Genomic DNA, 40,972 nt, shown 5'->3' on the forward strand with positions numbered 1-40,972 from the left:
CGCGCTGTCGCAGGACGCGTGCGAATGCGTTCAAACCAGTTATACACCGCCGGGTAGGTATCAAGATCGATTCGCTGACGCTGATGTGCGTTAACCCACGGCCAACTGGCGATATCCGCAATACTGTAGTGGTCGCCGCCCAGCCACGGGGAGGTTTCCAGGCGTTTATTCAGGACGTTGTATAAGCGTTGCGTTTCAACCTGATAGCGTTCAATCGCATAGGGGATGGCCTGCGGCGCAAAATGGTTAAAGTGATGATTCTGGCCCAGCATCGGCCCTAACCCGCCGACCTGCCAGAACAGCCATTGCAGCGTGGTATGGCGTTCACGCAGCTCCCCGCTAAGCAGTTTGCCGCTTTTTTCCGCCAGGTAGAGAAGAATTTCGCCGGATTCAAAAAGACTAAGCGGTTGACCGCCGTCTGCCGGGGCGTGATCGACGATGGCAGGAATTTTATTATTGGGAGAGATAGCCAAAAAATCAGGGCGAAACTGATTGCCCTTGCTGATATCTACTTTTAGCAAACGATACGCCAGCTCCGCCTCTTCCAGAAACAGCGTTATTTTATGCCCGTTGGGCGTGGGGGCGTAGTAAAGGTCAATCATTTTGGCTCCTGCATATGCGTAAAGAGTCTGGGCTGAATTAAGTATAGAAAGCCTCCTGATGTGTGTGAGTTTTCATCAGGTGACAGCAGGCGAAAGACGCTATATTTTGGGAAGAAACTTAATACGCCCTCAAGAGGACATTATGAGTAAGCCTGTTATTGTGCTGTGGTCGGATGCGAACTTTTTCTCTCCCTACGTCTTGTCCGCTTGGGTGGCATTACAAGAAAAAGGGCTTTCCTTTACTCTGAAAACCCGCGATCTGGACCAGGGAGAACATCTGCAACCTGGCTGGCGGGGATATGCGCTGACGCAGCGCGTACCGGTGCTTGAGGCCGACAATTTTGAGTTGAGCGAGTCGTCCGCTATTGCGGAATACCTGGAGGAGCGTTTCGCGCCGCCGCAGTGGGAGCGTATCTACCCGCACGATTTACAAAAACGCGCCCGCGCGCGACAGATTCAGGCGTGGCTACGCAGCGATTTACTGCCGCTTCGCGAAGAACGGCCTACCGACGTGGTGTTTGCCGGGGCGAAAAAAGCGCCGTTAAGCGAGGCTGGAAAAGCCAGCGCGGCAAAACTGTTTGCGACGGCTGAAGCGCTATTGGGGCAGGGGACGCAAAATTTATTTGGTGAATGGTGCATTGCCGATACCGATCTGGCATTGATGATCAATCGTCTGGCGCTGCATGGCGATGACGTGCCGACATCGCTGGCGGCATATGCGACATTCCAGTGGCAGCGTGCTTCCGTACAGCGTTTTATTGCGCTTTCCTCGAAGCGTTCAGGCTGAAAATCTATTCATATTCCAGTATCATAACGCCGTTTTTCACAACGAGGAGTGAGCGATGAAACTGATGTTCGCATCGGACATTCATGGTTCTTTACCCGCCACGGAACGGGTGCTTGAGCGGTTCGCGCAAAGCGGCGCGCGTTGGCTGGTGATATTAGGCGATGTCCTTAACCACGGGCCGCGCAATGCGCTGCCTGAAGGCTATGCGCCCGCCCAGGTCGCCGAACGCCTGAACGCGGTGGCGACGCAAATCATTGCCGTGCGCGGCAACTGCGATAGCGAAGTGGATCAGATGCTGCTGCATTTCCCGATAACAGCGCCGTGGCAGCAAATATTGACGCAAGAGAGGCGGCTATTTTTAACGCATGGGCACCTCTTCGGGCCGACGAATCTGCCCGCTCTGCATACTGGCGATGTGTTGGTTTATGGTCATACGCATCTGCCGGTGGCGCAACAGCAGGAAGGACTGTATCACTTTAATCCTGGGTCAGTGAGCATCCCGAAAGGCGGGTATGCGGCAAGCTACGGTATTCTGGATGATAATGTGTTGAGCGTAATCGCACTCAATGATCAAAGTATCATTGCGCAGGTTGCAATTAACTCGTAATTTACCTCACAAACGTAAATGCGCCGTAAGAGCGCCAGAAATAAGAAGGTTTCCTGATGGTGGAACAGCGTCGTTTGGCAAGTACGGAATGGGTGGATATTGTGAATGAAGACAATGAAGTCATTGCACAGTCCAGCCGGGAACAGATGCGTGCGCAACGCTTACGGCATCGTGCGACGTATATCGTCGTTCATGATGGTATGGGTAAAATTCTGGTGCAGCGTCGTACCGAAACAAAAGATTTTTTGCCCGGTATGTTAGATGCTACCGCAGGCGGCGTGGTCCAGGCTGATGAGCAGCTACTGGAATCTGCCCGCCGCGAAGCGGAAGAAGAGTTGGGTATTGCAGGCGTGCCGTTTGCCGAACACGGTCTGTTTTACTTTGAAGACCAACATTGCCGGGTTTGGGGCGCTCTGTTTAGCTGCGTTTCCCACGGGCCTTTCGCGCTTCAGGAAGATGAAGTCAGCGAAGTGTGTTGGCTGACTCCGGAGGAGATCACCGCGCGCTGTGATGAGTTTACGCCGGACTCGCTCAAAGCGCTGGCGCTGTGGATGACCCGCAACGCCAAAAACGAAGCCGCGCTCCAGGAGAAACCGGAAGAGACGGAATAAGCGTTTTAGCAGCTTTCCCGCATACATAAACTGGAGGCGATGGATTTTCGATCGCTCCAGTTTCCCTGATTTAACCTTTCCAACAGCGCCCGTCCGGCTTCACTGCCAATCTTACGGTGCGGTACGGCCATTGTGGTTAACGGCGGCTGGCAGACCCGGCTGACATCGCTATCGCCAAACCCGACCACCGCTAAATCGTCCGGAACTTTGATCCGCCGTCGTTGGCACTCGTATAACGCGCCGCAGGCCAGCTCATCCGATACGCATACCAGCGCGTCCAGCTCCGGCCACGCCAGTAAAAACTCCGGCAGCTGCGACGCGCCGGTAGAAAAATTGGGCGGCAAGGCGGCATTAATCACCCGGTTTGGCGACATATGGTGGCGAAGCATCGCTTTGTACCAGCCGTGCAGATGTTGCTGAAAAATCCACTGTTCCTGATTGGCGCATAGCAGCCCGATATTCTGATAACCGCGCTGAATCAGCATTTCCGTCAGCTCATACATTGCCGCAACGTTATCAATACCGATATTCATATCAATAGGATCGCTGCGAATCGCGCCCATCTCCATCACCGGGATAGAGGCATTTTTCAGCCACTGGCGCACGGTAGTGCTATGTTCGACGCTAAGCAGAATCGCCGCGGCAATGTTGGAGGCCAGCAGCGTTTCGAGCAGCTTCTCCTCTTGTTCCACGCGATGTTGCGATTCCGCCAGCATAATCTGGTAGCCAGCGGGCTGTAAAATTTGTTGCAGCCCGGCGAACATTTCAGAACACCCCGCTTCCGCAAGGTTCGGTACGACCATCGCGATGGTGTGCGAGGAGGCAGACGCCAGCGCGCTGGCGGCGAGATTGGGCATATAGCCCAGCTCATGCACTGCCGCTTCGATTTTCTCCCGGAGTTTATCAGAGACCTGTTCCGGCGTGCGTAAGGCTCGTGATACGGTCATCGTGCCTACACCGGCAAGTTGGGCTACATCGGCGATAGTCACTTTACCGGTACTGCGCCGTTTACGGGGTATCGACATACAAATTCCTGCGTCATTACAACATGTTGAGATGCTTTTTTATTGTCGTTCTTTGCTTCGCATGACTGGCAGTATACGCCTTAAATCCGCTTTTTTGCTGTGATTTCACACCATGATTTTAATTTGATAGCGCTATCACAATTCTGAGTAATAGTCGCTGGTAGCGCTATCTTTGTGATAACGATCGCAGCTAATATCGAATGGCTTGAATAAAGTTTGTTCATAATTTCATACACCGTGGGGGCGAATAACATGCTGGGAACCTGGTTATCTGACGCAACCATCACGCTACAGGAGAGCGTGGAAACGTGGCCGCAGGCGCTGGAAATTTGCGGCAAACCCCTGCTGGACGCAGGTGTTATCGCACCGGAATACATTACGGCGATTGTTCAGCAGCACCAAAAGCTTGGGCCGTATTATGTATTAGCGCCAGGGTTAGCGATGCCGCATGCGAGGCCGGAAGAGGGGGCGAAAGGGTTAGGTTTATCGTTACTGAAACTACAGCGCGGCGTTTCATTTGGCGCAGACGAATTCGATCCGGTTGACATCATTATTATGCTGGCGGCGCCTGATAAGCACAGTCATATCGAAATGATATCGGCGCTGGCGGAATTATTTTCCAGTGATGTAGATATGGAAAAATTACATCAGGCAAAAAACCTGGAGGACATTAAAACGATTATTGACCGTTTCTGATTTTATTCCATTTTCTTGCGGTAAATAACATTACGCCCGTGCGTGATGCAGACCAACTCTACTTTTAAAAGGTGACAATAATGAAAATCATGGCAATTTGCGGTTCCGGCCTGGGTAGTAGTTTTATGGTAGAAATGAACATTAAAAAAGTATTAAAGAAACTCAATATTGACGCCGAGGTGGAACACTCCGATCTCTCATCGGCCACGCCCGGGGCTGCCGATCTTTTTGTAATGGCCAAAGATATCGCGGCCAGCGCCAGCGTACCGGAAAGCCAACTGGTGGTGATCAATAACATCATCGACATCAACGAACTGGAAACGCAGCTGCGCGCATGGTTCGCTAAACAATAATTATTGCTGGCGAGGTGGATATGTTTATCCTTGAAACGCTGAATTTTGTTGTTGATATTTTAAAAGTGCCCTCGGTGCTTGTGGGGTTAATTGCGCTGATTGGTCTGGTGGCGCAGAAAAAAGCGTTTTCCGATGTGGTAAAAGGCACGATTAAAACCATTTTAGGTTTTATTGTGCTTGGCGGTGGCGCAACCGTACTGGTGGGTTCATTAAACCCGCTAGGGGGTATGTTTGAACACGCTTTTAATATTCAGGGTATTATTCCTAATAATGAAGCGATAGTTTCAATCGCGCTGGAAAAATATGGCGCGTCCACGGCGTTAATTATGGCATTTGGTATGGTGGCCAATATTGTCGTGGCGCGCTTTACGCGTCTTAAATATATCTTTTTGACCGGGCATCACACCTTTTACATGGCCTGTATGATTGGCGTAATCCTGACCGTGGCGGGGTTTGAGGGCGTAGGGCTGGTCTTCACCGGATCGCTAATCCTGGGGCTGGTGATGGCCTTCTTCCCGGCGTTGGCCCAACGTTATATGAGGCGGATTACCGGTACCGATGACATTGCGTTTGGTCACTTCGGTACCCTGGGATATGTGCTTTCCGGCTGGATTGGCAGCCTGTGTGGTAAAGGCTCCCGCTCCACGGAAGAGATGAACCTGCCGAAAAATCTCAGTTTTTTACGCGACAGTTCTATCTCGATTTCGCTGACCATGATGATTATCTATCTGATCATGGCAGTCAGCGCAGGGCGTGAGTATGTCGAAGCGACGTTTAGCGGCGGGCAAAACTATCTGGTGTACGCCATCATCATGGCAATCACCTTCGCCGCCGGCGTGTTCATCATTCTGCAAGGCGTCCGTCTGATTCTGGCTGAAATTGTTCCGGCCTTTACCGGCTTTTCAGAAAAACTGGTGCCAAACGCGCGTCCGGCGCTGGACTGCCCGGTGGTGTATCCCTATGCCCCTAACGCGGTACTGATTGGCTTCCTGTTCAGTTTTCTCGGCGGGCTGGTGGGTCTGTTCCTGCTGGGACAGATGAAGCTTGTGTTAATCCTGCCAGGCGTTGTGCCGCACTTCTTTACCGGCGCGACCGCAGGCGTCTTTGGCAATGCCACCGGCGGTCGCCGCGGGGCGATGATCGGCGCATTTGCTAATGGTCTATTAATCACTTTCCTGCCAGTGCTGTTACTGCCGGTTCTCGGCGCGATCGGCTTCGCCAATACCACGTTCTCGGATGCTGACTTTGGCGTAATCGGTATTTTGCTGGGCAACCTGGCGCGTTATCTGTCGCCGATGGCTATCACGGGGCTGGTGGTGGCGCTATTCGCGCTACTGGTGGCGTACAACGTGTTGGCCAAAAACAAAAAAGCGAATGCCGAAGTGCAGGAAAATAGCGGAGCGAAAGAATGAACGTAACCGAAATCACCCAACTGGCGCGCGACATTCGCGTCGCCACGCTCAAATCCTTAAACCATCTTGGCTTTGGTCACTATGGCGGCAGCATGTCGGTAGTGGAAACTCTGGCGGTTCTGTACGGCGCGGTGATGAAAATCGACCCTGCCGACCCGGACTGGCCGGAGCGCGATTACTTCGTACTGTCGAAAGGCCATGCGGGCCCCGCGTTGTACAGTACCCTGGCGATTAAAGGCTATTTCCCGCTCGAAGAGCTGAATACGCTTAACCAGAACGGCACCCGTCTTCCCAGCCATCCGGATCGGCTAAAAACGCGCGGCGTGGACGCCACGACCGGCTCACTGGGACAGGGCATCTCTATTGCGGGCGGAATGGCGCTGTCGCATAAACTGGCGCGGCGACCCAACCGGGTATTTTGCATTGTCGGCGATGGCGAGCTCAATGAAGGGCAGTGCTGGGAGGCGTTTCAGTTTATTGCCCACCACCGCCTGAATAATCTGACCGTTTTCATTGACTGGAACAAACAGCAGCTTGACGGCGAGCTGGAGGAGATTATCAATCCATTCGATCTGGAAGGGAAATTCCGCGCGTTTGGTTTCGATGTCGTCACCGTCAAAGGCGATGATATCGCCGGACTACTGGCGGTGGTTCAGCCTGTGCCGCCCGCCGATGCCCGGCCACGGGTTGTGATCCTTGACAGCATTAAAGGGCAGGGGGTGCCATGCCTGGAGCAGTTAACGAATTCTCACCACTTACGCCTGACGGATGGCATGAAGCAGACGCTCAATGAGGCCATTCATCAACTGGAGGTCATGCATGATTAAGCTTGCGCCCGCAGGGCTTAAAGACGATATCGAAATGCGCAAAGTTTACGCCGGTTTTGTCGCCGGGCAGATTGAGGCCGGAAGCCCAATTATTGCGCTTGAGGCTGATTTAATGAGCTCAATGGCGATGGACAGCGTGGCGCGTGACTACCCGCAGCATGTCATTAACTGCGGTATTATGGAGGCGAATGTGATTGGCACGGCGGCGGGACTGGCGCTGACCGGTCGCAAACCGTTTGTGCATACCTTTACCGCTTTTGCCAGCCGTCGCTGTTTTGATCAGCTCTTCATGGCGCTGGATTATCAGCGTAACAACGTCAAAGTGATCGCCTCCGATGCCGGAGTGACAGCGTGCCATAACGGCGGCACCCATATGTCTTTTGAAGATATGGGGATTGTTCGCGGGCTGGCACACTCCGTAGTACTGGAGGTGACGGATGCGGTGATGTTCGCGGATATTTTACGCCAGCTAATGGACCTGGACGGTTTTTACTGGCTGCGTACCATCCGTAAGCAGGCGACGAGTATCTATGCGCCAGGCTCTACCTTTACCATTGGCAAGGGCAACGTACTGCGCGAGGGCGATGATATTACGCTTATCGCCAACGGCATTATGGTGGCGGAGGCGCTGGAGGCGGCGCGCCAACTGGAGCAGGAAGGCGTGAGCGCCGCAGTCATTGATATGTTCACCTTAAAGCCTATCGATCGCATGTTGGTGAAAAACTACGCGGAAAAAACGCGGCGTATCGTCACGTGTGAAAACCACAGCATCCATAATGGACTGGGGTCAGCGGTGGCGGAAGTGCTGGTGGAAAACTGCCCGGTGCCGATGCGCCGTGTTGGCGTCAAAGAGCGTTATGGGCAGGTAGGAACGCAGGATTTCTTACAACAAGAGTACGGACTCACCGCCGCAGCGATTGTAGAAGCCGCGAAATCACTGCTTTAATCATGGAGATATTGCCGGATGGCGCTGGTGCTCATCCGGCATTTTGGATCAATGATATCCCATCATCTGCGCGCCAATGACGACCACGCTGGACATAATAAACAATAGTCCCAGCAGCGACGCCCCCACTTTCAGCCAGTTGCGAAAATCGACCCGGCACACGCCCAGCGTGGCCATCAGCGAGGCCGATGTCGGATAGATAATATGGCTGAAGCCATCGCCAAACTGGAAGGCCAGAACAGTCACCTGACGGTTAACGCCGACCAGATCGCCGAGCGGCGCCAGTAATGGCATGGTTAACGCCGCCTGGCCCGAACCGGACGTGACAAAGAAATTAAATACCGCCTGGAAGAGCAGCATAAACCAGGCGGCGATAGCATTATTAAGCCCGCTGATGCCATGCGCGATACTGTTAAGCAACGTATTGAGCACGCTGGGTTCCCCGGCTTCGCCGTTGCCGACCAGCAGCAGAATGCCTTTGGCAAAACCCACCAGCAAGGCGGGCGCGATCATCATCCTCGCCCCTTCGGTGAATGAGGACGCCATCACGTTGACCGTCATACCGTTGAGGCGGAAGATAACGCCAATGAGGCCGATCACCACGCCCATGGTGAAAAACTGGCTGGCGATCTCCGGAATAAACCAGGCGTGGACAATCACGCCCCAGACGACCCAAATCATTACGCCGGTCAGGACCAGCAGTACCAGCCAGTCACCGAAGGTGAAAGGGCGCTGGACGACTTCATCCTGCTGTTCGCGGAAATAGCGATCGGATTCGTGGACGCGGGACAGCAGCGGATTCTTTTTCACGCGTGAGGCGTAGACCAGCGTAAAAACCAGCCCAATCAGCGTGGCGACAATCCAGACCACAATACGCAGTCCGGAGCCGGAAAGTACCGGCACGCCGGCAATCCCTTGGGCGACGACTACGCAAAAAGGGTTCATCCACGAACTGGCAAAGCCAATTTGGGTGGCGATATAGGTCACCAGGACGGTGGTAATGCTGTCATAGCCCAGCCTGACCATCAGCGGGGCTATGATAATTGCAAAGGCGACCGCCTCTTCGCCCATGCCAAATACGGCGCCCCCTAACGAAAAGAGGACAAATAGCACCGGAATAAACAGGACTTCGTTGCCCCGCGTGTGGCGAATAAGCGCCAGAATGCCGTTATCCACGGTGCCGGTACGCATCACGATGCCGAATGCGCCGCCAATCACCAACATAAACATAATGATGCCGACGGCAGTGCCGAATTTCGATCCGGATGTTAACCCTTCAAACGGAAAGTTCATCAGCCCTGGTCTTTCATCGCCAGTAGTGAAAAATTGTACGCGATGATACTGCGCTTCCCCGGCCTCATTGGTCACAATGCGAAAAGAGTGCGGGTCGACGACTTTGCGGGTTTTTGTCTGACCATCGACCTGATACTGCACTTCCTGGCTATCAAACATCCCAACGGGGACGACCCAGGTAGCGATACTGGTTAAAATGGCGACAAAAAAGATGATGACCAGCGTATCGGGCATTGCCCATTTTCTGGCTGTTTTTGATTCTGTAACGACAGACATGACAGACTATCCCTGTTGCAAAGCAAAGAGGCTAAGTATGAGAAGAAGGGAATAGTTATTCATTGATGCAGCGCAGTTAAGCAAAAAATTCCGCTTTGTAGGGTAAATAGCAGAATGCCGGATGGCGATGCTAACGCGTCTTGTCCGGCCTACAACGGTATCTCACCTGTAGGCCGGACAAGGCGTTCACGCCGCCATCCGGCATTAGCTTTTACTGTTACTGCTGCTGCTGAGAAGCCTGAATTGCCGTCAGGGCGATGGTGTAGACGATATCGTCAACCAGCGCGCCACGGGACAGGTCGTTCACCGGCTTGCGCATACCCTGCAGCATCGGCCCGATGGAGATCAGGTCGGCAGAACGCTGTACCGCTTTGTAGGTGGTGTTACCGGTGTTCAGATCCGGGAAAATGAACACGGTAGCGCGACCCGCAACCGGCGAGTTCGGCGCTTTGGATTTCGCTACGTCAGCCATGACCGCGGCGTCGTACTGCAACGGACCGTCGATCATCAGGTCAGGACGTTTTTCCTGCGCCAGACGCGTCGCTTCACGTACTTTCTCTACGTCGCTGCCCGCGCCAGAGGTGCCGGTGGAGTAGGAGAGCATTGCCACACGCGGTTCGATACCGAAGGCAATGGCGGAATCCGCAGACTGAATCGCGATTTCTGCCAGCTGCTCTGCAGTCGGGTCTGGGTTGATTGCGCAGTCGCCGTAAACGTAAACCTGTTCCGGCAGTAGCATAAAGAACACAGAAGAGACCAGGGAGCTACCCGGCGCCGTTTTAATAAGCTGCAGCGGCGGACGGATGGTGTTGGCGGTGGTATGAACCGCGCCGGAAACCAGGCCGTCGACTTCGTCTTGCTCCAGCATCAGCGTGCCGAGCACCACGTTGTCTTCCAGCTGTTCGCGGGCAACCGGTTCGGTCATGCCTTTGCTCTTACGCAGCTCAACCAGGCGAGCGACATAGCTTTCACGCACCACTTCCGGATCGACGATTTCAATACCTGCGCCCAGCTCAACGCCCTGAGATGCCGCGACGCGGTTGATTTCATCCGGGTTGCCCAGCAGTACGCAAGTGGCGATGCCGCGTTCAGCGCAGATTGCCGCCGCTTTGACGGTACGCGGTTCGTCGCCTTCCGGCAGCACTACGCGTTTACCGGCTTTACGCGCCAGCTCAGTCAGTTGGTAGCGGAACGCCGGCGGAGAGAGACGACGGCTACGCTCGGAAGTGGCGGTCAGCGACTCGATCCACTCAGCGTTAACGTAGTTCGCGACGTATTCCTGAACTTTCTCGATGCGCTCATGGTCATCAACCGGGACTTCCAGATTGAAGCTTTGCAGGCTCAGCGAAGTCTGCCAGGTGTTGGTGTTCACCATAAAGACCGGCAGACCGGTGGCGAATGCGCGTTCGCACAGTTTAGAAATGCGTGCGTCCATTTCATAGCCGCCGGTCAGCAGCAGGGCGCCGATTTCTACGCCGTTCATCGCGGCCAGGCAAGCTGCGACCAGTACGTCCGGACGGTCAGCGGAGGTCACTAACAACGATCCTGCGCGGAAATGTTCCAGCATATGCGGAATACTACGCGCGCAGAACGTAACGGATTTAACGCGGCGGGTTTTGATATCGCCTTCGTTAATGATGGTGGCGTTCAGGTGACGCGCCATATCGATAGCGCGGGTCGCAATCAGATCGAAGCTCCACGGCACCGCGCCCAGAACCGGCAGCGGGCTGGATTCCTGCAGTTTAGCAGGATCGATTTTGATCACCTGCGCTTTGGAAGAGTCGTCAAAGATCTCCGACAGATCCGGGCGAGTACGGCCTTGTTCATCAACCGGCGCATTCAGTTTGTTGATGATAACGCCGGTGATGTTGGTGTTTTTCGCGCCGCCGAAGCTGCTGCGCGTCAGTTCGATACGCTCGTTTAACTGTTCTGGCGTGTCGGTACCCTGAGACATGACAAAAACGATTTCCGCATTCAGCGTTTTCGCGATTTCATAGTTCAGAGACTGAGCGAACTGATGTTTACGGGTCGGAACCAGACCTTCAACCAGCACCACTTCCGCGTCTTTGGTATTCGCATGGTAGTTCGCGATGATCTCTTCCATCAGCACGTCTTTCTGGTTGCTGGAGAGCAGAGATTCAACGTGGCTCATCTTCAGCGGTTCAGCCGCCGGCAGGGTAGAGTTCGCGCGAACGATAGTAGTGGTCTGGTCAGGCGCATCGCCGCCAGCGCGAGGCTGGGCGATAGGCTTAAAGACGCTCAGACGAACGCCTTTGCGTTCCATAGCACGGATGACGCCGAGGCTGACGCTGGTCAGGCCGACGCTGGTTCCGGTAGGGATCAGCATAATAATACGGGACACGGTTTATCCTCTTTCGTTACCGTCTTTTGGGGACGGGTTACAAAACAGCACCGCCAGCGAGGCTGGCGGTGTGAAATCAGGCAGTCAGACGGCTCGCGTCCTGCGCGATAACCAGTTCTTCGTTGGTTGGGATCACCACCGCCGGACGGGTACCTTCTTTGTTGATGAAACCAGATTTGCCGAAGCGGGCCGCCAGGTTACGTTCGTGGTCGACTTCAAAGCCCAGCACGCCCAGTTTACCCAGAGACAGTTCGCGAACCATCGCGGCGTTTTCACCGATACCGCCGGTGAACACGACTGCATCCAGACGACCGTCCATCAGAGCGGTGTAAGAACCGATGTACTTCGCCAGGCGGTGGCAGTAAACGTCCATCGCACGTTTTGCGTCTTCTTTGGTGGCGTAGTTGTCTTCAACATAACGGCAGTCGCTGGTCACTTCAGTCAGACCCAGCAGACCGGACTCTTTGGTCAGCATTTTGTTGATCTGATCCACGCTCATGCCCAGAGTGTCGTGCAGGTGGAAGATAATCGCAGGGTCGATATCGCCGGAACGGGTACCCATGACCAGGCCTTCCAGCGGGGTCAGACCCATAGAGGTATCCACGCATTTACCGTTACGGATAGCGGAAACAGAACCGCCGTTGCCCAGGTGGCAGGTGATAATGTTCAGTTCTTCTACCGGCTTGTTCAGCATTTTTGCCGCTTCCTGAGTTACATAGAAGTGGCTGGTGCCGTGTGCGCCATAGCGACGAACGCCGTGTTCTTTATACAGGCTGTACGGCAGGGCATACAGGTAAGATTCTTCCGGCATGGTCTGATGGAAGGCGGTGTCGAATACTGCAACGTTTTTATCTTTCAGCTGCGGGAAAGATTTCAGCGCTTCGGCGATACCAATCAGGTGAGCCGGGTTATGCAGCGGTGCGAAAGAGGCGGAATCTTTGATGCCCTGAATGACGGACTCATCAATGACTACGGAGCTGGTATACTTCTCGCCGCCGTGTACGATACGGTGACCAATTGCAGTTAACTGCGCAGACAGTTCTGGTTTTTGTGCCAGAATAGTGTTAACGATAAAGTTCAGCGCTTCACTGTGAGCGGCGCCTGCACCTAAAGCCGCTTCTTGTTTACTGCCGTCCATTTTCCATTTGATGCGTGCTTCTGGCAGATGGAAACATTCGGCTAAACCAGAAAGGTATTCATCACCATTAACTGCATCAATAATTGCAAATTTCAGTGAAGAACTACCGCAGTTCAGAACCAGTACTAACTTACTCGACATGGAAGTACCTATTTATGATACGTGGCTAAAAAAACGTCAGTGAGCCATAGAGCGTAGCGCATGATAGCCCTGACATTTATGATTAACATCATGCGCAGGAGTTTTTTTGGGCATGATGGAAGAAATACCTTTGAGTCTATGCCATTTTGCGTATTTTTCAGCCAATGGCATACTATGTGTAATATTGACGACTCAATGATTTTAAACTACCGGCCTTTGACAGGCCGACACAGGATACCTGATAGTGGGTATCGAAGACAAAATGTTTTGAACGTTGTCCCTCGCAGTTGTTGTTTTGCACAAATTTTTTAAATTTTATATGTGAAGTTGAGGTAGGCCATGTCGACACCGGATAATCGCTCCGTAAATTTTTTTAGCTTATTTCGCCGGGGGCAGCACTACGCGAAGACGTGGCCGATGGAAAAGCGGCTGGCGCCCGTTTTCGTCGAAAACCGCGTCATTCGTATGACGCGCTATGCCATACGATTTATGCCGCCTGTCGCCGTCTTTACATTATGCTGGCAGATAGCGCTGGGCGGTCAGTTAGGTCCGGCCGTGGCGACCGCCCTGTTCGCCCTGAGCTTGCCTATGCAGGGATTATGGTGGTTAGGGAAACGTTCTGTGACGCCATTGCCGCCTTCAATCCTTAACTGGTTTTACGAAGTTCGCGGTAAATTGCAGGAGGCTGGACAAGCGCTGGCGCCGGTAGAAGGAAAGCCGGATTACCAGGCATTAGCTGACACGCTTAAGCGCGCCTTCAAACAACTGGATAAAACTTTCCTGGATGATTTGTAATTGACCCCGGATTACGCATATAAAAGAAGGCATACCAATGCCTTCTTTTTTTCATCGCTATAGCGTGATACAGGAGTTCAAAATGGAAATGACCAACGCGCAACGTCTGATTTTGTCTAACCAGTACAAAATGATGACGATGCTCGATCCCACCAACGCCGAGCGTTACCGTCGCTTACAAACAATTATTGAACGCGGCTACGGCCTGCAGATGCGCGAGCTGGATCGCGAGTTTGGCGAGCTGACGGAAGAGACCTGTCGTACCATCATCGATATTATGGAGATGTACCATGCGCTGCACGTCTCCTGGACCAACCTCAAAGATACGCAAGCCATCGACGAACGTCGCGTCACCTTCCTGGGGTTTGACGCCGCGACGGAAGCGCGTTACCTCGGCTATGTCCGTTTTATGGTGAATATAGAAGGACGCTACACTCACTTTGACGCCGGGACGCACGGCTTTAATGCCCAGACGCCGATGTGGGAAAAATACCAGCGGATGTTGAATGTCTGGCATGCCTGCCCGCGTCAGTACCACCTGAGCGCGAATGAAATCAATCAAATCATTAATGCCTGAGGAGGCTCGCGTGCAGTGTAAAGGTTTTCTGTTTGATCTGGATGGAACGTTGGTTGACTCATTACCTGCCGTCGAACGCGCGTGGTGTAGCTGGGCCGATCGTTTTAACCTTGCTCATGATGAGGTGCTGGGCTTTATTCATGGCAAACAGGCGATCACCTCGTTGCGGCATTTTATGGCGGGTAAATCGGAGGCGGAAATTGCCGCTGAGTTTACGCGCCTGGAGCAAATAGAAGCCACTGAAACCGCAGGGATCACCGCGTTGCCGGGGGCAGTCGATTTACTCAATCACCTGAATAAAGCGGGCATTCCGTGGGCTATCGTCACCTCCGGTTCAATGCCGGTCGCGCGTGCGCGCCATCAGGTCGCGGGCCTTCCAGCGCCAGAGGTGTTTGTCACCGCCGAACGAGTCAAACGCGGCAAACCGGAGCCGGATGCGTATTTGCTGGGCGCACAACTGCTTGGCCTGGCCCCTCAGGAGTGCGTCGTAGTAGAAGATGCCCCGGCTGGCGTGCTGTCCGGGCTGGCTGCGGGCTGCCACGTCATTGCGGTCAATGCGCCGGCCGACACGCCGCGTCTGGCGGATGTTGATTTTGCGTTGGATAGCCTGACGCAATTATCGGTCGCTAAACAACCAAACGGCGATGTGGTGGTGTTAAGAAAGACCTGATCATGATATCGCCCCGCTTTGGCGGGGCATATTTATGGCAGAATCGCGTTATCTTCTCATCTGACAAGGATATGTTGTGAACGGTGAATTGATTTGGGTTCTCTCTTTACTGGCGATTGCCGTCGTGTTGTTTGCGACGGGCAAAGTACGTATGGATGCGGTGGCTTTATTCGTCATTGTTGCTTTTGTCCTTAGCGGTACCTTGACCCTTCCGGAAGCCTTCTCCGGCTTTAGCGATCCGAATGTCATTCTTATCGCCGCCTTATTTATTATTGGCGATGGCCTCGTACGCACCGGCGTTGCGACGGTGGTCGGTACCTGGCTGGTTAAAATGGCGGGCAGCAGTGAAATCAAAATGCTGGTTTTACTGATGATCACCGTCGCCGGACTTGGCGCTTTCATGAGTTCAACCGGCGTGGTGGCGATCTTTATCCCCGTTGTTCTTAGCGTTTCTATGCATATGCAGACCTCGCCTTCGCGCCTGATGATGCCGCTGAGTTTTGCCGGGCTTATCAGCGGAATGATGACGCTGGTGGCGACGCCGCCGAACCTGGTGGTTAACAGTGAACTGCTGCGTGAAGGCCTGCACGGGTTCAACTTTTTTAGCGTGACGCCGCTGGGGATAGTGGTGTTGGCGCTCGGCATTGTTTATATGCTGGTGATGCGCTTCATGCTAAAAGGCGATGCGCCCGGACAACAGGCCGGTAAGCGTCGCACTTTCCGCGATCTTATCCGCGAGTACCGTCTGACAGGGCGCGCTCGTCGTCTGGCGATTCGCCCCGGTTCGCCGATGGTGGGGCAGCGGCTGGATGACCTTAAACTGCGCGAACGTTACGGCGCCAATGTCATCGGCGTTGAACGCTGGCGGCGCTTTCGGCGGGTTATCGTCAATGTGAACGGCGTATCGGAGTTTCGCGCTCGCGACGTTCTGCTGATTGATATGTCGGCGGCGGAGGTTGACCTCAGAGAGTTCTGCGCCGAGCAACTGCTGGAACCGATGGTATTGCGTGGAGAATATTTTTCCGATCAGGCGTTGGATGTCGGGATGGCGGAAATTTCGCTTATTCCGGAGTCTGAACTGATTGGCAAGTCGGTGCGTGAAATCGCTTTCCGTACACGTTACGGGCTGAATGTGGTCGGCCTGAAACGCGACGGCGTCGCGCTGGAAGGGTCGCTGGCCGATGAGCCGTTATTGATGGGCGATATCATTCTGGTCGTGGGGAACTGGAAGTTAATCAGCCTGCTGGGGCAAAAAGGCCGCGACTTTGTGGTGCTGAATATGCCGGTCGAGGTCAGCGAAGCCTCTCCTGCGCACAGCCAGGCGCCGCACGCCATTTTCTGCCTGGTACTGATGGTGGCGCTGATGTTGACCGATGAAATTCCCAACCCGATCGCGGCGATTATCGCCTGCCTGCTGATGGGAAAATTTCGCTGTATTGATGCTGAAAGCGCATATAAAGCGATCCACTGGCCGAGTATTATCTTGATTGTGGGTATGATGCCGTTTGCGCAGGCGTTGCAAAAAACCGGCGGCGTCTCTCTGGTCGTGCAAGGGTTAATGAATATCGGCGGCGGCTATGGGCCATATATGATGCTGGGATGCCTGTTCGTGCTGTGTGCCGTCATAGGACTGTTCATTTCTAACACGGCAACGGCGGTGCTGATGGCGCCGATTGCGCTGGCGGCGGCGAAATCGATGGGGGTGTCGCCCTATCCGTTTGCGATGGCGGTGGCGATGGCGGCATCCGCCGCCTTTATGACGCCGGTTTCATCGCCGGTCAATACTCTGGTTCTGGGGCCGGGAAACTATAGCTTTAGCGATTTTGTGAAGCTTGGCGTGCCGTTCACGCTTATTGTGATGGCGGTTTGTATTGTGATGATTCCGATGTTGTTTCCGTTTTAACCCCAGGCAGGAAAAGGCCTGATGGCGCTGCGCTTATCAGGCCTACGGGAAGAACGGTAGGCCGGATAAGGCGTTAGCCGCCATCCGGCAACTAAAGCGGTGAATCCTGGCTTATCTCGTCAAGAGAAAGATGGAAACTTGGTACGAACACCGCCATAAAATAGTCCATCTCCTGGCTGCGACGTAATTCCAGCGTTTTTTCCAGCCGCGTTTTTGCCAGTCCAAACTCATTGTTTCCCGCCGAGAGCTCTTCCAGGCATTTCAGGTAGGCGCAAAGCGCATCGGCCTGTTTTACGATTGCCTGTTCTTCTTCGCTCCAGGCATTCTCATCAATAAGCGGTGCGAAAATATCGCGTAATTCATCCGGCGCCATATCAACCAGCTTTTGCTGGGCGATTTTTTCGATCGCTTTATATTCCTGGGCTATCTGGGAATTAAAATATTTTACCGGCGTCGGCAGATCGCCGGTCAGTACTTCCGAGGCATCATGATACATCGCCAGAAGCGCGATGCGTTCAGCATTGAGCTGACCGCCAAATTTACGGTTTTTTATCGCCGCCAACGCATGGGCGACCATCGCCACCTGCAGACTATGTTCGGAGACGTTTTCCGTACGCACGTTACGCATCAGCGGCCAGCGGTTAATCAACTTCATGCGGGAGAGATGGGCGAAAAAATGGCTCTGCTTCATAGATTACCTTTTGTTTTCACTGCGGCAGACTTCATTGTGCGGGGAGGGAGATGAAGATGCAATTCAGGCTACCGAAGTAGCCTGAATTTAAGATTATTGATGGTAACCTGAGAGGAAACGCCCAAAACGGTTGATGGCCATCTCCAGGTCATCTTCACGCGGTAGCGTCACAATGCGGAAGTGATCCGGCCACGGCCAGTTAAAGGCGGTACCTTGCACCAGCAGCACCTTTTCCTGTAGCAGGAAGTCCAGCACCATCTTCTGGTCGTCGTGAATATTAAAACGTTTAGCGTCGATCCTGGGGAACATGTACAACGCGCCGCGCGGTTTTACGCAGGAAACGCCGGGGATATCGTTAATCAACTCCCAGGCGCGGTTACGCTGTTCATACAGTCGACCGCCCGGCAGAATAAATTCGCTAATGCTTTGATAGCCGCCGAGCGCGGTCTGAATAGCATGTTGCGCCGGGACGTTGGCGCACAGGCGCATTGAGGCTAACATCTCCAGCCCTTCAATATAGCCCTTCGCATGTTTTTTCGGCCCGTTCAGCACCATCCAGCCCTGGCGGAAGCCGGCGACGCGATAGGTTTTAGACAACCCATTAAAGGTGATGGTCAGCAGATCAGGTGCCAGTGCGGCGATAGAGTGATGCTCGGCATCGTCATAGAGAATCTTGTCATAAATTTCATCGGCGAAGATGATGAGATTATGCTCGCGCGCAATGTTGACAATTTCCATCAACAATTCTTTAGAATAGACGGCGCCAGTAGGGTTGTTTGGATTAATAATGACAATACCACGCGTACGTGGGGTGATTTTGGCGCGGATATCGTCAAGGTCCGGGAACCAGTCGGAAGATTCATCGCAAAGATAATGTACCGCCTTGCCGCTGGAGAGCGATACCGCCGCTGTCCATAACGGATAATCGGGCGCGGGAACCAGCATTTCATCGCCACTGTTAAGCAACGCCTGCATCGCCTGAACGATCAGCTCGGAAACGCCGTTACCGATATAGATATCTTCCACGGTTACATCGCGCATTCCACGGGCCTGATAATGCTGCATAATCGCTTTACGGGCAGAATAAAGCCCTTTCGAGTCGCAATATCCTTGCGCCGTCGGCAAATTACGAATGACATCGACCAGAATTTCGTCCGGCGCTTCGAATCCGAAGGGGGCGGGGTTGCCGATATTCAGTTTAAGAACTTTATTACCTTCTTCCTCAAGGCGTTTCGCTTCTTTCAGAACGGGGCCACGAATGTCATAACAGACATTTTCGAGTTTGCTGGATTTTTCAATGGGGGACATGAATCTTGACCTTTTAGCTGTTATTGCCACTCCCTGCCGTGGAAGTCAGCACGAAACAATGTACTCCCACGACGGTGAGTTTTGAAGAGTGAACAGAAGAAGATTTTGTTTATTTTTAACGCGCTTTCGTGCTGTTTAAAACTTCATAAAATCATTTGCTTAGATGTATTTTCTATTTTTGTTTGTATGTATAGTGTTTTATTCTATATGATTGCGCGTAATGTGGTTTTTTATGTTGTCAGAAATTATCTGTTTTATGAGAGATAAGCATTCATCATTAGTGTCGCGCTGGCTATTTCGGAAATACTGAGTATTAAAGGTAAAATGAGAAGGTTAGACCTTTCCGGCGGCGGGGGGTGTGAAACTATTGTTAAGTATAATTAATGAATGGTAGAAATCTTAATTAATTATTATTTAATATTTAAAAAGCATTTACTAAAGTCGTAATAATATCTTTCTGGTCCGATTAGTATAACATATCCAAGGTTAAGATTATTCGTAATAATACTTATAAATATAGCGGTTTTAGGTTAAGATAATGATCCGAAACGGGGGCGTAGTCTGCGTTGTCTGCTAATTATCATGACGCGATTTTATACATAACCTATTGTTCAATATATTGTTTTTGTATCTGTGCGTCTCGGTAAACTATTTGACGCTGTTACAAGATTTACACGTCCATCATTAGCAGAAATCTGTAGACGCCTAAAGGTATGACACATTCTCTTTGATATATCCCGATCAGTTGCATTTGGTATTATATCAGTAAGTAAGAGAAGTGTTTTGGTCGTATTTTCAATTACATTCTAACATTTACCTGGGTAACCAGGCGGTACTGCGAAGGATGCACATTACAAATGGAATTGCTTGTTTCTGAATGCACAGCATTAACCAGGTCAGCCCGATATGACCCGCCAGTAAGTGAAAAATTATGATAAATGCAAATCGTCCGATAATTAACCTCGATCTCGATCTGCTGAGAACGTTCGTGGCCGTTGCCGATCTGAACACCTTCGCCGCGGCGGCGGCGGCGGTATGTCGTACTCAGTCTGCGGTCAGTCAGCAAATGCAGCGTCTTGAGCAACTCGTGGGAAAGGAATTGTTCGCCCGCCATGGCCGTAACAAACTTTTGACCGAACACGGTATCCAGCTTCTGGGGTACGCCAGAAAAATCCTGCGTTTTAATGATGAGGCGTGTTCATCATTAATGTTCAGTAATCTTCAGGGAGTGTTAACAATCGGCGCTTCTGATGAATCAGCTGATACTATCCTGCCTTTTTTGCTTAGCCGAATCAGCTCGGTTTATCCGAAACTCGCGCTTGATGTACGGGTAAAACGCAACGCCTATATGGTGGACATGGTTAAATCGCAGGAAGTAGATTTGGTGGTGACGACTAACCAACCTCATTCGCTGGACTGTCTGAATTTGCGGACCTCGCCCACCCATTGGTATTGTGCGGCTGAGTATGTTTTGCAAAGGGGAGAGCCCGTACCATTAGTCCTGCTGGACGATCCCAGCCCATTCCGCGATATGGTGCTGGAGACGCTAAATGCAGCGGGTATTCCCTGGCGGCTGGCCTATGTGGCGTCTACATTACCGGCGGTACGCGCGGCCGTTAAAGCCGGTCTTGGCGTAACGGCTCGACCTGTCGAAATGATGAGTCCCGACCTTCGCGTGCTGGGCGCCGCAGACGGATTACCGCCTTTGCCGGATACGGAATATCTGTTGTGCCGCGATCCCAATAGCCAGAACGAGCTGGCGATGGTGATTTTCCATGCGATGGAAAGTTATCAAAACCCATGGCATTACAACCAGTTTTCTGCAGAGGGCGGAGATGATCCGCTGATGGTGGAAGGGGGTTTTGAGTAGCTCGCAGGCAAAAGGCGCTAAGTCGTAAATGTAAAAAAGAGCCGCTGGCGATGAAAAAACGCTCAGTGGCTCTTTTTTTGTGCCCATCTGTACGCGCTTAACCGCACAAATTGTAAAAGTTGCGGTAAATCAGCCAGTAGCGATTCGCAGTTCAATGTGGGTAAAAAATAACCAGAACATCCATTTTATGAATTTGCATGTTAAAAAACTAGAGAAATTGTTGCTGTTTTAGGGGGTGAATTAACAAAAGCGTGTCACAGATCAAGAAAATACTCCCATTTAGGGGGAGGCATCTTCACAAATTCCTGTCAAAATAGGTGTGTGTTATTTCTTTTGCTTCACAACGGACACGATTCAACAACATAAAATCCCCCCTGGCCGAAGAGTCATTTTCTCCAGGATGGCACTTAATGTTAATGGTGATGAATTGATGTAAATTAATGTGAAGGAACTTTTGTTAAAGTTGACAAAAGGTTATAGAAAGGAGTAAAAAACCACATCAATTAGCTGTTTTTATCATTTTCTACAGTAATTGTAGGGTTTTTTTTATTCCTCCCCATGAATCGATGTGGCGCCCATCTGCCGTAAAGAGCAGAGAAACTGGCGCTACTTTTGATGAGTAAGCAATGAGTATGTCAACATCCACTGAAGTCATCGCTCATCACTGGGCATTCGCTATCTTTCTTATCGTTGCCATTGGCCTGTGCTGCCTGATGCTGGTAGGCGGTTGGTTTTTGGGCGGTCGCGCACGCGCGAGGCACAAGAACGTTCCGTTTGAATCAGGTATCGACTCGGTCGGCACCGCCCGCTTACGCCTGTCTGCCAAGTTTTACCTGGTAGCCATGTTCTTCGTTATCTTCGACGTTGAAGCGCTGTATCTGTTCGCATGGTCAACTTCTATCCGCGAAAGCGGCTGGGTTGGCTTTGTGGAAGCTGCAATTTTTATTTTTGTGTTACTGGCTGGTCTGGTTTATCTGGCGCGTATTGGCGCGTTGGACTGGACGCCCGCGCGTTCACGCCGCGAGCGTATGAACCCGGAAACGAACAGTATCGCTAATCGTCAACGCTAACCGCGAGGCATTAAGATGGATTATACGCTCACCCGCATAGATCCTAACGGTGAGAATGACCGTTACCCCCTGCAAAAACAGGAGATCGTAACCGACCCCCTGGAGCAGGAAGTTAACAAAAACGTGTTCATGGGCAAACTGCATGACATGGTTAACTGGGGCCGTAAAAACTCAATTTGGCCCTACAATTTCGGCCTTTCTTGCTGCTATGTAGAGATGGTGACCTCTTTTACCGCAGTGCATGACGTTGCCCGTTTTGGCGCGGAAGTGCTGCGTGCGTCGCCACGTCAGGCTGACCTGATGGTGGTGGCCGGTACCTGCTTTACCAAAATGGCCCCGGTTATTCAGCGTCTGTATGACCAAATGCTGGAGCCAAAATGGGTCATTTCTATGGGCGCCTGCGCCAACTCCGGCGGCATGTACGATATTTATTCGGTAGTGCAGGGCGTTGATAAGTTCATCCCGGTGGATGTGTATATCCCTGGCTGTCCGCCGCGTCCGGAAGCGTATATGCAGGCGTTGATGCTGCTGCAAGAATCGATTGGCAAAGAGCGCCGTCCGCTCTCATGGGTGGTGGGCGATCAGGGCGTGTATCGCGCCAATATGCAGCCAGAACGCGAACGTAAACGCGGCGAGCGTATTGCCGTCACGAACCTGCGTACCCCGGACGAGATTTAATTTGCGCCTGTCGGCAGCAGCACTTCACTTCGCTAACCACTATTTTAATAGCGCGAAGCACTGCCGACCACCACGGACCATTTGCAATGGTGAACAATATGACCGACTTAACCGCGCAAGACGCTGCATGGAGTACCCGCGATCATCTTGATGATCCGGTTATCGGCGAACTGCGCAACCGTTTTGGGCCGGATGCCTTTACCGTTCAGGCGACCCGCACCGGTATCCCCGTTGTTTGGGTCAAGCGTGAACAACTACTGGAGGTTGGCGATTTCTTAAAGAAACTGCCGAAACCTTACGTCATGCTGTTTGACTTACACGGCATGGATGAACGCCTGCGTACGCACCGTGACGGGTTACCCGCCGCGGATTTTTCCGTTTTCTACCACCTGATTTCCATTGAGCGTAATCGCGATATCATGCTCAAGGTGGCGTTGTCTGAAAACGACCTGCGCGTGCCGACCTTCACTAAACTTTTCCCTAACGCCAACTGGTACGAGCGTGAGACCTGGGAGATGTTTGGTATTGATATCGAAGGCCACCCGCACCTGACGCGCATCATGATGCCGCAAACCTGGGAAGGCCATCCGCTGCGTAAAGATTATCCGGCGCGCGCGACCGAATTCGACCCGTTTGAGCTGACCAAAGCCAAGCAGGATCTGGAAATGGAAGCGCTGACCTTTAAGCCGGAAGACTGGGGGATGAAGCGCGGGACTGACAACGAGGACTTTATGTTCCTCAACCTCGGCCCGAACCACCCGTCTGCGCACGGTGCGTTTCGTATTATCCTGCAACTTGACGGTGAAGAAATCGTCGACTGCGTGCCGGATATCGGCTATCACCACCGCGGCGCCGAAAAAATGGGCGAGCGCCAGTCCTGGCATAGCTACATTCCCTATACCGACCGTATCGAATACCTCGGTGGATGCGTCAATGAAATGCCGTACGTGCTGGCGGTAGAAAAGTTGGCAGGGATCACCGTCCCGGATCGTGTGAACGTCATCCGCGTGATGCTCTCCGAACTGTTCCGCATTAACAGTCATCTGCTGTACATCTCGACCTTTATTCAGGACGTCGGCGCGATGACGCCGGTCTTCTTTGCCTTTACCGACCGGCAGAAAATTTATGACCTGGTGGAAGCCATTACCGGTTTCCGTATGCACCCGGCCTGGTTCCGTATCGGCGGCGTCGCGCACGACTTGCCGCGCGGTTGGGATCGTCTGCTGCGAGAGTTCCTTGAGTGGATGCCGAAGCGTCTGGATTCTTACGAGAAAGCCGCGCTGCGTAACACCATTCTGAAAGGGCGTTCGCAGGGCGTTGCCGCTTACGGCGCGAAAGAGGCGCTGGAGTGGGGCACCACCGGCGCAGGGCTGCGCGCGACCGGGATCGACTTCGACGTACGTAAATGGCGTCCATACTCTGGCTACGAAAACTTTGACTTTGAAGTGCCGGTGGGCGGTGGCGTTTCCGACTGCTATACCCGCGTGATGCTGAAAGTGGAAGAGCTGCGCCAGAGTCTGCGCATTCTTCAGCAGTGCCTCGATAACATGCCGGAAGGCCCGTTCAAAGCGGATCACCCGCTGACCACGCCGCCGCCGAAAGAGCGCACGCTGCAACATATCGAAACCCTGATCACCCACTTCCTGCAGGTCTCCTGGGGCCCGGTGATGCCGGCGCAGGAGTCCTTCCAGATGGTGGAAGCGACGAAGGGGATTAACAGTTACTACCTGACCAGCGACGGCAGCACTATGAGCTACCGTACCCGCGTGCGCACGCCGAGCTTTGCGCACCTGCAGCAGATTCCCTCGGCGATCCGCGGTAGCCTGGTCTCCGACCTGATTGTCTATCTGGGTAGTATCGATTTTGTTATGTCAGATGTGGACCGCTAATTATGCACGAGAATCAACAACCACAAACCGAGGCTTTTGAGCTGAGTGCGGCAGAGCGTGAAGCGATAGAGCACGAGAAGCACCACTACGAAGACCCGCGTGCGGCGTCCATTGAAGCGCTGAAAATCGTTCAGAAGCAGCGTGGCTGGGTGCCGGACGGCGCGATCTACGCTATTGCCGATGTGCTGGGTATTCCGGCGAGCGACGTCGAAGGCGTCGCCACATTCTACAGCCAGATTTTCCGTCAGCCGGTCGGTCGCCACGTGATTCGCTACTGCGACAGCGTGGTGTGCCATATCACCGGCTATCAGGGGATTCAGGCCGCGCTGGAAAAAAATCTCAACATCAAACCGGGGCAGACGACCTTTGACGGTCGCTTTACGCTGCTGCCGACCTGCTGCCTGGGGAATTGCGATAAAGGGCCGAACATGATGATTGATGAGGATACTCACAGCCATCTGACCCCGGAAGCCATTCCTGAACTACTGGAGCGGTATAAATGAAAAACGTTATCCGTACTCCCGAAACCCATCCGCTGACCTGGCGTCTGCGCGATGACAAACAGCCGGTCTGGCTGGATGAGTATCGTAGCAAAAACGGCTACGAAGGCGCACGTAAGGCGCTGACCGGCCTGTCTCCGGATGAAATCGTCAGCCAGGTAAAAGACGCCGGTCTGAAAGGTCGCGGCGGCGCGGGCTTTTCCACCGGTCTGAAGTGGAGCCTGATGCCGAAAGATGAATCCATGAACATCCGTTACCTGCTGTGTAACGCCGATGAAATGGAACCGGGCACCTATAAAGATCGTCTGCTGATGGAACAGCTGCCGCACCTGCTGGTGGAAGGCATGCTGATCTCCGCGTTCGCGCTGAAAGCGTATCGTGGTTACATCTTCCTGCGCGGCGAATATATCGAAGCGGCTGTACATCTGCGCCGTGCGATTGCTGAAGCAACCGAGGCCGGGCTGCTTGGCAAAAATATCATGGGCACCGGGTTCGACTTTGAACTGTTTGTCCACACCGGGGCAGGGCGTTACATCTGTGGTGAAGAAACGGCGCTGATTAACTCCCTCGAAGGCCGCCGCGCGAACCCACGCTCCAAGCCGCCCTTCCCGGCGACCTCCGGCGTATGGGGCAAGCCGACCTGTGTGAACAACGTCGAAACGTTGTGCAACGTCCCGGCAATCCTCGCCAACGGCGTGGAGTGGTACCAGAACATTTCGAAAAGCAAAGATGCGGGTACCAAGCTGATGGGCTTCTCAGGCCGCGTGAAGAATCCGGGCCTGTGGGAATTACCGTTCGGCACCACCGCGCGCGAGATCCTCGAAGACTACGCGGGCGGTATGCGCGATGGCCTGAAATTCAAAGCCTGGCAGCCGGGCGGGGCGGGAACCGACTTCCTGACCGAGGCGCATCTTGACCTGCCGATGGAGTTCGAAAGCATCGGTAAAGCAGGCAGCCGTCTGGGCACCGCGCTGGCGATGGCGGTAGACCACGAAATCGGCATGGTGTCGCTGGTGCGTAACCTGGAAGAGTTCTTTGCCCGCGAATCCTGCGGCTGGTGTACGCCATGCCGCGACGGGTTGCCGTGGAGCGTGAAAATTCTGCGCGCGCTGGAGCGTGGCGAAGGCCAGCCGGGGGATATCGAGACACTTGAGCAACTGTGTCGTTTCCTCGGACCGGGTAAAACCTTCTGCGCGCATGCGCCGGGCGCGGTTGAGCCACTGCAAAGCGCAATTAAGTATTTCCGCGAAGAATTCGAAGCTGGCATCAAGCAGCCGTTCAGCAATACCCATTTAATCAATGGTATTCAGCCGAACCTGCTCAAAGAGCGCTGGTGAGTTAACGATTTTTAATTTGGAAGCATGCTAATGGCTACGATTCATGTAGACGGCAAAGAATACGAGGTCAACGGCGCGGACAACCTGCTACAGGCATGTCTGTCCCTCGGCCTTGATATTCCGTATTTTTGCTGGCACCCGGCGCTGGGAAGCGTCGGTGCTTGCCGCCAGTGTGCGGTGAAGCAATACCAAAACGCGGAAGATACGCGTGGTCGCCTGGTGATGTCCTGTATGACGCCAGCCACCGACGGTACCTTTATCTCTATTGACGACGAAGAAGCGAAACAGTTCCGTGAAAGCGTGGTGGAGTGGCTGATGACTAACCACCCGCACGACTGTCCGGTCTGTGAAGAGGGCGGTAACTGCCATCTTCAGGATATGACCGTGATGACGGGTCACAGTTTCCGTCGCTACCGTTTCACCAAACGTACCCACCGCAACCAGGATCTGGGGCCGTTCATCTCGCACGAAATGAACCGCTGCATCGCCTGCTACCGTTGTGTACGTTACTACAAAGATTATGCCGACGGCACCGATCTGGGCGTCTATGGCGCGCATGACAACGTCTACTTCGGGCGTCCGGAAGACGGTACGCTGGAAAGCGAATTCTCCGGTAACCTGGTCGAGATTTGCCCGACCGGCGTCTTCACCGATAAAACGCACTCCGAGCGTTACAACCGTAAATGGGACATGCAGTTTGCGCCGAGCATCTGCCAGCAGTGTTCCATCGGCTGTAACATCAGCCCGGGCGAGCGCTATGGCGAATTACGCCGTATCGAAAACCGTTACAACGGTACCGTTAACCACTACTTCCTCTGCGACCGCGGTCGTTTCGGCTATGGCTATGTGAACCTGAAAGACCGTCCGCGTCAGCCGGTTCAGCGCCGCGGCGATGACTTTATTACTCTCAACGCCGAGCAGGCGATGCAGGGCGCGGCGGATATTCTGCGCCAGTCGAAGAAAGTGATCGGTATCGGTTCGCCACGCGCCAGCATTGAGAGCAACTTTGCGCTGCGTGAGCTGGTTGGTGCGGAAAACTTCTACACAGGTATCGCGCGCGGCGAGCAGGAACGTCTGCAACTGGCGCTGAAAGTGCTGCGTGAAGGCGGAATTTACACCCCGGCGCTGCGGGAGATCGAATCTTATGACGCGGTACTGGTCTTGGGTGAGGATGTCACTCAGACCGGCGCGCGCGTTGCGCTGGCGGTACGCCAGGCGGTGAAAGGTAAAGCGCGTGAAATGGCGGCGGCGCAGAAAGTGGCCGACTGGCAGATTGCGGCCATCCTTAACATCGGCCAGCGTGCCAAACATCCGCTGTTCGTGACCAACGTGGACGACACCCGTCTGGATGATATCGCCGCCTGGACCTATCGCGCGCCGGTGGAAGATCAGGCGCGCCTGGGCTTTGCGATTGCTCATGCGCTGGACAATACGGCGCCTGCGGTTGACGGTATCGACAGCGACTTACAAAACAAAATTGATGTCATTGTGCAGGCGTTGGCCGGCGCGAAAAAACCGCTGATTATCTCCGGCACTAACGCCGGTAGCAGTGAGGTGATTCAGGCGGCCGCCAACGTGGCGAAAGCGCTGAAAGGCCGTGGCGCCGACGTCGGTATTACTATGATTGCCCGTTCCGTGAACAGCATGGGGCTGGGTATGATGGGCGGCGGTTCGCTTGATGATGCGTTGGGCGAGCTGGAAACCGGCAGCGCGGACGCGGTGGTGGTGCTGGAAAACGATCTCCACCGTCATGCAAGCGCTACGCGCGTGAACGCCGCGCTCGCCAAAGCGCCGCTGGTGATGGTGGTTGACCATCAGCGCACGGCGATTATGGAAAACGCGCATCTGGTGCTTTCCGCGGCAAGCTTCGCCGAAAGCGATGGTACGGTCATCAACAACGAAGGCCGCGCGCAGCGCTTCTTCCAGGTTTATGATCCGGCCTACTACGATAACAAGACGATTATGCTGGAAAGCTGGCGCTGGCTGCATTCGCTGCACAGCACCGTCGAAAACCGCGAAGTGGACTGGACACAGCTTGACCATGTGATCGACGCGGTCATTGCCGCCATGCCGCAATTTGCCGGCATTAAAGACGCCGCGCCGGATGCGACCTTCCGCATTCGTGGGCAGAAGCTGGCGCGCGAACCGCATCGTTACAGCGGTCGTACGGCGATGCGCGCCAATATCAGCGTGCATGAACCACGTCAGCCGCAGGATAAAGACACCATGTTCGCCTTCTCAATGGAAGGGAATAACCAACCGACTGCCCCGCGATCTGAAATTCCGTTCGCCTGGGCGCCGGGCTGGAACTCCCCGCAGGCGTGGAACAAATTCCAGGATGAAGTGGGCGGCAAACTGCGTCACGGCGATCCGGGCGTGCGTTTGATTGAAGCGACTGAGGGCGGTCTGGCTTATTTCACTACCGTGCCGGCAAGCTTCCAGGCGCAGGACGGTCAGTGGCGTATTGCGCCGTATTACCACCTGTTTGGCAGCGACGAATTGTCTCAGCGTTCTCCGGTCTTCCAGAGCCGTATGCCGCAGCCGTATATCAAACTTAACCCGGCGGATGCCGCGAAGTTGGGCGTCAATGCCGGGACGCGCGTCTCCTTTAGCTACGATGGCAATACGGTGACGCTGCCGGTTGAAATCTCTGAAGGGTTAGCGGCAGGGCAGGTAGGGCTGCCGATGGGTATGCCTGGCATCGCGCCGGTTCTGGCTGGCGCGCGTCTTGAGGATCTGCGGGAGGCGCAACAATGAGTTGGATTACACCGGATCTGATTGAGATCCTGCTGAGCATTCTCAAAGCGGTGGTGATTCTGCTGGTGGTTGTCACCTGCGGGGCCTTCATGAGCTTTGGCGAACGTCGTCTGCTGGGTCTGTTCCAGAACCGTTATGGACCAAACCGCGTTGGCTGGGGCGGCTCGCTCCAGCTGGTCGCGGATATGATCAAGATGTTCTTTAAAGAAGACTGGATCCCGAAATTCTCGGATCGCGTCATCTTTACCCTGGCGCCGATGATCGCGTTTACTTCGCTGCTGCTCTCCTTCGCCATTGTGCCGGTTAGCCCTAACTGGGTGGTGGCCGATTTAAACATCGGGATTTTGTTCTTCCTGATGATGGCCGGTCTGGCAGTTTACGCGGTGCTGTTCGCCGGTTGGTCGAGCAACAACAAATACTCGCTGCTGGGCGCGATGCGCGCGTCTGCCCAGACGGTGAGCTACGAAGTGTTTCTTGGTCTTTCCCTGATGGGCGTGGTGGCGCAGGCCGGTTCATTTAATATGACCGATATCGTCAATAACCAGGCGCATCTGTGGAACGTGATTCCGCAATTCTTTGGGTTTGTTACTTTCGCCATCGCGGGCGTAGCGGTCTGTCACCGTCACCCGTTTGACCAGCCGGAAGCCGAGCAGGAACTGGCGGACGGTTACCACATCGAATATTCCGGTATGAAATTCGGTCTGTTCTTCGTGGGGGAGTACATCGGTATCGTCACCGTTTCCGCGCTGATGGTAACGCTGTTCTTCGGTGGCTGGCATGGCCCGTTCTTACCGCCATTCGTCTGGTTCGCGCTGAAAACCGCGTTCTTCATGATGATGTTCATTTTGATTCGTGCGTCGTTACCGCGTCCGCGTTATGACCAGGTAATGTCCTTCGGCTGGAAAGTTTGCCTGCCGCTGACGCTCATCAACTTGCTGGTAACGGCGGCTGTCATTCTGTGGCAGGCGCAATAAGGGACACAAAGACCATGACCTTAAAAGAATTATTAGTAGGTTTCGGCACTCAGGTACGCAGTATCTGGATGATCGGCCTGCATGCGTTCGCCAAACGCGAAACGCGGATGTATCCGGAAGAGCCGGTCTATTTACCGCCCCGTTACCGTGGTCGTATCGTGCTCACGCGCGACCCGGACGGTGAAGAGCGCTGCGTTGCCTGTAACCTGTGTGCGGTAGCCTGTCCGGTAGGCTGTATCTCTCTGCAAAAAGCGGAGACCAAAGATGGCCGCTGGTATCCGGAATTTTTCCGCATTAACTTCTCACGCTGCATCTTCTGCGGCCTGTGCGAAGAAGCGTGCCCGACCACGGCGATTCAGTTGACCCCGGACTTCGAACTGGGCGAATACAAACGTCAGGATCTGGTGTACGAAAAAGAGGATCTGCTGATTTCCGGTCCGGGCAAATACCCGGAATATAACTTCTACCGGATGGCGGGTATGGCAATCGACGGCAAAGATAAAGGCGAAGCAGAGAACGAAGCCAAGCCTATCGACGTCAAGAGCCTGTTACCGTAAGGAGAGGGCAATGGAATTCGCTTTTTATATCTGTGGCCTGATAGCCATCCTCGCGACCCTGCGAGTGATCACCCATACCAATCCGGTACACGCGCTGTTGTATCTGGTGATATCGCTACTGGCGATTTCCGGGGTGTTCTTTTCGCTGGGCGCTTATTTTGCCGGTGCGCTGGAAATTATCGTCTACGCAGGCGCCATCATGGTGCTGTTTGTGTTCGTGGTGATGATGCTCAACCTCGGCGGCAGCGAAATCGAGCAGGAACGCCAGTGGCTGAAGCCGCAGGTGTGGATTGGTCCGGCGGTTTTGTCGGCCATTATGCTGGCGGTCATTGTGTACGCCATTCTGGGCGTTAACGACCAGGGCATCGACGGCACGCCGATTAGCGCGAAAGCGGTGGGCATTACGCTGTTCGGGCCTTATGTTCTGGCGGTCGAACTGGCGTCTATGCTGCTGCTGGCAGGCCTGGTGGTGGCGTTCCACGTCGGTCGTGAAGAGCGTGCGGGCGAAGTGCTAAGCAACCGCGCCGATGACCGCGCGAAAAGAAAAACGGAGGAGCGCGCATGATCCCCTTAACACACGGACTGATCCTCGCTGCGATTTTATTCGTCCTGGGTTTAACCGGTCTGGTTATCCGCCGCAATCTGCTGTTTATGCTGATCGGGCTGGAAATCATGATTAACGCCTCCGCGCTGGCCTTTGTGGTCGCCGGGAGCTACTGGGGCCAGACCGATGGTCAGGTGATGTACATTCTCGCCATCAGCCTTGCGGCTGCGGAAGCGAGTATTGGACTTGCGCTGTTGCTGCAACTCCATCGCCGTCGCCAGAACCTGAACATCGATTCAGTAAGTGAGATGCGTGGATGAACATGCTTGCCTTAACCATTATTCTGCCATTGATTGGCTTTGTACTGCTGGCGTTCTCTCGCGGACGCTGGTCGGAAAATCTCTCCGCGACCATTGGCGTGGGCTCCGTTGGCCTGGCGGCGTTGGTGACAGCGTTTGTCGGGATGGATTTCTTCGCCAACGGCAAACAGGCGTTCAGCCAGCCGCTGTGGACGTGGATGTCGGTCGGTAACTTCAACATCGGTTTTAACCTGGTGCTGGACGGCCTGTCGCTGACCATGCTCTCTGTGGTCACCGGCGTCGGCTTCTTGATCCACATGTTCGCGTCCTGGTACATGCGTGGGGAAGAGGGTTACTCCCGCTTCTTCGCTTATACCAACCTGTTTATCGCCAGCATGGTTGTTCTGGTGCTGTCCGATAACCTGCTGTTGATGTACCTCGGCTGGGAAGGCGTGGGCCTGTGCTCTTATCTGTTGATCGGCTTCTATTACAGCGATCCGAAGAATGGCGCAGCGGCAATGAAAGCCTTCGTGGTGACCCGTGTCGGTGACGTGTTCCTCGCCTTCGCGCTGTTCATCCTCTACAACGAACTGGGCACGCTGAACTTCCGCGAAATGGTCGAGCTGGCGCCAGCGCACTTTGCTGACGGCAACAACATGCTGATGTGGGCGACGCTGATGCTGCTGGGCGGCGCGGTCGGTAAATCTGCGCAGCTACCGTTGCAGACCTGGCTTGCCGACGCGATGGCCGGTCCGACGCCGGTCTCCGCGCTGATCCACGCCGCTACCATGGTGACCGCCGGTGTCTACCTGATCGCTCGTACCCATGGTCTGTTCCTGATGACCCCGGAAATTCTGCATCTGGTGGGCATTATCGGGGCGATTACGCTGGTCATGGCGGGTTTCGCCGCGCTGGTGCAGACCGACATCAAACGCGTGCTGGCCTATTCCACCATGAGCCAGATTGGCTACATGTTCCTGGCGCTGGGCGTACAGGCGTGGGATGCAGCGATTTTCCACCTGATGACGCACGCCTTCTTTAAAGCGCTGCTGTTCCTGGCCTCCGGCTCGGTGATTCTGGCCTGTCATCACGAACAGAACATCTTTAAGATGGGCGGTCTGCGTAAGTCGATTCCACTGGTGTATGCCTGCTTCCTGGTGGGGGGCGCGGCGCTGTCGGCGCTGCCGCTGGTCACTGCGGGTTTCTTCAGTAAGGATGAGATCCTGGCCGGCGCGATGGCTAACGGTCATATCAATCTGATGGTGGCGGGTCTGGTCGGCGCGTTCATGACCTCGCTGTACACCTTCCGGATGATTTTCATCGTATTCCACGGTAAAGAACAAATTCATGCTCATGCAGGGAAGGGGATTACCCACCATCTGCCGCTGATTGTCCTGATGATTCTGTCTACCTTTGTTGGCGCGCTGATTGTGCCGCCATTGCAGGGGGTGCTGCCGCAGACAACTGAACTGGCGCATGGGCGCGTCATGACGCTGGAAATTACCTCTGGCATCGTAGCGATTGCCGGCATCCTGATTGCCGCATGGCTGTGGCTGGGTAAACGCACGCTGGTGACGTCGATCGCCAACAGCGCGCCGGGCCGTCTGCTGGGTACCTGGTGGTATAACGCCTGGGGCTTTGACTGGCTGTACGACAAAGTATTCGTCAAGCCATTCCTGGGCATTGCCTGGCTGCTGAAGCGCGACCCGCTTAATGCGTTGATGAACATTCCGGCTATCCTTTCCCGTTTTGCAGGCAAAGGCCTGGTACTAAGCGAGAACGGTTATTTGCGCTGGTATGTGGCATCCATGAGCATCGGCGCGGTTGTGGTGCTGGCGCTGCTGATGGCACTGCGTTGATCGTAAAGTGAATTTTATCCAAATTCGTTGAAAATCAGGCCTCTGTCAGAGGCCTTAAAAAGGAATAAAAATCGCCATGTTACTACCCTGGCTAATATTGATTCCCTTTATCGGCGGCTTTCTGTGCTGGCAGACCGAACGCTTTGGCGTGAAGGTGCCGCGCTGGATAGCGCTGATTACCATGGGGCTGACGCTGGCGCTCGGTCTGCAATTGTGGTTGCAGGGCGGCTACTCACTGACGCAATCCGCCGGTATTCCACAGTGGCAATCTGAATTTGTCCTGCCGTGGATCCCGCGTTTTGGCATCTCTATCCATCTGGCGCTCGACGGACTGTCGCTGCTAATGGTGGTGCTGACCGGCCTGCTCGGCGTTCTGGCGGTGCTTTGCTCCTGGCGAGAAATCGAAAAATATCAGGGCTTCTTCCACCTGAACCTGATGTGGATCTTAGGCGGCGTTATCGGCGTGTTCCTCGCTATCGACATGTTCCTGTTCTTCTTCTTCTGGGAAATGATGCTGGTGCCGATGTACTTCCTGATAGCGCTGTGGGGCCACAAAGCCTCTAACGGGAAAACGCGTATCACGGCGGCGACCAAGTTCTTCATCTACACCCAGGCGAGTGGTCTGGTGATGCTGATTGCCATCCTGGCGCTGGTCTTTGTGCACTACAACGCGACCGGCGTGTGGACTTTCAACTATGAAGAGCTGCTGAACACGCCGATGTCCCACGGTGTGGAATATCTGCTGATGCTGGGCTTCTTCATCGCCTTCGCGGTGAAAATGCCGGTGGTGCCGCTGCATGGCTGGCTGCCGGATGCGCACTCCCAGGCGCCGACCGCCGGTTCCGTCGACCTGGCCGGTATCTTGCTGAAAACCGCCGCTTACGGTCTGCTGCGTTTCTCCCTGCCATTGTTCCCGAACGCGTCGGCGGAGTTTGCGCCTATCGCCATGTGGCTGGGCGTTATCGGCATTTTCTACGGCGCGTGGATGGCCTTTACCCAATACGACATCAAGCGTCTGATTGCCTACACCTCGGTTTCGCATATGGGCTTCGTGCTGATTGCTATCTACACCGGCAGCCAACTGGCCTACCAGGGGGCGGTGATTCAGATGATTGCGCACGGTTTGTCCGCAGCCGGTCTGTTCATTCTGTGTGGCCAGTTGTACGAACGTCTGCATACGCGTGACATGCGTATGATGGGCGGCCTGTGGGGCAAAATGAAATGGTTGCCTGCGCTGTCCATGTTCTTTGCGGTGGCGACGCTCGGGATGCCGGGCACCGGTAACTTTGTCGGCGAATTTATGATTCTGTTCGGCAGCTACCAGGTGGTGCCGGTGATTACCGTGATCTCGACCTTTGGGCTGGTATTCGCCTCTGTATACTCGCTGGCGATGCTGCATCGCGCTTACTTTGGTAAGGCGAAGAGCCAGATTGCCAGTGTAGAACTGCCAGGGATGTCGCTGCGCGAGCTGTTTATCATTCTGTTGCTGGTGGTGCTTCTGGTACTGCTTGGCTTCTATCCGCAGCCGATTCTGGATACCTCGCATTCTGCGATGAGCAACATCCAGCAGTGGTTTGTTAATTCCGTTACTACTACAAGGCCGTAAATCGCCATGACAATAACTCCACAACACCTGATTGCGCTGCTACCGCTGCTGATCGTCGGCTTGACGGTGGTGGTTGTGATGCTCTCCATTGCGTGGCGACGCAATCACTTCCTCAATGCCACGCTGTCGGTCATTGGGCTTAACGCTGCTCTGGTTTCGCTTTGGTTTGTCGGCCAGGCCGGGGCAATGGACGTCACGCCGCTGATGCGCGTTGACGGCTTTGCGATGCTCTACACCGGGCTGGTGCTGCTGGCGAGCCTCGCCACCTGTACCTTTGCCTACCCGTGGCTGGAAGGCTATAACGATAACCAGGAAGAGTTCTACCTGCTGGTGTTAATCGCCAGCCTGGGCGGAATTCTGCTGGCGAACGCCAACCATCTGGCGGCGCTGTTCCTTGGTATTGAACTGATCTCGCTGCCGCTGTTCGGCCTGATTGGTTATGCTTTCCGCCAGAAACGCTCGCTGGAAGCCAGTATCAAATACACCATCCTCTCCGCTGCCGCCTCGTCTTTCCTGCTGTTCGGGATGGCGCTGGTCTATGCGCAGTCCGGCAACCTGTCTTTCGAAGCGCTCGGTAAGAGCCTCGGCGATGGTATGCTGCACGAGCCGTTGCTGCTGGCGGGCTTTGGCCTGATGATTGTCGGTCTGGGCTTTAAACTCTCTCTGGTGCCGTTCCACCTGTGGACGCCAGACGTTTATCAGGGCGCGCCTGCGCCGGTTTCCACCTTCCTGGCGACGGCGAGCAAAATTGCTATCTTCGGCGTGGTGATGCGTCTGTTCCTCTATGCGCCGGTAGGCGACAGCGAAGCGGTACGCGTGGTGCTGGGCATTATCGCCTTTGCCTCTATCATCTTTGGTAACCTGATGGCGCTGAGCCAGACCAACATCAAACGTCTGCTCGGTTACTCTTCTATCTCTCACCTCGGCTATCTGCTGGTGGCGCTGATTGCCCTGCAGAGCGGCGAGATGTCGATGGAAGCGGTTGGCGTTTACCTGGCCGGTTATCTGTTCAGCAGCCTCGGTGCGTTTGGCGTGGTCAGCCTGATGTCCAGCCCGTTCCGCGGCCCGGATGCCGATTCCCTGTACTCTTACCGTGGTCTGTTCTGGCACCGTCCGGTTCTTGCCGCGGTGATGACGGTGATGATGCTGTCGCTGGCAGGTATCCCGATGACGCTGGGCTTTATCGGCAAATTCTACGTGCTGGCGGTCGGCGTTCAGGCCAGCCTGTGGTGGCTGGTCGCCGCCGTGGTGGTGGGTTCCGCGATTGGTTTGTACTACTACCTGCGTGTTGCGGTGAGTCTCTACCTGCACGCGCCGCAGCAACCGGGACGCGACGCGCCGACAAACTGGCAGTACAGCGCAGGCGGTATCGTGGTGCTGATCTCCGCGTTGCTAGTGTTGGTACTGGGCGTCTGGCCGCAGCCGCTGATTAGCCTTGTGCAACTGGCGATGCCGCTGATGTAATGCCGCGTTGATGATGTCAATAACCGCCGATTTATCGGCGGTTGAGGCTGATGACCAACACCGGAGCCTCTAAATGTTGGATTGCATCCAACTTATGAAAACCTGTGACGCATAGAGACCCTGGACTCGTTGGGTGAGGCATAGCCGAAACCCAACACTTTTTCAACGAACACAGAACCAGATGCCGGATAAGGCGTAGTCGCCATCCGGCATCAACGTTGTATTCTCTTTTGTCAGCCATCCGACAGCGCCGCCAGGCGCTATTATATTCACACCTCCTCTATATTCCCCCTGAATAATAGATCGAAGCGATAAAATTCAACGCCAGTCAGCTTTGTTAATATAATTGGCAGTAATGTTATTTTGATTTATTTAATTTACATGAATCCAAACGGTAGAATTGCTAATTATTACCGCAACCTCTAAGTGCATATAATCGTTAAATAAATTTATTTACACACCATGTCATGCTAATGTTCATTTATAAATTTTAATAAAATGACAAATTCCGATTTATTATGTCGTAAACGTTACTCCGATATAGCCGGGTTTTGTGCTGCTCCACGGAGGTAAACAAAAAGGACAAAAAGAAAATAAGGACATAGTAAGTGAACAAAACCTACAATATTATATGGAACGCCGCCCGCGGCATGTATATTGTCACCTCCGAACTGGCGCGCAGTGGTAGCCGCGCTATCGTCAGCGTCAGCGCCTCGTGCGCGGTAACTCTGCTGGCGATGGATGCTGCCCCCGCCGTCGCAGAGGAAACGCGAGTTTCTATTCCCTCCCAGACCACCACCTACACCCTGTCAGGCGCTACGCCGTTCGTCGTGGAAACGGGCAATACCGTCGCCACCGACACAGCGACCAGCGCCGCCATCGTCGGCGATAACAGCAACGACTGGGATCTGCTGATTGAAAGCGGCGCTGTCGTGGGGAGCAGTCTGACCGACAGCCAGGCGATGAACCTGGATTCGTCAACGGGCGCCACCAGCGTACATAACCAGGGGACGATCACCGGTTCCAACGAGGATGGAGCGATAATGCTTCAAAACGGCGGCAGCGTGATCAACGATGCCCGGATCGAAAACAGCGCAACGTATGAGCATGATCCTGAGGATATCCCCCAGGAATATGCCGGCGTTTATATGCTCAATGGCGGCAGTTACGTCAGCAGCGAAAGCGGGGTGCTGGAGGGCGTTTCCGGGGTGATCGTCCAGAGCGGCGAGGCCCACATCACCAACGGCGGGATGATTAGCTCCGATGGCTCCTGGCGCTCTTATGGCGTCGAGTTTCGCGACGGTACTTACGGTACGATTGTCAATACCGGCACCATTATCACCACGGCCAGCGATGGTTCAAACAAGATCGAGGATGCGGCGATTTATGTCCACACCCTGAATGATATGGCGGTGAGTGGTTCTGTTTCTGTTGATAATAGCGGCCTTATGCAGTCTGATTTTATTACCGTTGCGCTCTATCACGGTTCTCATTTTGAAGTGGTCAACCGTGTCGGCGGGGTGATCACGGCGGGAAACAGCAGCCTCGTCGGCATCAAGTCCACCGCCATGGAACTTAAAGTGGGCGTCGACAACCTCGTCACCAATGACGGCACGATTTCCGCATATGGCACCGCCAATACTTACGGCATCCATTATGGCGAAAGTACCTCCGGCGGCGTTATCACCAATACCGGCTCCATTACCACCACGGGCGGCGGCGCGGGAGACGCCAGCGTCTATGTCCACGGCAACGGCGACGGCACCGTCGTCAACAACAGCGGAACCATGAGTTCCACCGTCTATGGCGTCTATCTCGACTCGGCACGTTCCAAAGGCCATACGCTCAATAACCAGGCCGGGAGCGCAATTTCGGCCAACACGGCGGTGGCGATTAATGGCAACGGCAATACCATCAGCAACCAGGGGAAGATGACCGGCGTAAGCGACGGCCTCCTTATCAGCGGCAATAACAATATCGTCACCACCTCAGGCGGTGAAATTTCAGGCAAAAATGGTATCCGTGTCAGTAAAGGCAGCGGCAACCAGATCACGGCCAAAAGTGGAAGTAAGATCACCACCACCAGCACCGGCATCAGTATCGCTGGCGGCAATAACCAGATAACGACCGAAAGCGGAAGCGCTATCGTCGCCAAAGACAACGGCATCCTGATTAACAGCGGCGCCAACAACGTCACCAATGGCGGCAGCATCACGGCGACCGGCTCCAATATGTCTTACGGCATCCAGTACAATAGCGGCGCCAGCGGCACTATCACCAACACCGGCACCATTACCACAACGGGTAAAGGCGCCGGGGACGCGAGCGTCTATGCCCACGGCGGCGCCGTCACGATTAACAACAGCGGCACGATGGACTCCTCGGTATTCGGCGTCTACGTCACCACGGGCCACACGCTCAATAACCTGGCCGGCGGCTCCATCTCGGCAAATACCGCCGTTCAGTTCCACGGCAACAATAATAAGCTCGCCAATGCGGGAGCAATCCTGGGCGACACCAATGGCGTAACCATTAACGGCTCCGGCAACACCCTGACCAGTCAGGGGAAAATAACCGGCGGAATCAACGCCATTCTCATCAACAGCGGCAGCAAGAACAACACCCTCACCCTCAATACCGGTACGGAGATATCCGGCAGCATTACCGACGACAACAACAGCGCCAGCGCCAACAATAATCTGATTCTGGACGGAGAGGGTACGCTGGGCAGCAGCATCAGCGGCCTGAACAGCGTGACCAGCAGCGGCGACTGGACGCTGTCGGGCGCGACGATGAACCTCTCGGGAACAACCAACAGCGCGCTTTGGGTAAAATCCGGCACGCTGATACTGAACGGCGCGATGACCGCCAAAGGCGCGACCGTCGATAGCGGCACGACGTTACAGATTGGCAACGGAGGCACGCTGGGCGCGTTTAACGGCGACATCGTTGATAATGGCACGCTGACGTTTAACCGCAGCGATGCTGCCGCCTACGGCAGCGTCATCAGCGGCAGCGGCAACGTGGTAAAACAGGGCGGCGGCGAGCTGACGCTCAGTAACAACAACAGCTACAGCGGCGGCACCACCATAGCAGAGGGAACGCTGACTGCCACCGCTGGCGGCGCGCTGGGCAGCGGCAATATCGACAACCGCGCTTATCTCAAACTGGACGCGGCAAGCGCCAGCGATCCCTTTATCGTGGCGGATCTCACCACCCACAGCGGCGCCACCGTTGAAATCGGCGCGGGCAGCACGCTACAGGCCAACACCCTGACCCAGCAGGACGGCAGCACGCTGACGGCCGATTTGACGGCGACCAGCGGCCCCGCCATCCGCGCAAAAAACGTGAATCTGGACGGCACGCTGAATGTCGCCTCGCCCGCCAGCCAGGAGCCGATACGCAGCACCGACGATCTGATCTCCCTGGCGCTTATCGAATCGGACAACGCCATTAGCGGCGATTTTGACGACATCACTATCAACGGCAACGCCATGAACCCGGACGCGTTTATTACCGTCGTGGGGCAGAAAAACGTCAATGACACACACTATGATCTGGTCGAGACGTTGACGTGGTATGCCGATCGCGACAACGCCGCCATCGACGCCCACGGCACCTTCAACCTGGCGGATGCCGACGACAGCTTTACGGTCAACACGGTGCTGGAAAATGTTGACGCCAACAGCGGCTGGAACGGCCAGTCGCTTACCAAAACCGGCGCAGGCACGCTGATCCTGAATGCGGAAAACACCTATACCGGCAGCACCACCATCAGCGAGGGTACGCTGATTGCCACCAACGTTGAGGCGCTGGGTACCGGCAACGTCACCGACAACGCCACGCTGGAGATGAACACCGGCGGCGATTTTGACAACGCCATCAGCGGCAGCGGCCAGGTGGTGAAATCCGGCGACGAGACGCTCACGCTCTCCGGTGCCAATTCTTACACCGGCGGCACCACCATCAGCGGCGGTACGCTGGTCGCCAGCAACGTTGAGGCGCTGGGCACTGGCGACATTACCGACAACGCCACGCTGGAGCTGAACGCCGGCGGTGACTTCGCCAACAACATTGGCGGTACGGGCAGCGTGGTGAAATCCGGCGATAAGACGCTCACACTCTCCGGCAGCAATACTTACACCGGCGGCACCACCATCAGCGGCGGCACGCTGGTCGCCAGCAACGTTGAGGCGCTGGGCAGCGGCGACGTCACCGACAACGCCACGCTGGAAATGAATACCGGCGGTGACTTCGCCAACAACATTGGCGGTACGGGCAGCGTGGTGAAATCCGGCGACGAGACGCTCACGCTTTCTGGCGCCAATTCTTACACCGGCGGCACCACCATCAGCGGCGGCACGCTGGTCGCCAGCAACGTTGAGGCGCTGGGTACCGGCGACGTCACCGATAACGCCACGCTGGAGCTGAACACCGGCGGCGATTTTGACAACGCCATCAGCGGCAGCGGCCAGGTGGTGAAATCCGGCGATAAGACGCTCACACTCTCCGGAATCAATAGTTATACCGGTGGCACCACCATCAGCG

Annotated in this window: 35 protein-coding genes (1 of these 35 cut by a window edge); 28 read left to right on the forward strand and 7 right to left on the reverse strand. The window is 54.6% G+C overall.

All coding sequences use genetic code 11. The annotated features are described in order from the left end of the window. A protein-coding gene (yfcG, locus tag ACH0WD_RS13990) for a GSH-dependent disulfide bond oxidoreductase (RefSeq protein ID WP_000566563.1) crosses the window boundary here: on the reverse strand, nt 1–602 show its 5' portion. It extends 46 nt beyond the left edge of the window; 602 of the gene's 648 nt are visible here — the first part of the coding sequence; it begins with the start codon at nt 600–602; its stop codon lies beyond the left edge, outside the window. A 142-nt stretch (nt 603–744) separates the two neighbouring features. Between yfcG and yfcF the strand changes: the two genes are divergently transcribed. The 3 genes from yfcF to yfcD are packed head-to-tail and all read left to right on the forward strand — an operon-like array spanning nt 745 to nt 2,607. Further along, nucleotides 745–1,389 (forward strand): glutathione transferase, encoded by a 645-nt coding sequence (gene yfcF / locus ACH0WD_RS13995; RefSeq protein ID WP_000043012.1) that lies wholly within the window; start codon nt 745–747, stop codon nt 1,387–1,389. 55 nt (nt 1,390–1,444) lie between these two features. Then, nucleotides 1,445–1,996, forward strand: a complete 552-nt coding sequence (yfcE, locus tag ACH0WD_RS14000; protein WP_000772458.1) for a phosphodiesterase — start codon at nt 1,445–1,447, stop codon at nt 1,994–1,996. Between the two features lie 56 nt (nt 1,997–2,052). After that, the gene (yfcD, locus tag ACH0WD_RS14005; protein WP_000230215.1) at nt 2,053–2,607 is read left to right on the forward strand and encodes an NUDIX hydrolase YfcD; all 555 of its coding nucleotides are present in this window, start codon (nt 2,053–2,055) and stop codon (nt 2,605–2,607) included. 5 nt (nt 2,608–2,612) lie between these two features. On the opposite strand, the gene ACH0WD_RS14010 is transcribed toward yfcD, so the two are convergent. Continuing rightward, nucleotides 2,613–3,632, reverse strand: coding sequence for a LacI family DNA-binding transcriptional regulator (locus tag ACH0WD_RS14010; protein ID WP_000026949.1), 1,020 nt, complete (start codon nt 3,630–3,632; stop codon nt 2,613–2,615). A 252-nt stretch (nt 3,633–3,884) separates the two neighbouring features. Between ACH0WD_RS14010 and ACH0WD_RS14015 the strand changes: the two genes are divergently transcribed. The 5 genes from ACH0WD_RS14015 to ACH0WD_RS14035 all read left to right on the forward strand — a co-directional run bounded on the left by ACH0WD_RS14015 (nt 3,885) and on the right by ACH0WD_RS14035 (nt 7,866). Beyond that, nucleotides 3,885–4,328: a PTS sugar transporter subunit IIA gene (locus ACH0WD_RS14015; RefSeq protein WP_000901810.1), complete on the forward strand. Its 444-nt coding sequence runs from the start codon at nt 3,885–3,887 to the stop codon at nt 4,326–4,328. A gap of 80 nt (nt 4,329–4,408) precedes the next feature. Further along, nucleotides 4,409–4,681 carry a PTS sugar transporter subunit IIB gene (locus ACH0WD_RS14020; protein WP_000699818.1) on the forward strand — a complete coding sequence of 91 codons (273 nt, stop codon included), beginning with the start codon at nt 4,409–4,411 and terminating at the stop codon, nt 4,679–4,681. Nucleotides 4,682–4,701: 20 nt separating this feature from the next. Then, nucleotides 4,702–6,093, forward strand: coding sequence for a PTS ascorbate transporter subunit IIC (locus ACH0WD_RS14025; protein WP_001518515.1), 1,392 nt, complete (start codon nt 4,702–4,704; stop codon nt 6,091–6,093). Next, nucleotides 6,090–6,920: a transketolase gene (locus tag ACH0WD_RS14030; protein ID WP_001103257.1), complete on the forward strand. Its 831-nt coding sequence runs from the start codon at nt 6,090–6,092 to the stop codon at nt 6,918–6,920. Before ACH0WD_RS14025 ends, ACH0WD_RS14030 begins: the two co-directional genes overlap by 4 nt. Further along, nucleotides 6,913–7,866 (forward strand): transketolase family protein, encoded by a 954-nt coding sequence (locus ACH0WD_RS14035; RefSeq protein WP_000593034.1) that lies wholly within the window; start codon nt 6,913–6,915, stop codon nt 7,864–7,866. The genes ACH0WD_RS14030 and ACH0WD_RS14035 overlap by 8 nt, the downstream gene beginning before the upstream one ends. A 48-nt stretch (nt 7,867–7,914) precedes the next feature. On the opposite strand, the gene yfcC is transcribed toward ACH0WD_RS14035, so the two are convergent. The 3 genes from yfcC to ackA form a co-directional block, all read right to left on the reverse strand. Continuing rightward, nucleotides 7,915–9,435: a putative basic amino acid antiporter YfcC gene (gene yfcC / locus ACH0WD_RS14040; RefSeq protein WP_000117932.1), complete on the reverse strand. Its 1,521-nt coding sequence runs from the start codon at nt 9,433–9,435 to the stop codon at nt 7,915–7,917. Between the two features lie 217 nt (nt 9,436–9,652). Further along, nucleotides 9,653–11,797 (reverse strand): phosphate acetyltransferase, encoded by a 2,145-nt coding sequence (pta, locus tag ACH0WD_RS14045; RefSeq protein ID WP_000086692.1) that lies wholly within the window; start codon nt 11,795–11,797, stop codon nt 9,653–9,655. A gap of 76 nt (nt 11,798–11,873) precedes the next feature. After that, on the reverse strand, nt 11,874–13,076 hold the full coding sequence (ackA, locus tag ACH0WD_RS14050) for an acetate kinase (protein WP_000095689.1): 1,203 nt from the start codon (nt 13,074–13,076) through the stop codon (nt 11,874–11,876). Between the two features lie 339 nt (nt 13,077–13,415). On the opposite strand from ackA, the gene yfbV reads away from it, so the two are divergent. The 4 genes from yfbV to ACH0WD_RS14070 all read left to right on the forward strand — a co-directional run bounded on the left by yfbV (nt 13,416) and on the right by ACH0WD_RS14070 (nt 17,021). Next, a complete protein-coding gene (yfbV, locus tag ACH0WD_RS14055) occupies nt 13,416–13,871 on the forward strand; it encodes a terminus macrodomain insulation protein YfbV (RefSeq protein ID WP_000106617.1) in 456 nt (151 codons plus the stop codon). Between the two features lie 82 nt (nt 13,872–13,953). Next, nucleotides 13,954–14,448 (forward strand): YfbU family protein, encoded by a 495-nt coding sequence (locus ACH0WD_RS14060; protein WP_000426135.1) that lies wholly within the window; start codon nt 13,954–13,956, stop codon nt 14,446–14,448. Continuing rightward, a complete protein-coding gene (locus ACH0WD_RS14065) occupies nt 14,441–15,118 on the forward strand; it encodes a sugar phosphatase (protein WP_001555201.1) in 678 nt (225 codons plus the stop codon). The genes ACH0WD_RS14060 and ACH0WD_RS14065 overlap by 8 nt, the downstream gene beginning before the upstream one ends. Nucleotides 15,119–15,194: 76 nt before the next feature. Further along, complete coding sequence (locus tag ACH0WD_RS14070; protein WP_001012857.1) at nt 15,195–17,021, forward strand: SLC13 family permease; 1,827 nt, start codon at nt 15,195–15,197, stop codon at nt 17,019–17,021. Nucleotides 17,022–17,112: 91 nt separating this feature from the next. Here the strand turns inward: ACH0WD_RS14070 and yfbR are convergent, their stop codons facing one another. Together yfbR and alaA are read right to left on the reverse strand one after the other, a co-directional pair. Continuing rightward, nucleotides 17,113–17,712, reverse strand: a complete 600-nt coding sequence (yfbR, locus tag ACH0WD_RS14075; RefSeq protein ID WP_000813882.1) for a 5'-deoxynucleotidase — start codon at nt 17,710–17,712, stop codon at nt 17,113–17,115. A 93-nt stretch (nt 17,713–17,805) separates the two neighbouring features. Further along, nucleotides 17,806–19,020, reverse strand: coding sequence for an alanine transaminase AlaA (gene alaA / locus ACH0WD_RS14080; protein ID WP_000074540.1), 1,215 nt, complete (start codon nt 19,018–19,020; stop codon nt 17,806–17,808). A gap of 931 nt (nt 19,021–19,951) precedes the next feature. Here alaA and lrhA point away from each other — a divergent pair. The 16 genes from lrhA to ACH0WD_RS14160 form a co-directional block, all read left to right on the forward strand. Further along, nucleotides 19,952–20,890 carry a transcriptional regulator LrhA gene (gene lrhA, locus ACH0WD_RS14085; protein WP_000606288.1) on the forward strand — a complete coding sequence of 313 codons (939 nt, stop codon included), beginning with the start codon at nt 19,952–19,954 and terminating at the stop codon, nt 20,888–20,890. A gap of 79 nt (nt 20,891–20,969) precedes the next feature. Continuing rightward, nucleotides 20,970–21,122 carry a hypothetical protein gene (locus ACH0WD_RS14090; RefSeq protein ID WP_001121022.1) on the forward strand — a complete coding sequence of 51 codons (153 nt, stop codon included), beginning with the start codon at nt 20,970–20,972 and terminating at the stop codon, nt 21,120–21,122. A gap of 394 nt (nt 21,123–21,516) precedes the next feature. Beyond that, on the forward strand, nt 21,517–21,960 hold the full coding sequence (gene nuoA / locus ACH0WD_RS14095; RefSeq protein WP_000062993.1) for an NADH-quinone oxidoreductase subunit NuoA: 444 nt from the start codon (nt 21,517–21,519) through the stop codon (nt 21,958–21,960). 15 nt (nt 21,961–21,975) lie between these two features. Next, nucleotides 21,976–22,638 carry an NADH-quinone oxidoreductase subunit NuoB gene (nuoB, locus tag ACH0WD_RS14100; RefSeq protein WP_000386728.1) on the forward strand — a complete coding sequence of 221 codons (663 nt, stop codon included), beginning with the start codon at nt 21,976–21,978 and terminating at the stop codon, nt 22,636–22,638. A gap of 86 nt (nt 22,639–22,724) precedes the next feature. Then, on the forward strand, nt 22,725–24,527 hold the full coding sequence (nuoC, locus tag ACH0WD_RS14105; RefSeq protein ID WP_000247855.1) for an NADH-quinone oxidoreductase subunit C/D: 1,803 nt from the start codon (nt 22,725–22,727) through the stop codon (nt 24,525–24,527). Nucleotides 24,528–24,529: 2 nt separating this feature from the next. Next, a complete protein-coding gene (nuoE, locus tag ACH0WD_RS14110) occupies nt 24,530–25,030 on the forward strand; it encodes an NADH-quinone oxidoreductase subunit NuoE (protein WP_000545038.1) in 501 nt (166 codons plus the stop codon). Continuing rightward, entirely contained in the window at nt 25,027–26,364 is a 1,338-nt protein-coding gene (nuoF, locus tag ACH0WD_RS14115; RefSeq protein ID WP_000800048.1) for an NADH-quinone oxidoreductase subunit NuoF, read from the forward strand. The genes nuoE and nuoF overlap by 4 nt, the downstream gene beginning before the upstream one ends. Before the next feature lie 30 nt (nt 26,365–26,394). Then, nucleotides 26,395–29,121 (forward strand): NADH-quinone oxidoreductase subunit NuoG, encoded by a 2,727-nt coding sequence (gene nuoG, locus ACH0WD_RS14120; protein ID WP_001747453.1) that lies wholly within the window; start codon nt 26,395–26,397, stop codon nt 29,119–29,121. Then, complete coding sequence (gene nuoH / locus ACH0WD_RS14125) at nt 29,118–30,095, forward strand: NADH-quinone oxidoreductase subunit NuoH (RefSeq protein ID WP_000118515.1); 978 nt, start codon at nt 29,118–29,120, stop codon at nt 30,093–30,095. Before nuoG ends, nuoH begins: the two co-directional genes overlap by 4 nt. Nucleotides 30,096–30,109: 14 nt before the next feature. Next, entirely contained in the window at nt 30,110–30,652 is a 543-nt protein-coding gene (nuoI, locus tag ACH0WD_RS14130; protein ID WP_000172747.1) for an NADH-quinone oxidoreductase subunit NuoI, read from the forward strand. 10 nt (nt 30,653–30,662) lie between these two features. Continuing rightward, nucleotides 30,663–31,217: an NADH-quinone oxidoreductase subunit J gene (nuoJ, locus tag ACH0WD_RS14135; RefSeq protein WP_000393522.1), complete on the forward strand. Its 555-nt coding sequence runs from the start codon at nt 30,663–30,665 to the stop codon at nt 31,215–31,217. Beyond that, on the forward strand, nt 31,214–31,516 hold the full coding sequence (gene nuoK, locus ACH0WD_RS14140) for an NADH-quinone oxidoreductase subunit NuoK (RefSeq protein WP_000612687.1): 303 nt from the start codon (nt 31,214–31,216) through the stop codon (nt 31,514–31,516). Before nuoJ ends, nuoK begins: the two co-directional genes overlap by 4 nt. After that, complete coding sequence (gene nuoL / locus ACH0WD_RS14145) at nt 31,513–33,354, forward strand: NADH-quinone oxidoreductase subunit L (protein ID WP_001056578.1); 1,842 nt, start codon at nt 31,513–31,515, stop codon at nt 33,352–33,354. The genes nuoK and nuoL overlap by 4 nt, the downstream gene beginning before the upstream one ends. A gap of 76 nt (nt 33,355–33,430) precedes the next feature. Next, a complete protein-coding gene (gene nuoM / locus ACH0WD_RS14150; RefSeq protein WP_000926432.1) occupies nt 33,431–34,960 on the forward strand; it encodes an NADH-quinone oxidoreductase subunit M in 1,530 nt (509 codons plus the stop codon). Between the two features lie 6 nt (nt 34,961–34,966). Continuing rightward, the gene (gene nuoN, locus ACH0WD_RS14155; RefSeq protein ID WP_000156667.1) at nt 34,967–36,424 is read left to right on the forward strand and encodes an NADH-quinone oxidoreductase subunit NuoN; all 1,458 of its coding nucleotides are present in this window, start codon (nt 34,967–34,969) and stop codon (nt 36,422–36,424) included. A 608-nt stretch (nt 36,425–37,032) separates the two neighbouring features. Then, the coding region (locus tag ACH0WD_RS14160; protein WP_395201911.1) for an autotransporter-associated beta strand repeat-containing protein at nt 37,033–40,972 on the forward strand (3,940 nt) is incomplete at its 3' end.

The sequence above is a fragment of the Salmonella sp. 2020_1395 genome (assembly GCF_043848115.1).
Classification (GTDB): Bacteria; Pseudomonadota; Gammaproteobacteria; order Enterobacterales; family Enterobacteriaceae; genus Salmonella; species Salmonella enterica.

What these genes read in the sequence shown, in the direction of transcription:
- nuoJ (WP_000393522.1), top strand. Translation starts at nt 30,663, where the DNA reads ATGGAATTCGCTTTTTATATCTGTGGCCTGATAGCCATCCTCGCGACC.
- ACH0WD_RS14065 (WP_001555201.1), top strand. Translation starts at nt 14,441, where the DNA reads ATGCCTGAGGAGGCTCGCGTGCAGTGTAAAGGTTTTCTGTTTGATCTG.
- nuoH (WP_000118515.1), top strand. Translation starts at nt 29,118, where the DNA reads ATGAGTTGGATTACACCGGATCTGATTGAGATCCTGCTGAGCATTCTC.
- nuoM (WP_000926432.1), top strand. Translation starts at nt 33,431, where the DNA reads ATGTTACTACCCTGGCTAATATTGATTCCCTTTATCGGCGGCTTTCTG.
- nuoE (WP_000545038.1), top strand. Translation starts at nt 24,530, where the DNA reads ATGCACGAGAATCAACAACCACAAACCGAGGCTTTTGAGCTGAGTGCG.
- nuoB (WP_000386728.1), top strand. Translation starts at nt 21,976, where the DNA reads ATGGATTATACGCTCACCCGCATAGATCCTAACGGTGAGAATGACCGT.
- nuoN (WP_000156667.1), top strand. Translation starts at nt 34,967, where the DNA reads ATGACAATAACTCCACAACACCTGATTGCGCTGCTACCGCTGCTGATC.
- ACH0WD_RS14020 (WP_000699818.1), top strand. Translation starts at nt 4,409, where the DNA reads ATGAAAATCATGGCAATTTGCGGTTCCGGCCTGGGTAGTAGTTTTATG.
- yfbV (WP_000106617.1), top strand. Translation starts at nt 13,416, where the DNA reads ATGTCGACACCGGATAATCGCTCCGTAAATTTTTTTAGCTTATTTCGC.
- ACH0WD_RS14010 (WP_000026949.1), bottom strand. Translation starts at nt 3,632, where the DNA reads ATGTCGATACCCCGTAAACGGCGCAGTACCGGTAAAGTGACTATCGCC.
- ACH0WD_RS14025 (WP_001518515.1), top strand. Translation starts at nt 4,702, where the DNA reads ATGTTTATCCTTGAAACGCTGAATTTTGTTGTTGATATTTTAAAAGTG.
- nuoF (WP_000800048.1), top strand. Translation starts at nt 25,027, where the DNA reads ATGAAAAACGTTATCCGTACTCCCGAAACCCATCCGCTGACCTGGCGT.
- nuoI (WP_000172747.1), top strand. Translation starts at nt 30,110, where the DNA reads ATGACCTTAAAAGAATTATTAGTAGGTTTCGGCACTCAGGTACGCAGT.
- yfbR (WP_000813882.1), bottom strand. Translation starts at nt 17,712, where the DNA reads ATGAAGCAGAGCCATTTTTTCGCCCATCTCTCCCGCATGAAGTTGATT.
- ACH0WD_RS14035 (WP_000593034.1), top strand. Translation starts at nt 6,913, where the DNA reads ATGATTAAGCTTGCGCCCGCAGGGCTTAAAGACGATATCGAAATGCGC.
- ACH0WD_RS14030 (WP_001103257.1), top strand. Translation starts at nt 6,090, where the DNA reads ATGAACGTAACCGAAATCACCCAACTGGCGCGCGACATTCGCGTCGCC.
- yfcE (WP_000772458.1), top strand. Translation starts at nt 1,445, where the DNA reads ATGAAACTGATGTTCGCATCGGACATTCATGGTTCTTTACCCGCCACG.
- nuoK (WP_000612687.1), top strand. Translation starts at nt 31,214, where the DNA reads ATGATCCCCTTAACACACGGACTGATCCTCGCTGCGATTTTATTCGTC.
- lrhA (WP_000606288.1), top strand. Translation starts at nt 19,952, where the DNA reads ATGATAAATGCAAATCGTCCGATAATTAACCTCGATCTCGATCTGCTG.
- nuoG (WP_001747453.1), top strand. Translation starts at nt 26,395, where the DNA reads ATGGCTACGATTCATGTAGACGGCAAAGAATACGAGGTCAACGGCGCG.
- nuoA (WP_000062993.1), top strand. Translation starts at nt 21,517, where the DNA reads ATGAGTATGTCAACATCCACTGAAGTCATCGCTCATCACTGGGCATTC.
- ACH0WD_RS14015 (WP_000901810.1), top strand. Translation starts at nt 3,885, where the DNA reads ATGCTGGGAACCTGGTTATCTGACGCAACCATCACGCTACAGGAGAGC.
- yfcC (WP_000117932.1), bottom strand. Translation starts at nt 9,435, where the DNA reads ATGTCTGTCGTTACAGAATCAAAAACAGCCAGAAAATGGGCAATGCCC.
- nuoC (WP_000247855.1), top strand. Translation starts at nt 22,725, where the DNA reads ATGGTGAACAATATGACCGACTTAACCGCGCAAGACGCTGCATGGAGT.
- yfcF (WP_000043012.1), top strand. Translation starts at nt 745, where the DNA reads ATGAGTAAGCCTGTTATTGTGCTGTGGTCGGATGCGAACTTTTTCTCT.
- yfcD (WP_000230215.1), top strand. Translation starts at nt 2,053, where the DNA reads ATGGTGGAACAGCGTCGTTTGGCAAGTACGGAATGGGTGGATATTGTG.
- ackA (WP_000095689.1), bottom strand. Translation starts at nt 13,076, where the DNA reads ATGTCGAGTAAGTTAGTACTGGTTCTGAACTGCGGTAGTTCTTCACTG.
- nuoL (WP_001056578.1), top strand. Translation starts at nt 31,513, where the DNA reads ATGAACATGCTTGCCTTAACCATTATTCTGCCATTGATTGGCTTTGTA.
- alaA (WP_000074540.1), bottom strand. Translation starts at nt 19,020, where the DNA reads ATGTCCCCCATTGAAAAATCCAGCAAACTCGAAAATGTCTGTTATGAC.
- ACH0WD_RS14060 (WP_000426135.1), top strand. Translation starts at nt 13,954, where the DNA reads ATGGAAATGACCAACGCGCAACGTCTGATTTTGTCTAACCAGTACAAA.